The organism is Providencia sp. PROV200 (assembly GCF_049901995.1).
GTDB lineage: Bacteria > Pseudomonadota > Gammaproteobacteria > Enterobacterales > Enterobacteriaceae > Providencia > Providencia rettgeri_E.
Window position 1 is genome coordinate 1 of the sequence record NZ_CP096307.1, and the last position, 57,671, is coordinate 57,671.

Sequence of the window (57,671 nt, forward strand, 5' to 3'; positions counted from 1 at the left end):
TGACTAATTTTGCGGTATGATCGCAGGTCTATTTCTGATCCATCGATCAGCAATATGCAGTAAGTAAGAGTTAATCTAAAACATTTTTGGGCCATTGCAATTAAATGTAAGCCCGAGAAAATTCTTTGTTTACATCCGTACTTCTTGTTCCATTGACCTTGTTTAGGGGAGTCCAACGTGTCACTTTCGCTTTGGCAGCAATGTCTTGCCCGATTGCAGGATGAACTACCTGCCACAGAATTCAGTATGTGGATACGCCCTCTTCAAGCTGAATTAAACGACAATACACTGGCACTTTATGCCCCAAATCGTTTCGTTCTCGACTGGGTTAGAGACAAGTACATCAATAATATCAATGAATTATTGAATGACTTTTGTGGAACTGACGCGCCTGCACTACACTTTGAGGTAGGCAATAAACCGATTACAGTCGCACCGGCAGCAACACAAGCACGTACAGCTCAACAGGTACCTGCGTTTGCCGTTCCGTCAGCCCCAATGAAACCGAGTTGGGACAATTCAGCCAAAGTACAACCCGATGTTGCTTATCGTTCTAATGTAAACCCTAAGCACACTTTTGATAACTTTGTTGAAGGTAAATCGAACCAATTGGCTCGCGCAGCGGCGAGGCAAGTGGCAGAAAATCCAGGCGGTGCCTACAACCCATTATTTCTTTATGGTGGGACTGGTTTAGGTAAAACCCACTTACTACACGCTGTCGGCAATAGTATTATGCAGCATAAAGCCAACGCTCGCGTGGTTTATATGCATTCAGAACGTTTTGTTCAGGATATGGTCAAAGCTCTACAGAACAATGCAATTGAAGAATTTAAACGTTATTACCGTTCTGTTGATGCACTGCTTATTGACGATATCCAGTTTTTTGCTAACAAAGAGCGCTCACAAGAAGAGTTTTTCCATACTTTTAATGCGCTACTTGAAGGTAATCAACAAATTATTTTGACCTCCGACCGTTATCCAAAAGAGATTAACGGTGTGGAGGATCGCTTAAAATCGCGTTTTGGCTGGGGCCTAACCGTTGCAATCGAACCACCAGAGTTAGAGACTCGAGTGGCGATTTTAATGAAAAAAGCAGATGAAAATGAGATCCAACTTCCGGGTGAAGTCGCCTTTTTCATCGCCAAACGCCTTCGCTCGAACGTTCGTGAGTTAGAAGGGGCGCTAAATCGCGTGATTGCCAACGCAAACTTCACTGGCCGAGCGATTACTATCGATTTTGTCAGAGAAGCACTGCGTGACTTATTAGCACTACAAGAAAAGCTGGTAACTATTGATAATATTCAAAAAACAGTTGCTGAATATTATAAAATTAAGGTAGCAGATTTACTGTCTAAACGCCGTTCCCGTTCTGTCGCACGTCCGCGTCAAATGGCAATGGCTCTGGCAAAAGAGCTGACTAATCATAGTTTACCTGAAATCGGGGATGCCTTTGGCGGCCGTGACCATACCACGGTGTTACATGCTTGTCGTAAAATTGAACAATTACGGGAAGAGAGCCATGACATCAAAGAAGATTTTTCTAATTTAATCAGAACATTATCATCTTAATTGCTATGAAATTTACAATAGAACGCGAGCAGTTATTAAAACCGTTACAACAGGTTAGTGGTCCTTTAGGTGGGCGTCCAACTCTGCCTATTTTAGGTAACCTTTTATTACAGGTAAAAGAAGGCACCCTCCAACTCACTGGAACCGACCTTGAAATGGAGATGATGGCCAATGTTGCCCTAACTGGGGAGCATGAAATTGGCGCAACCACCGTGCCCGCACGCAAGTTTTTTGATATCTGGCGTGGGTTACCAGAAGGTTCTGAAATTCATGTAGAGTTGAATGATGACAGACTACTCGTCCGTTCTGGGCGTAGTCGCTTCTCATTATCCACTTTACCCGCAGCTGACTTTCCAAACTTGGATGACTGGCAAAGCGAAGTGGAGTTTTCGCTTCCGCAATCAATACTGAAACGTTTAATTGAAGCGACTCAGTTTTCAATGGCACACCAAGATGTCCGTTATTACCTCAACGGCATGCTATTTGAAACCGAAGACCAAATGCTCAGAACCGTTTCAACCGATGGGCACAGGCTTGCCGTCTGTGCAATGGATATTGGTCAATCGCTACCTTCTCATTCAGTGATAGTGCCTCGTAAAGGGGTAATCGAGCTAATGCGTTTGTTAGATGGTGGTGATACACCTCTACAGCTGCAAATTGGTAGTAATAATATTCGCGCTCACGTTGGGGATTTTATCTTTACCTCTAAATTGGTTGATGGTCGTTTCCCTGATTATCGTCGCGTATTACCCAAAAACCCAGACAAAACCTTAGAAGCTCGCTGTGATTTACTCAAACAAGCTTTTTCTCGCGCCGCTATTTTATCGAATGAGAAATTCCGTGGTGTGCGCTTGTATTTCAGTGAAAACCAATTGCGCATTACGGCCAATAACCCAGAGCAAGAAGAAGCTGAAGAAATTGTTGATGTTAGCTACCAAGGTACTGAGATGGAAATTGGCTTTAACGTCAGCTACATCTTAGATGTCTTAAATGCGCTAAAAAGTGAAAATGTGCAACTTCTGTTAACTGACGCAGTTTCCAGTGTGCAGATTGAAGACGCTGATAGTAAAGCAGCGGTGTATGTTGTCATGCCAATGCGTTTGTAATCGGTATTTATGATCCTTTCGCGTTTATTGATCCGTGATTTTCGAAATATTGAAAGCGCGGATCTCTCCCTTGCTAATGGGTTCAATTTTTTAATTGGCCCCAATGGGAGCGGTAAAACCAGTATACTGGAAGCCATATATACACTCGGTCATGGCCGTGCCTTTCGCAGCATTCAAGCGAACCGAGTTATTCGCCATGAGCAAGAACAATTTATTCTTCATGGTAAACTGAGCCATTTAGATAAACAGCGAAACGACCTTTCATTAGGCTTAAGCAAAAATCGCGAGGGTGACAGTAAAGTCCGAATAGACGGCACTGATGGCCATAAAATTGCAGAGCTAGCAAAATTATTGCCAATGCAACTGATTACCCCAGAAGGGTTTACCTTGCTAAATGGCGGCCCTAAATATCGACGTGCTTTTATTGATTGGGGCTGTTTTCACAATGACCCGCTGTTTTTTTCAGTGTGGTCAGATTTAAAACGGTTATTAAAGCAACGCAATGCCGCTTTGCGACAAGTCACCCGTTATGAGCAAATTCGTCATTGGGACAAACAACTGGCACCGCTTTCCGAACAAATAAGCCAATGGCGTCATGACTATATTGCAGGTATTGCCGAAAATATTGAGCAAACTTGCCAACAATTTTTACCCGAATTTTCACTCTCGGTATCCTTCCAGCGTGGTTGGGATAAAGAAATTGATTATTCAGAACAATTAGAGCGCCAATTTGAGCGTGATAGAGCACTAACCTATACCGCTTCAGGGCCACATAAAGCAGATTTGCGTATTCGAGCAAATGGAACTCCTGTTGAAGATATGCTTTCGCGGGGTCAATTGAAGCTGCTTATGTGTGCATTACGGTTAGCGCAGGGTGAGTTTTTCACCCATCAGAGCGGGCAACAATGCCTGTATCTACTGGATGATTTTGCTTCTGAACTTGATGCCGGCCGTCGCCAATTACTGGCAACCCGTCTCAAAGCTACACAAGCACAAGTGTTTGTCAGTGCCATTACACCTGAGCAAGTTAATGATATGATAGATGCAAATAGCAAGATGTTTCGTGTAGAACATGGCAAAATAGAAGTTCAACCTCAGGAATAGAAAGAGCAGGAAACGTTGATGTCGAATACATATGACTCCTCAAGTATCAAGGTATTAAAAGGACTGGATGCGGTGCGTAAGCGCCCGGGCATGTATATCGGTGATACAGACGATGGAACAGGTCTTCATCACATGGTTTTCGAGGTTGTCGACAACGCCATCGACGAAGCCCTCGCAGGCTTCTGTGATGATATCGTGATCACTATCCATGCCGATAACTCTATCTCCGTACAGGATGATGGACGTGGTATCCCTACAGGTATCCACGAAGAAGAAGGTGTCTCCGCCGCAGAGGTTATCATGACCGTTCTGCACGCAGGGGGTAAATTTGATGACAACTCCTATAAAGTCTCCGGCGGTTTGCACGGTGTTGGGGTTTCCGTTGTTAACGCCTTATCTGAAACACTTGAACTCGTTATTCGTCGTGATGGCAAAGTTCATGAGCAAATCTACAAACACGGTGAGCCTCAAGGGCCTCTGACTGTTGTCGGCGAAACCGACCAAACAGGAACCCGTGTTCGTTTTTGGCCAAGTATGGACACCTTTAAAGGCGTGACTGAGTTTGAATATGACGTCTTAGCAAAACGCTTACGTGAGTTATCATTCCTAAACTCGGGTGTTTCTATCAGGCTCATTGATAAACGTGATGGCAAAGAAGACCATTTCCATTATGAAGGTGGCATCAAAGCCTTTGTTGAGTATTTAAGCCGTAACAAAACCCCTATCCACCCTTCTGTCTTTTATTTTTCCACTGAAAAAGACGGTATTGGCGTTGAAGTCTCAATGCAGTGGAATGATGGTTTCCAAGAAAACGTGTACTGCTTCACCAACAACATTCCTCAGCGCGATGGGGGGACTCACCTCGCTGGTTTCCGTGCAGCAATGACACGTACATTGAATAACTACATGGAAAAAGAAGGCTATCAAAAGAAAAGCAAAGTCAACGCAACAGGTGACGATGCTCGTGAAGGCCTGATTGCGGTTATTTCAGTAAAAGTTCCAGATCCTAAATTCTCATCACAAACCAAAGAAAAATTGGTCTCTTCCGAAGTGAAAACAGCGGTTGAAACAATGATGAATGAGAAATTAGTTGAATATTTACTTGAAAATCCAAACGATGCGAAAATCGTTGTGGGTAAAATCATTGATGCCGCACGCGCACGCGAGGCAGCACGTAAAGCCCGTGAGATGACTCGCCGTAAAGGTGCGTTAGACTTAGCTGGCTTACCGGGTAAATTGGCTGACTGCCAAGAACGCGACCCTGCGCTATCTGAACTGTACCTTGTGGAAGGGGACTCCGCGGGTGGCTCTGCAAAACAGGGTCGTAACCGCAAGAACCAAGCGATTTTGCCACTGAAAGGTAAAATTCTAAACGTCGAAAAAGCGCGTTTTGATAAAATGCTGTCTTCACAAGAAGTGGCAACCCTGATCACAGCATTAGGCTGTGGTATCGGTCGTGATGAATATAACCCAGACAAACTGCGTTATCACAGCATCATTATCATGACGGATGCGGACGTCGATGGTTCGCACATTCGTACACTACTATTGACCTTCTTCTACCGCCAGATGCCTGAAATCGTTGAACGTGGCCATATCTTTATCGCTCAACCACCACTGTATAAAGTGAAACGTGGTAAACAAGAGCAATATATTAAAGATGACGATGCGATGGACGATTACCTGATTTCTATCGCTCTTGATGGCGCGGAATTGCATTTAAGTGCAGAAGCGCCAGCCATGAAAGGTGAAGAACTCGAAAAACTGGTTGTTGAATATAATGCTGCGCACCGTATTATTCGTCGCCTTGAGCGTCTTTATCCTCAAGCCTTACTTAACAGCTTAGTTTATCAGTCAACCCTGACGGAAGATGATTTAAAAATCAGCGAAAAAGTTGAAGAGTGGGCGAAAACGCTGGTTAAACGCTTAGAAGATAACGAACAATTTGGTAGCACTTACAGCTACACCATTAACGAAAACCGTGAGCGTCAATTATTCGAGCCAACTATTCGTATTCGCACCCATGGTGTTGATACCGACTACAACCTCGACTTTGACTTTGTTCATGGCAGTGAGTACCGCCGCATTACGCATTTAGGTGACTTAATCAGTGGCTTAATTGAAGAAGGTGCTTACATCAAGCGTGGTGAACGTCGCCAAGACATCGATAACTTTGAAGAAGCTTTGACTTGGTTAACGCGTGAATCACGTCGCGGCCTATACGTACAGCGCTATAAAGGCCTTGGTGAAATGAACCCAGAACAACTTTGGGAAACCACCATGAACCCTGAGACGCGCCGTATGATGCGTGTAACGGTCAAAGATGCAATTGCAACCGACTTACTATTCACCACATTAATGGGTGATGCTGTTGAGCCGCGCCGTGCATTTATCGAAGAAAATGCCCTAAAAGCAGCGAATATTGATATTTAATTATTCGGCTAACTAAATAATATTTAATAACCCCATACGAAAGTTTGGGGTTATTTTTTTATAAATTTTTTAATCGCTATTATCTTATTTCCACTATTTAATTAAACCAGTAATAAAAGAATAAAAAAACAAAACCCATCAATAGAGAACCACATCATAAAAAACAAAACAATTTAAAATAGAGCTTATTACTTTAATTAATAACGATTTTTTATTTTTAAAACTGTCATAAAAAATAAATATATTATAAATAAACTCCGCCAAATGAAATTTTAACCAATAGCATCGGCGGGATTACAATGAGAAAAACCTGTATATCAGCATCAATAACTTTATTACCATTCATATTCACAAGTACTCTAATAGCAAAAAATCATATTATAGAATTAGAGAAAAATATTATCGATACAAGAAATGTATGGCTTGAAGATATAAAACACAATGTTATTAATAATACCCCTAAAGAAGGCAGCGAAGTTGCTGAGCAAGATAGGCTTATTAGCAATGAATACATCAATATCAAGGGTGAAAGAAAAAATTTAGCACTCGCAGATAAATCCCAAAGCTCAGATTATTTATTTAATAGTTATCAAACGATACTGTTTGGCGAACAGGATATTAATATAAAAGACCATAAACAATATAAAGAAATCCGTTCGTTACATGATACAAGCACTCGTGCCTATGATGAAAAAAAACAACGTACTAGGTCGATTGATTTTATTCTAAAAGACCATTTTAAGCGTGGTCGTCCTTACCAAGTATTGGATGACGAAGGTCATTATATTGCAGGTTATTCACATATACAGGGCTCATCTTACCCTAGCGGCCATACATGGAATGGTTTTAAACAAGCGGCAGTATTGGCGATGATTTTCCCTGAAAAAGGCAGTGAAACGTTCAACCGAGCGATTGAATACGGTGAAAGCCGCGTGATTGTTGGTGCACACTTCGCTACCGATACCATCGCTTCTCGTGTCGGTAATTATTATTTATTATCACAGCTGCTATCCGATGAAAAAAACAGCAAATTCATTGTTGAGTCGGCTAAAAATATTCGTACAGATATTTCATCGTCATGTTCAAATAACAGTCAAAATTGCCTAACCGTATCTAACCCTATAACCAATGACCATATTGGTTACTATGGAAAAAAAGAAACGCAAAAGATATCTATGATCGAGCCTAAAAATATACCTAAAACAGCGGGTTATTTACTTCGATTACGCTTCCCATACTTGAATAAAACACAGTGGAACAATATTTTAGCCAGCACTGCGTATCCAAGCCAATCAATTGCGGGTTGGAATATCAAAGAAAATGATCCAAATAGCTATTGGGGGTTAATTAACTTACCTGCGGCTCATCATGGCCCCTCCTATTTATATGAAAACTTTATCGTCAATCAAGACGTTAATGACTTTGATATTGCCAATTTCGGTAAGCTAGATGAATGGAAAAATAATATTCAAGGTACGGGAAAGTTAACGAAACAAGGCCTAGGGACATTAGTATTATCTGGCAACAATACCTTCGCAGGCTTTACAGTAAACCAAGGCCATTTAGTTTTAACGGGTGAGAATAAATACTCGCAAAAATCCCATATAAATGGCGGAACGGTTACCCTTAAAAAACACTTAGATTCCGCAGTTGATGTCCAGAAAGGAACGTTAGTCTTAGATGACGGAAAAATCGGTGCTTCGGTGAATATTAACCACCACGGTTTACTGACGGGTAATGGGAGCATTCGACAATTAACCGCTAACCAAGGTGCAGTTGTTGCACCCGGTCACTCAATTGGCACAATTAACATCATTGATTCCGTAACTTTTGCCCCCAACAGCCATTATTTGGTTGAAATCAATTCAGCAGGTAAAAATGATAAAGTCATCAGCCAAGGCTCAGCTTTATTAAAGGGTGGTACCGTCAGTGTCACGCTTGAAAATCAAAATAACCCGCTTTCTAAGCAAGATATCAACCAGTTATTTGATACACAATATACGATATTAAGCGCTCAAAAGGGGGTTGATGGCCAATTTGATGCTGTTGTGCCTAATTACCAGTTTATTGGAACGACACTAAATTACACCCCCAAAGAGGTTACACTTAAGGTAGGGCGCAATAACACTGCATTTTCCAGTGCAGCTGCAACGCAAAACCAAACCGCTGTGGCTAACGCTATTGAAACGCTTCCTACGCACCATGCTCTCTATAACCAAACGTTAAAAAGCCAAACAAAACAACAAGCTCAAGCGATATTTCGCAATGTCACCGGGCAAATATACGCGGACCTATTATCCAATCAAATAAATAATAGCCGTCAGATTAAAGAAACAGTACTTGAACAAGCTCGCTTGTCTGGATCATGGGGTAGCGAAAGCAAAGGCAATGTATGGGTCAAAATGCTCTATGATTGGGATAAAACGACTGGCGATAACAATGCCACTGGGTATAAGTCATCAAATTATGGTCTATTGCTTGGGGCAAATCGACGTTTTATTAACGAAAAAATGACATTAGGTATCGCCGCAGGTTTTAGCCAAAGTGACTTATCTAACCACTTTGACCACGCTAACAGTAATAACTACCATGCCGCCATTTATGGTAGCGCTTTATGGCAACCTATCGCGGTTCGTGCAGGGCTCGGTCACACTTCACATCTCATTCATACCGAACGCTCAATCAGTGATGGCACAAGTCACTCAGCGAGCTATTATACCAACACACATCAAGCTTTTATGGAGCTGGCCTATCCAATTAACTCAAATGGGATAAATATTGAGCCATTCACCAATCTCACTTATATCAGCGCAATGAATCATGCTATTAATGAAAACATCAACAACACATCACTACAGGCACGTAAACAGCGCATCAATACGATGTTATCTACCCTTGGGCTACGCCTTGATAACCAATGGAAATTGAGTAAAACATCCAATATCGGTTTACACGGTGAGCTTAACTGGCAATATCAATACGGGAATTTAAATAGAGGACTAAAATTGAATTTTACCGATACCCCGAGCTCATTTACAACGCATAGTGTTCCTGCATCACGCCATGGTGTCGCATTAAAAATCGGTACTGATATCAATATAAAAGAAAATACTAAGCTATCAATTAATTATAATAAATTTTTATCAAAAAATTATCACGATAACAATATTGATGCCAAAATTGCGGTAACTTTCTAACTCAATACTTTACCTCCCCTCGCAACTTGTGGGGGGCAGGTCATGACTAAACCTAACGCTCTTTTACAGTTTTTTACGCCATTATTTTGATTACCTTACCTTTTTTTATGTTATAAACGAACAATGTCTTAAGTTAATTAGATGTTAACTTATTATTTTAAATTGCCTCTATAACCTCAGGTAAGGTCAAAAATACGTAAAATAACACTATGATACGCCAAATTATTATTTCAATTTATGCATTATTGATATCTATCACCCCTGTATTTTTCAGTGGAGATGTTAGCATTATCGCTGATATGGCCATCGTAATTTCAGGAGCACTGATAATACTGTTGTGTGCAGGTATTTATCGTTTTTTGCTTGGCAAAATTTTCACGGTGTTTGTTTCACTCCTGTGGGCTCTCAATTTATCTGTTTCGTTTTTCTTTTATCAAAAGCACGATATCCGCTTTTCTTCTTCGATTGCAGAAACCTTTATCAATACCAATAGCAGTGAAACCGTAGGAATGCTTTCCTATAATATTGGTTATGTTATATTTTATCTGTTTGTTTTTTCAGCTTATTTAGTCTGTATTCATCAATGCGCAAAATATATGAATCGCCGTATAACAACAATAAGTATGGCACTAATTTGTGGCTATCTATTTGCTATTCCAGCCTATTACGCCTCATTACTAAGCAAGCCTGATAGCGCGTTATTGATCACAGAAAAATACTTCTTAAATACCCCTTTCTACAATGCGGCAGCTTTAGTCAAAAATTTATATGAAAACAGAGGCATAAAAAAAATATCATCACAAAAGGTCGCATTTAACTACCAGAAAAAAGCGTCTGAAACTGAAATCTATGTGCTTGTCATTGGTGAGTCATTACGCCGTGACCATATGAGTTCTTATGGCTATCAATATGATACAACGCCCAATTTAAATCAGCGAAAATCACAAATACTGGCGTTTCAACAAGCCTATTCTCCGGCGCCGGTGACTATCTTGTCGGTTCCCATTTCACTGTCCAATATTCGTTTTGAGCAGATGCAGGATAAATCACACTATTCGGACAATATCATTTCATTAGCCAATCATGCGGGCTTTAAAACCTATTGGGTCAGCAACCAGGGAAAAACCAATAAACGTACCAGTGTCATTTCTGCTATTGCTTCTATGTCACAAAAGAAAACGTGGAACGAATTTGTCGGCTACGATGAAGAGCTGCAAGATGACTTCAATAACGCGATCAATGACCCTACTGATAAGAAAAAACTCATTGTGTTACATACTTATGGTAGCCATGAACCTGCTTGTAACCGCTTCCCTGAAACTGAACTAAAAACATTTAGTGGCCAAGAAGATGACGATTGCTACGACAGTTCCGTCGCTTATACCGATAAATTTATCGAAAACCTAATACAACAACTCGAAGGGAAACCTGCGACTTTGATGTACTATTCAGACCATGCGTTGCAACGCTTAGACAGCGATAACAATATTCACTACCACCATGGTGTTAACAACCCAAGAAAAGAAGCCTATGAAATTCCTTTGCTGATTTGGTACAGCGAAAGCGCCAGTAAACCAAACATCAAACCAGTAAACTTGCAGTCACCTTATTCTACAGCGAATAATTATTGGCTAATCAGTGATTGGCTTAATATACAACAAGGTTCACAACAAGCTTGCTTATCACCTTTACGTGAGTGTTATCAACCCAATAAAAATATTCAGGTCATTGATGGCAATCGAAATATTTTATCCATTAGCCAATTACCTTCTGAAACGATAGACCCACAATAAAACTCGATATTTTGGCAATATTTGCTCATAGTTAACAAATATGAATCCAATACACTTATCGAGTCGAGGCCTGAATGTTCGATTTAGTTTTTTTACGTGAGTTACTAGTGTCTAGTGTCCACGTGCTTCAATTACTGTTAGAAGCTATTTCAGTTATCTGCGTAGTGATTGGGTTAATCAAGACCCTGATCGTGTGGATGAGAACCCAAAAAACACGAATGGCTCGCTATTGTTTTGGTGATTGGCTAGCCACTGCGTTAGAGTTCCAATTAGCCGCTGATATCTTAGCCACAACCGTTGACCCAGATTTAGATAGCCTCATTAAACTCGGTATTATTGCTGTGATCCGAACGTTCTTGAACTATTTCTTAGCAAAAGAGTTAGAACACCAGCCGCCGCAGAATGAACCGGCTCGTCACTAATTTAGGTACAAAAAAACCTGCATATTAAATTATGCAGGCTTATCGAATACGACTTATTGCGGTGCCGCGCTTATAATAAAATTCTTAACATACGACGAAGAGGCTCAGCGGCGCCCCACAGCAATTGGTCACCAACCGTAAAGGCGGATAAGTATTCAGGGCCCATATTCAGTTTACGCAAGCGACCAACAGGGGTGCTAAGCGTGCCAGTGACAGCCGCTGGAGTTAACTCACGCATAGTGATTTCGCGGTCATTAGGAACCACTTTCACCCAATCATTATGTGAGGCAAGCAATTGCTCAACTTCATTCAACGGAATATCTTTTTTCAGTTTCAATGTGAAAGCTTGGCTATGGCAGCGCAGCGCACCCACACGGACACACAGCCCATCAACTGGAATAATATTACTGCCCGTTTCCAAAATTTTGTTGGTTTCTGCTTGGCCCTTCCACTCTTCGCGGCTTTGGCCATTTTCTAACGCTTTATCAATCCATGGGATCAGGCTACCCGCTAATGGTACGCCGAATGCATCCGTTGGCATTGTGCCACTGCGAGTGAAATCTGTGACTTTTTTCTCGATATCTAAAATAGCGGAGGCCGGGTCTTGGAGTTCTTTAGCCACTTGCGTGTGCAAAGACCCCATTTGTGCCAGAAGCTCGCGCATATTGCGTGCCCCAGCCCCTGAAGCAGCTTGATACGTTGCCACAGATGCCCATTCCACTAAATTATTAGTGAACAACCCACCTAAAGACATTAACATTAAACTTACCGTACAATTCCCACCGACAAAGGTCTTAATGCCTTTATTTAAGCCGTCTTGGATATGTTGGTTATTCACGGGATCAAGAATAATAATCGCATCATCTTTCATGCGTAATGAAGACGCAGCATCAATCCAGTAACCATTCCAGCCAGACTCACGCAGTTTAGGATAAACTTCATTCGTGTAGTCGCCGCCTTGGCAGCTAATAATAATATCCAATGCTTTTAGTGCATCGATATCAAAAGCATCCTGTAAAACGCTACGATGGCCACCATAAACTGGCGCTTCTGCACCCTGTTGTGATGTGGTAAAGAAAACAGGACGGATCGCATCAAAATCACGTTCTTCAACCATTCTCTGCATCAATACTGAGCCGACCATTCCACGCCAGCCAACAAACCCTACATTTTTCATTTTTTACTCACCCTGTTCGTTTGAATTTTAACCAAAAAATTTCTAGTTTCGACCCCTCAAAGTAAATACCGTCATTGTTGTCATTCATTCAGTATCCACAAAAATTGAAGCTAGAAATTTTTCGGATGTATTAAACCTGACAAAATATGCATCTATGTGCAAGTGAATTTCATCACTAATAATAAGAAGATTAGTAATCATGCTAATGATCGAGGGAATCAGTGGACAAAAAAAACAAATAAAAAAAGCCACGGCAGAGAGCAATAATCTGCAATGGCTAAGCAAATAAAATATAAAGCGATACAGGAAATTTTATAATTATATTTAAATTCAATAGTTAACGTTTTTTCTTACAGCCTTGCACTGCTTTAAAACGCGGGTTTGTTTTGCATATCACATACACCCGGCCGCGGCGGCGAACAATTTGGCAATCTGGATGACGGGTTTTTGCCGTTTTTAATGAACTCAGTACTTTCATCTTTATTTACCCTCTGACTGTAAAAAACGACCAAAACGCTTTTGAAACTGTGCCGTTTTACCTTCCTGTGAAATCATTTTTTGTTTACCGGTATAAAACGGATGCGACTGAGAAGAGACATCAAGCGTGACATACGGAAATATTTCACCCTCATACTCGATTGTTTTTTCGGTTTTTATTGTTGACCCTACTTTAAAATAGGCATCTGCACTTGTGTCATGGAAAACCACGGTACGATATTGTGGATGGATCCCCTGTTTCATAATAACCACCTAAATGTAATGTTATAATATAACAATACATTTTTTTAAAAAGCGATGCAATAACTTTGTCGATAATAATAACAACTAGCAATCAACTAATTGTTTTATATAGCTTAATATCTTAATTGTTAGTCATGTCATTATAGATAAACAATCTTTATTTGATACTGTGTTTGTCTGTTGATTGATAGTTTTATCGAGAAGTATCCCAATCAATAAGGACTCCTTATGACATCAATATACAACAAAATTAAGTGTGCAATTACACACAGACCTAATTCAACAGTACCCGATACCACCAATCTAGCATTGAAAAATATAGTATCGATTAAGAATCAATCGCCACAAAGTACATCCAATAATATCGGCAACTACATTTCTGTAGGACTTAATGACGGCAAAACCAAAGGGCAGGCTTCATTTCATAACATGAAAGAACTCTCCGGCGATGATGTAGATGGCTCTCTTTTGGGCAGACATACAGAAAAAAGAATTCCTGGAAAGCCATTTCAATTAGCTATTGCTTATTCAAATAAATTTAATATAGAGAAAAAAGAAGCAATAACCTGTTTTGATAGCGTCACGGTTATTGGTGACAGCTTATCTGACTCTGAAGGAAGGATGTATAAAAAGTCGGGTGGATTACTCACTAATGCTAACCAATACCATGATGGGCGGTTCACTAATGGTTTCACATGGCCTGAGTTTCTCACCATGCCAAATACGATGAAAAGCCATTCAAGTAAAGGTAAAGTTACACTCACAAATAAGTCTGAAGGTGGTTCAGCTTGCGTACCTTATTTTAAATCCACACTTCACCCTCAATTTGCCATACTTTCAAATATCGAAAAACAAACAAAACACCTTAAGTTTGATGAAAAAAGTTTAGGTATTATTTTTCTTGGTGCCAATGACTATATGACCTATTCGAAAGAAAATGTCGATGTCGTTATCTCTAGTCAAGAAAAAACAATCAAAAAAATGATCAAAAATGGTGCGAGAAATATCCTCGTGATGGGACTCCCTGATCTATCCCAAACCCCTGCAATAAAAACCTGCTCACCGAAAAAACAACGAAAAATACAAAATCTCAGCATAGAGCATAACAATAAGCTTCAGACCCTAGTTAATCTCTTAAAATTAAACAAAAACATTAACATTAATTACTTCAATGTTAATGACGTAATGAAAAATATAACTAATATTGTTGACGATATAAATAAAAACTCTCTGGGAGCATATAATAAAGAAAAAGCTTTTACTAATGGTTATATTCTCCGCGATAATTCTAAACCATTAGAAATTGACCCCCATTATATTTTTATCGATGATGTTCACCCTACTCAGGAAGTCCATAACATTCTTGCGATGGAATTGCATAACTTTATCTTAAAAAAGTATCAATCACTAAAAAACCAAAAATAACGCGTTATATATCAATCAAAGCTAGTAGGTACCTCCTAACTTTGATTGATAAAACGAGATAAAAGTGTGATTTTTTCACTTTGTTTTATCCGATGAAAATCAATACCTAGTTTGACTAGCCCCAAATATTGTATGTTTGTCAGCAAACTAAGGCTAACTTCATGTAAATATAAAAATAAATATTAAATCAATAATTCTTTCATCAAATAACTTTTGTATAATCAGGCTAATTAGTACTTTCATTTATTATTTATCATATAGATACATGATACATAAATAACTAAAGGATGATGAAAATGTATTACGGCTTTGACATGGGCGGGACAAAAATTGAACTTGCCGTCTTTGACAACGAATTAAATCAGGTCTGGCAAAAACGCGTTCCTACACCTAAAGATGATTACCAGACACTCTTAAATACGTTTCTCGAACTCACTCAAGAAGCAGATAAAAAATTTAACTGCCAAGGAAAAGTCGGTGTTGGCGTCCCTGGTATCGTAAACCATGCGGAAGGAACCGTATTTACAACCAATGTCCCTACTGCACAATACAAACCTTTAGTTCATGATCTTGCTAATATATTACAACGTCCAGTAAAAGTGGAAAATGACGCCAATTGTTTTGCATTATCAGAAGCTTGGGACCCTAATTTCAAGCGCTTCCCTACTGTTCTTGGCTTAATTTTAGGGACTGGTGTGGGCGGTGGGTTTATTATAAATGGCAAAGTTTTATCCGGTAAAAATGGAATTGCAGGGGAAATAGGTCACATGAATCTCAGCGTTCGTGGAGCCAAGCTATTAGGGGAAAAAGTCCCTGAAATAACTTGTGGCTGTGGCCAAACAGCTTGCTTTGAAACCTATCTATCCGGTCCGGGCTTTGAGCGTATTTATTCCTCATTCACCAATGAAAAACGTTCGGCTATCGAAATTATTGAGCTATATAAGCAAGGTAATATTCAAGCAAAAGAACATGTTAACCGTTATATGTCATTACTTGCGATGTTTATGGGGCAAATCGTCACTGTTTTTGACCCTGATTTAGTGGTGATTGGCGGAGGCTTATCACAGTTTGAAGAGATCTATAAACAACTACCAGAAGTGCTTCCACAATACCTATATGGCATAGCAACATTACCTGCAATCGAAAAAGCGCGTTATGGTGACTCTGGTGGCGCACGAGGTGCGGCATTCCTGAACTTGATAGACTAATCTTACTTTTTTGCGCTTCATAGATAATTTAAATAATGAAGCGCAAATTTATCACCCTAATCATCCCTATTCTCCCCATTTTGTACTTTAAACACCTGTTCTTTGTTTGAGAATGATTATCATCAACTTAATTTTTAATGGTAAAATCCTATCTCATTGATGCCTTGCTGTTATCAATAAAACTTTAGGAATAACTTCACCAAATAAGGCTGGATAAATAACCAGCATTATAAGAAACTCAAAAAAATAAAAAGTGCTTATAGACTAGTCTGATACTGCTATTAATTAAAAAATATATTATTAAGCTAAATAATTTTATGGTGATAAATTAAACAAACGTTCCTTTTCACATAAGCTCAATAATGCATTAATAATAAAGAGAAAACCCTATGAGTTTGTTTTTCCATAACAGTTTGATGTTCCCGACAATTATCTTTAGTGGTTTGCTAATCATTGTTCTATTTTATTGGTTATGTGCCGCTTTTGGATTATTGGATATCGACATCTTTAATCTTGATACCGAATTTGACGCCGGTATTGATGCAACGGGTTTCGCAGGCTGGTTAACCAAACTTGGCTTAGCAGGGATCCCGGTCACAATTATTGTCACGTTATTTACTCTTTTTGGCTGGATAATCAGTTATTTCAGCGTACATATCTTTATTCGCTTCATTGATACTGATTTATTACGTTATCTCGTCAGCTTCGCCGTTTTTGCGATCACCCTATTTATCTCTCTTCATTTAACCGCTTTGTGCTTAAAACCTGTGCGCAAAAAATTGGTGAATCTCAATAAACCTAAAACAGTACAACAGCTTATCGGTAAATACGCCACAGTACGTTCAGGAACGGTAAATGAACAAAATGGCGAGGCACTATTAGAAGATGGCGGGGCTGGGTTAATTTTACAAATACGCGCCCCATCCTCCGAGCAGTTAAAACGCGGTGATCGTGTTGTCATCATTAGCTATGACGCATCATCGCACAGTTACCAAGTTGTCAGTGAAAATGAGTTTCGCCACGGATAACTTCACTTTTAAAAAATAAATATCTTGCTTGCATAATCGAAATGACGTCATCGTCAGAACCAATGGAGAATTAATATGGATTTGGCTGCACTAATGCCCTTTTTAACCATTATCGGGGGGATCATCCTAGTTATTCTAGGCTTCTTTGGATTATTCAAAGCCTTCTATATCAAAGTTCCACAAGGTACTGCTTTGATTGTCAATGACATGTCGTCACAGCCTAAAGTACATTTTACTGGGGCATTAGTTTACCCTGTCATCTATAAAAAAGAATTCATGCGCATTTCATTGCTGACCTTGGAAGTTGACCGCCGAGGCAAAGACGGGCTGATTTGTCATGATAACTTACGTGCTGATATCACTGTTGCGTTCTATTTGCGCGTAAATGAAACGACAGAAGATGTACTGAAAGTGGCTAAAGCTATCGGTGTTGACCGTGCATCAGACCATCAAGCAGTCAGTACGTTATTTAGCGCTAAATTCTCTGAAGCGTTAAAAACAGTGGGTAAGCAACTGGATTTAGCCACTTTATTTGAAAACCGACAAGACTTTCGTGACCGCATTGTTGATGTGATAGGAAAAGACCTTAACGGCTACGCACTTGAAGATGTGGCGATTGATTACCTAGAACAAACACCAAAATCAGCCTTAGATCCAAACAATATCTTTGACTCCGAAGGTATTCGTAAAATTACTGAAATCACCGCGATCCACAATATTGAAACCAACCAAAAAGAGCGTGACCAAGAGCTCGCAATTCAAAAGAAAAATGTTGAAACTCGCGAAGCAAGTTTGGCTTTAGAGCGCCAACAAGCCGATGCCGAAGCACGCCAAAAGCGTGAAATTGATAATATTCGCGCCCGTGAACAAGCTGAAACCTTACGTGTTCAAGAGGAAGAGCGCCTTAAAGCAGAGCAAGCACGTATTCAAACCCAGCAAGAAATTGAAATCCGCGAAGAAAATCGCATGCGAGAAGTTGAAGTCGCACAACAAAACCGTACTCGAGCTGTAGCTATCGAAGAAGAACGAGTGAGCCGCGCACGTGAACTTGAGATTGTTGCCCGAGAAAGAGAAGTTGAGTTACAACGTATAGAAAAAGAAAAAGCACTCGAAGAAGAACGCAAAAATATCTCCAATGTTATACGTGAGCGTGTCGCCGTTGAAAAAACCGTGGCACAAGAAGAAGAGCGCATCAAAGAAGTTCGTGAAGTCTCTGAAGCTGAACGCATGCGCCAAGTCACCGTGATTAATGCACAGGCAGAAGCAGAAGAGTCACTCGTTCGCCAAGTGAAAAAAGCCGAAGCTGATGAAGCCAGTGCTAAACACCGTGCAGAAGAAATAAGCACCATGGCACAAGCAGAACTCGAAGCATCTGCAAAGCAAGCTGAAGCCAAAAAACGCTTAGCTGAAGGGGTTGAGGCCGAACACGCGGCATTAGGTTTAGCAGAAGCTCGAGTTCGCCAAGCAACTGCAGAGGCAGAAGAAAAAGAAGGGCTTGTTCTTGCCAATATTACGGCTGAAAAACTGTTAGCAGAAGCACGTGGGCTGAAAGAAAAAGGCTTAACGGAAGCTCAGGTTATGGAAGCTAAAGCTAAAGCAGAGCAACAACAAGGGTTTGCTGAAGCAAAAATCCTTGAAGAGAAATTAGCAGCCCAAGCTCGTGGTGAAGAACAACAAGCAAATGCTAAAGAAAAACTAGGCTTAGCTGACGCGAAAGTACTGGAAGAAAAACTGGCAGCACAAGCTCGAGGGGAAGGACAATTAGGTTCAGCGCAAGCCGAAGTTATCCGCCAACGCTTGAAAGCTGAAGCCGATGGTTTAACCGACAAATTTAAATCAATGGATCACCTCAGCGATACCGCACGTTCACATGAAGAGTTCCGTATGCGCCTTGAGAAAGAGTTCGAACAATCCATGGCCTCTATCGACGCAAATAAAGAAATTGCCCGCGAGCAAGCTGATGTACTGGCTGCAGCACTTAGCAAAACCAATATTGAAATTGTGGGCGGCGACGGCAGCTTCTTCAATACCTTCTCTAAAGCACTAAGCCTCGGTAAAGCGGTTGATGGCTTTATGGATAAAAGCAGTTTTGCAAAAGAAAATGTCGAAAAGCTCATTAATCGAAGCAAAGAAGACAAGAAAATTGATATTGCAGCATTACTGAAAAACCCAGAAGTTCAAGACCTTATAAACGGTTTTATGGCAACTAAAGGCACTAACCAGCCAGCCAAAACAGTCTTGTCAAAACCGATTCCACCAACGGATGACCAGCTGTAAACCTTTAGCACATTGGGGTAGTGAACCTGCCCCCTATTATTTTCCATTATTTGTTTTCCATTTTTATTGTCTTAGTTAAGGGAATTCGCTGCGCAATGTCAGATATTCAGGATACGGATCGCGAACAAGAAATACTCGATAGCGCTGTTGCAGAAGGCGGTGCTTATGAAATATTACGTAAACGCCTGACAGACCAAGGGCAACAACTGCATCAAAAAGCCGCACAACTTAATGAAATGCGGTTGGATGAATTTGGTCAAAGCCAAATGGATATTATTGGTCGTATTCGCATTCGTACTGAAAATAATTGCCAAGCAAGGGATATTGTCCGCGTCGGTGAATGGCTTTTATTTGGCTATAACGTATTCCTCGGCCTAAAAAAAGAAACACACCTCGAAGATGTATTTTCACTATATCGGTTAATTGAAAACAACGATGAGTTTGATGTTGAAGCCGTCCCTTATGAAGAAACTTTCTTAAATGATAATCGCTTTGTTCAAGACTTTACTGAACTCTATACCTATTATAAGAACACACAGTTACTGCAACTTGTTGAACGGGACGGCAAACTTCTCGCTAGCTTTCAAATTGGCGATCGCATCACGGATGTGCGAGTTTTCCGCTGGTCAATCTCCAGCGACAAACGCAAAATTGAGTATATTGATAACCGGGGTGAACGCGATATTGCCCTCCCACCTGCTTATGATTTTGAATGGCAAAAAACCACGCGGGAAGACACCGTTAACGGCCGATACCCTCACATCAATGTTCTTGACACTGTATTCATAGAAACTATTGGTGGTGATTTAACCATCAAATGTGAAAATAATACTGAAGATGGTTTAGGGATTTACCGAGAAGCAGTTCTTGATAAAAACCAATCTTTAGATGACGCACAAATTGAATATGCACAAACTGGCAGCCTAATTCTCTTAAAAGTTTTACCTTATCGGGAAGAAACTTGGCGTTACTTGGTTTACAACACACTCTCTCAATCCGTACAACGTATTGATGCTATTGGGCAAGCATGTGTCCAGCTACCAGAAGACCACGGTATTATTTTCCCTGGCGGCTACTACTTACAAAATGGTGACTATAAAACGTTTGAGCAATCTATGGATGGAATGCGTTTTCGCCGTTTGCGTCGTTCTCCAAATGGAGAGGATGTCCTATATGTTTTCTATTCACCAAATCAAGGACGCATTGCCCTATTCAATTATAATTTAATTGAACGCACACTTTCGGTTCCACTTATTGGCCATGGCTATGCCATGCTTGAAGATGGAAAAATGGTGTTATTTGAAGGTGAAGGGGAAGAAGCGACTCGCGTTCACCCTATGCAAGTTTGGCAGACCCCATTTTACTCAGAAGAATTTGCCGACCAACAGCCAACTCGTAGCGGTTTTTTAGGGCGTATAGGCAATGCAGATTTAGTTCGGGGCATTTCTGAAATATTGAATATTTCCAAAGAAATAGAAGGCAGCCAAATTTCCATCGCTCGCTACGAGCTACTCAGCCAACAAGCGAAGAATTTACTGGATATTTATTACTGGTTTGGTGATGAACAATGCTTTGGTATTGGCAAATTGCTCAAAGAAATCACCCAAACAAGTGAGCTCGTTCTTGATGAATATGAAAAGGTCGAAAGCATACGACAGCAATCTGCCAAATCAATGAATGAGGCCATCAGCCGCCAAAAGTCACTACTTTCACTGACGTTGCCTGAAAGTTGGGCTGATATTCAACAATTTGTTGATGGCTTAAATGCCCTAAGTGCTCAGCGCGGGCACTTGATTTCACTACGTGAATTTCGCTATATGGATTTAGAAAAGCTTAGCGAAATGGAAAGTGAAATAGAGAAAAATCAACAGTATGTCTCACAAGAGACCGCTGTCTTTCTCGCTAGCGATAAAGCATTACAGCCCTTTAAAACACAATTAACTGTTTTCGAAGAACAAATAGAAAAAGCCCAAAACAGTGCTCAGCTAGACATTCCAATGAAAGATATGGAAAAAATGTCTACTGATTTAGATATGCTATCAAACTTAATGGCTTCACTGAGTTTCAACGATGTCACACAACAAACTCACATTATTGATGCTATTTCGCAAATCTATGCTCAGCTAAACCAATCTCGAGCTCGTTTACAACAAAAACGAAAATCGCAAAGCAGCGTGGAAACTGTTGCTCAATTTGGCGCACAATTCCGGCTGTTCAGCCAAGGCATTACCAATGCCCTGTCTCTTGCCACTGATCCTGAGCGTTGTGATGATCAGCTATCAAGATTACTTGTTCAGTTAGAAGAACTCGAAAGCCAATTTAGCAATCATGATGAATTTCTTGATGATATCTTGGCTAAGCGGGAAGAATTACTCGAAACATTTGAATCACATAAACAAGTTCTTATTGATGACCGCCAGCGCCGCGCACAAAATTTAGTTACTGCGGCTGATCGTCTACTAGACAGCCTGCAACGACGAACAGCCCGTTTACAGTCTCAAGATGAACTCAATGCCTTCTTTGCCTCAGACCCTCTAGCGCTTAAAACACGTGAAATAATTGAAAAATTAAGGGAAATTAACGATAACGTTAAAGCTGATGACATTGACGCACGTTTGAAATCCTCTCGGGACCAAGCCATTCGAGTTTTGCGTGATAAAACAGATATTTTTGAAGATGGTGGAAATGTCATTAAGCTCGGGCGTCACCGGTTCAGCGTAAACACCCAAGAGCTTGACCTTACTATTTTACCCAAAAATGAACAACTCTGGGTTTATCTCACAGGAACAGACTTCCAAGAACCCATAGAAAATGAACAATTATCACAGCTCAAACCTTATTGGAGCGCTTCATTAGAATCTGAGTCTGATACGGTTTACCGTGCCGAATACCTCGCTTATTCAGTTATCTATGCCGCAACAAAACGCCAAGATGGGCTAGATTTTGACATTCTAAAAAACGCATTAACATCAACAGAAAAACTTGAAAAAATTGTCCGTGATTTTGCGAGCCCACGTTATAAAGAAGGCTATGAGAAAGGTATTCATGACCACGATGCAGTCGCTTTACTGAAAAAACTACTGCCACTCGGTGAAAGTGCAGATTTATTACGGTATAGCCCAACAGCCCGTGCTATCGCAGCTATTTATTGGGAGCAAGTTCAAAACGACGATTTCCCCGCTTTATGGCCTGAACGTGCAAGAACAGCTATGAATATTCACCAATTATTCCATAATGACAATGCACTGATTGACCTACAAGCTGAAATCGAAGCGGGGATTAGCTTATTTTTACACGATAACCCCATTCAATGCCAAGCCTATGAGCAAACCCAAGCCGCTGAATATCTTAGTTTTGTATTAGCAAGAACCCCAATAGAGCTCGTCTATAGCAAGTACGCCAGGGAGTTAGTTTTAGCGCTCCAGAGCCGCTTAGAAGACGCTCATATGTGGGGTGATTTTAATCGCTCACAACAAAATTTAGGCACTCGCTACGCTCAGCGCTGGTCATTAGTTCAAAACTGGCTACAAGGGCTGTGCTCAACCCCTGAGTTTGCTGACCTTGTTCCATACATACCGGGTGCTATTGCCATTATTATCTTAGATAAAGTCGCTTCTGCTCGTTTTAGTGAAGCTGATCTTTACTTTAAGGTTAGTGGGTTGCTCGGGGAACACCCGACCATTGAAAACCAAACTCTAGCACTGAGTTTAGATAACTACTTCAGTCGTATGCGTGGTCAAAGGAAGCGATTCATTCCCGAATTTCGTCAGTACCAAGCGCTGCGCCAACAGATTGTGACTGAAGAACGTAGTCGTTTAAAACTGCATGAATATAAAGCAAAGCCACTCAGCTCTTTTGTACGTAACAAACTGATAAACGACGTCTATTTGCCTATCATTGGCGATAATATGGCAAAACAAATTGGGGCTTTAGGGGAAGGTAAACGCACTGACCTCATGGGGCTGCTATTAATTATTTCACCGCCCGGGTACGGTAAAACCACATTAATGGAATATGCCGCTGACCGTTTAGGGCTAATTTTTATGAAGGTCAACGGCCCAGCTCTTGGCCATGATGTACTTTCTCTTGATCCTGAACAAGCACCCAACGCAACCGCAAGACAGGAACTAGAAAAACTCAATCTAGCTTTAGAAATGGGTAATAATGTGATGCTATACGTTGATGATATTCAGCACACACACCCTGAGTTTTTGCAAAAATTTATTTCCTTATGTGATGGGACACGGCGTATTGAAGGAGTTTGGAAAGGCAAAACCAAAACATATGACATGCGGGGTAAAAAATTCTGTGTCGTTATGGCAGGGAATCCATACACCGAATCTGGGGAAGTATTCCGCATTCCAGATATGCTAGCAAACCGTGCGGATATTTATAACCTTGGTGAAGTGCTTGGTGGTATGGATGAAGCATTTGCTTTGAGCTATATCGAAAACAGCCTGACATCAAACCCAGTATTAGCCCCTCTTGCATTACGAGATCTAAACGACCTGTACTTATTTGTCGATAAAGCGATGGGCAAATCCGTCTCTACCAATACCTTAAGTTACCCATACTCTGATGCTGAAATTAATGAAATCACTTCGGTAATCAGCAAGTTAATTAAGTTACGGGATGTTGTATTGAAAGTGAATCAACACTATATCGCTAGCGCAGCGCAATCCGATAAATACCGGACAGAGCCTGCATTTCGCTTGCAAGGTAGTTACCGTAATATGAATAAACTCAGCGAAAAAATCTCTTCAGTGATGAATAATGATGAACTTGAAAGATTACTCGATGACCACTACTTGGGTGAAGCACAGCTTCTCACAACAGGTGCAGAAGAGAACTTACTCAAACTGGCTGAACTGCGTGGTACATTAACAGAAAAAGATTCTGCACGGTGGCAACAAATCAAGAAAGACTTTATGCGTAACAAATCGTTAGGTGGAGATAATTCAGATATTGGTGATCGGGTTGTTGGCCAGCTAGCGTCACTTGTTGAAAGTATTCAAGCACTAGGCAACCACTAATGAGCTATTTATCAGGGTATCCTCGCGTTAAGTTATTAACCTCAATTGTTGCAATTTTTATTATTGTTCAATCGGTTAATAGCTTAACTGCTGGCGGACTAACCCAGTTTGGGCTAGTTCCACGTACAGAATGGGGCTTACTCGGTATCTTCTTCGCTCCATTTATTCATGGAAGCTGGGAGCATCTACTCAGCAATTTGCCCCCATTTATCATCTTAAGCGCATTATTGCTTCATCGCACCATCAAAGCTTACATATTGGCATCACTGTTTATCATTATTGCGGGTGGATTAGCAGTTTGGCTCATTGGTAGGAATGCAGTTCACATCGGCGCAAGCGGGTGGGTTTTTGGTTTATGGGGGTTGTTAATTGCTCAAGGCTTCTTCCGTCGAAACTGGGTTGATATCGCTATCGCATTATTAGTGCTGTTCTATTTTGGCACAATGGCGAGTGGCTTGTTACCGACTCACTTATACATTTCAACGGAATCTCATATAGCGGGGGCTATTGCTGGGGCTATCTATGCATGGCTGAGTCATCGTTACCATCAAAAAACCAATAATCGCTCACCTTAAATTAGCACCATCACAATTATGACTCACTTTTTATGCTTTATTTAAATTTATGTATCTTTTTATGTGATCGTGGTTCATATATTAACAGTTAACCACAAATTAACTATTTATTAACATTGCAATAATGATAGTCTCGAAAAATAATAACAACATGGGACTCAATAAATGAAAAAACACCTCATCTCAATCGCTATTGTTCTAAGTTTAAGCTCCTTATCACTGTCATCATTTTCTCAATCAACTCAAATTAAAATTGAACGAGATAATTATGGCGTCCCTCATATTTATGCCAATGATACTTATAGCCTGTTCTATGGGTACGGCTATGCTGTGGCACAGGACCGATTATTCCAAATGGAAATGGCCAAACGCAGTACCCAAGGTACTGTTTCTGAAGTATTAGGTAAGGATTATATTTCTTTTGATAAAGAAATCAGAAACAACTATTGGCCTGATTCTATCCATAAACAAATCACTCAGTTACCCTCCCAAGAACAAGATATTTTAAGAGGGTATGCAGATGGTATGAATGCATGGATTAAACAAATCAATACTAAACCAGATGACTTAATGCCAAAACAGTTCATTGACTATGATTTTTTGCCATCCCAATGGACGAGTTTTGATGTTGCTATGATTATGGTCGGTACAATGGCAAACCGCTTTTCCGATATGAATAGTGAAATTGATAATCTAGCATTACTCACTGCGCTTAAAGATAAGTATGGTGAACAATTGGGAGTAGAGTTCTTTAACCAAATTAATTGGCTTAATAATCCCAATGCGCCAACAACAATATCATCAGAAGAGTTCACCTATTCAGATTCACAAAAAACAAAAAATATATCTCAATTGAATCAAATTAGTGATTACCGACTTACTGCTCCCATGTTTGAACGCACAGCCAAAGATACAACTGGAAAAGTCATTGCGCTTTCTTCTCAAGAAAATAATGCGTTAATCGCTAAGCAATATGAACAAAGTGGTGCGAATGGGCTAGCTGGCTATCCAACCACCAGCAATGTTTGGCTTGTTGGAAAAACAAAAGCTTCTGGCGCAAAAGCCATTTTACTTAATGGCCCACAGTTTGGTTGGTTTAACCCAGCCTATACATACGGTATCGGCTTACATGGGGCAGGGTTTAATATTGTCGGAAATACACCGTTTGCTTATCCCGCGATTTTATTCGGCCATAATGGACATATATCTTGGGGTTCTACCGCTGGGTTTGGTGACGGTGTTGATATATTTGCAGAACAAGTTTCACCTGAAGACCCGAATAGCTACTTCCACCAAGGGCAGTGGAAAAAAATGCTTTCTCGCCAAGAGACATTGAATGTAAAAGGTGAACAACCCATTACTTTTGAAATATACCGTACTGTGCACGGTAATGTGGTTAAACGAGATAAGACAACTCACACCGCCTACAGCAAAGCTCGCGCATGGGATGGCAAGGAGCTTACATCCTTAATGGCTTGGGTAAAGCAAGGGCAAGCGCAAAACTGGCAGCAATGGCTAGACCAAGCACAAAATCAAGCACTGACGATCAATTGGTATTATGCAGATAAAGATGGAAACATTGGCTATGTCCATACCGGACACTACCCCGATCGCCAAATAAACCATGATCCTCGTTTACCAGTATCAGGCACGGGAGAATGGGACTGGAAAGGTATACAACCTTTTGCTAATAACCCAAAAGTGTATAACCCCAAATCAGGTTATATCGCCAACTGGAATAACTCCCCAGCTAAAAATTACCCCGCTAGCGACTTATTTGCCTTCTTATGGGGCAGTGCAGATAGGGTGACAGAAATCGATAACCGCATTGAAGCCTATGATAAGTTAACGGCTGATGATATGTGGGCGATTTTACAGCAAACTAGCCGTGTCGACCTTAATCATCGCTTATTTACACCATTTCTAACTCAAGCGACACAAGGTTTGCCATCAAATGACAGTAGCGTCAAATTAGTGTCCATGCTCCAGCAATGGGATGGCATAAACCAGTTATCAAGTGATAGAAAACATTATATTCACCCAGGGTCTGCTATCCTCGATATCTGGTTAAAAGAAATGCTTAAAGCCACCCTAGGCCAAACCGTCCCTGCTCCATTTGATAAATGGTACCTAGCGAGTGGTTATGAGACGACACAAGAAGGCCCAACAGGGTCATTAAATATCAGTACAGGTGCAAAATTACTGTATGAATCTCTCTTAGAAGATAAATCCCCCATACCTCAGTCTATCGATTTATTTTCAGGACAACCGCAGAATGATGTTATTAGAAAGGCTTTGAATACCACTTACCAAAAAATGATAGAAAAATACGGTGATGACCCGGCTAATTGGCAAACACCAGCCACGGCATTAACCTTCCGTGAAAATAATTTTTTTGGTATACCACAAGCCTTACCTCAAGAAAATTTCCATCAAAATGAATACCATAATAGGGGAACTGAAAACGACTTAATCGTGTTTACCGAAGAAGGGGTGAGTGCATGGGACGTTGTAGCTCCAGGGCAAAGTGGCTTTATCTCCCCGCAAGGAAAACCTTCGCCTCACTACCAAGACCAACTCGCTTTATATCAGCAATTTGGTAAGAAACCGTTATGGCTTAACAGCGAAGAGCTGGCGCCACATATTGAGTCAACTGAAACACTAATAATTGAGAGATAATACTATTATTAAGCTAAATACCAAGGTATCTCGGTATTTAGCTTTTAACCTTCACACGATACACACAGCGCCCAGCTCCATTTAATAAGTACTGTTCGCGTTCAATGCTACCATTATCACCCACAATCTCACTGAACAACGTCAATTCTGAACGACAAAAGTTTTGGCAAGCAGTGGCTGCTGCACAAATTGGACAATGGTTTTCGATAAACAACCAACTGTCACCATCTTGCTCAACCTTCGCCATATACCCTTCTTCGCTACGCACTTCAGCCAATGCTTCAAGCCGCTCAGCTAATGGTAAATTTTTACAGCGGGTTAAATATTTTTCTCGGCTTTCCATTTCCCTTTGGTTAATCAGCTTTTCTAGGCCTTCATCGCCAAAAATAGTACGAACGGAATCAATCAATTGAAGAGCAAGCTGTGCATGTGTATCCGGAAAACGTTGATGCCCCAACTCCGTTAACACCCAATTTTGTCGAGGTCGTCCTGCCCCTGTTTGCGATAAGCACTGCGCCCCCTCAACTAACCCTAATGACGTCAGTTTTTGGATGTGCTGCCTTGCCGCTTCTCCGGTCATATTTAAATCATTTGCGATCACAGCGGTAGAAATTGGCCCTTTAGTTTTGATACAAAAAAGAACCTTATCCACGGCCTGTGTCAAATTTAAATTATCAAAGTAATTACTTGCATTAATCATTATGCGACTCTATTATCCAAGCTATTACTTGGATAATACCTCTTTTTCCACTATTCCGTCTAGCGGGTCTCTCTTATGAGCAATGAAACATCAACCATACCTCAAGCCAAATGGGCTGATTTACTCAGTGGCACTAATGCATTACTCACTATTGCCCTAACTGGAGGTGTTGCACTACATGCTATCAATATTTATATCGTAACAACCATATTGCCTAGTGTCGTTAACGATATTGGTGGTCTCGAATATTACGCATGGAATACCACTTTATTTGTAGCAACATCCATTGTCGGTTCAGCGCTTTCCAGCAAGGTATTAGACCGTTTTGGGCCTAAATATTCCTATTTATTCGCACTTATTCTCTTCTCTTTGGGGTCTATTTGGTGTGCAGCATCCCCATCAATGCTGGTATTACTTGGTGGCAGAGCATTGCAAGGGCTGGGTGGCGGTATTCTATTTGCTCTTAGCTATGCATTAATTCGCATTGTTTTTACTGAAAACTTATGGTCCCGAGCCATGGGCGTTGTTTCGGGTATGTGGGGAATAGCAACACTCTGTGGCCCTGCAATTGGGGGGATTTTTGCAGAAAGTGGCCACTGGCGTTGGGCATTTTGGGCTTTACTGCCTGTCGCTGTTTTTCTCGCACTCATTGTCATCAATCAACTTCCTAAAAAGCAAACTCAAGCACCAAAAACCAGCAAAGTTCCATTCTTAGCGATTTCTTTGTTAGTGATATCCGTTCTTGCTATTTCAATTGGAAGTTTGTCTGAAAGTTTATTTATAAACCTTATTGGTTTGTTAATTGGCCTAGCCATACTGCTGACTATTGCCTTACTTGATGGCAAAAATGACAGACGTTTATTACCAACTGGGTCCTATTCACTCAAAAGCCCACTTGGCGTCATATTTTTAACCATGTGTTTGTTAGTTGGAGGCATGACAACAGAAATTTATGTCCCATATTTCTTACAAACCATCCATCAGTTTTCTCCTCTCACTGCGGGTTATTTAACGGCAATAATGGCTGCAGGTTGGACCATCGGGGCGCTCTTTAGTGCCAATAAAACGGGGGCGATTGTTATCCGAATTATTCGAATAGGGCCGGTCATCATATTGATGTCTTTAATTGTTCTTGCTGTTTTAACGCATAATCAACAGCTTATTGAGTCATGGCCACTATTCGTTATTTATCTCATCGCCATGGCTGGGGTGGGACTAGGGATCGGAGTGTGTTGGCCTCATCTCGTATTGCGAGTTTTTAAAAATGCGCCAGAGGGAGAGGAAAACCTCGCATCATCATCCATTATTACTATTCAATTGTATGCAACCGCACTATCTGCCGCCTTAGTGGGAGTTGTCGTCAATAACAGTGGGTTAATTACCCCCGGGGGGATCGCGGGAGCACAACAAGCGTCAATCTGGTTATTCACTCTATTTGCGATTAGCCCATTACTCGCAACTATATTAATCCGAAAAATAAAATAAAGTGTAAAAGGGAGCCTAAGCTCCCTTTTAGATAAAAAATCACTCTAATGAGTTTGGTAATCCCTTTTGCGAACGTAAAAAATAAGGCAGAACAATAATACTGATCAGCAAAACAAAAATAGTTGCCACCATCACCCCTAAGAATGCATGATCAAAAGCAATATTGGCCTGATTTATCAATGCAGATGCATTATTGGCTGGCAGTGATTCAGAAACTAATAAGGCCTCATCAATACTGTCATAAACTTTATCACTGACAGTTATACCTTCGGGCAGTGATAGTTTTAACGTATAGATAGCACTCATTAGTCCCCCCATAAACGTTACGCCTAAAACACTGCCAATTTCATAAGCAATTTCTTCAATTGACGCTGCCATGCCCGCTTTTTCATCAGGGGCATTTAACATCACTGTCGTTGATGCCGTCGTGAATATTGCACCAAGACCAAAACCTATCAAAAAGAGGAATGAAAGTAACAGAATACCTGTCGAGGTTTGGTACACCATCGTTAAACCAACGACACCCATTAATGTACAAGTAAACCCGAAAACAGTGAGTTTTACTTCACCAAATTTATGAAGACACATACCAGCCAATGGTGCAGCTACCACCGAAGCCAATGGAATTGGAATGATATATAACGCTGCCTCAAACGGGGTATAACCCAAAACCAGCTGTAGACGTTGACTTAGTAATAACTCGACACCAACAATAACTACAATGGATAAAACCGCCATCATCAGCCCTGCATTGAATTTAGGGTGCTTTAATAGCGTGAAATCAATCATGGGTGATGTAGATTTAATTTGTCGATTTCTAAATACCACCAAAAATAAAACCCCAATCACGCCTGAAACCAATACTGCTGGCCAGTCTGTATAAGGTTTACCAAGCTCCTTCAACGCATAAATAACGCCAATTAGACCAATTAAGACTAAAATAGAACCTAAAATATCAATTTTTTTATCACTGTTACCACCGCATTTAGGGATCAAATAACACGCAAACGGAATAACCAATAAAACAACCGGCACATTAATGAGAAAAACAGAGCCCCACCAGAAATGATTAAGTAAAACACCGCCAATCAATGGGCCAATTGCCGCCCCACCTGACGCAACTGCTGACCATATTCCAATAGCGAGAGCTCTTTCTTTCGGGTCTAAAAAAACATGTCTTACAATCGCAAGAGTGGCAGGCATACTTACTGCGGCACCTACAGCCAAAAAGCCGCGAGACAAAATCAAACTTGTTGCTGTTGGTGAAAATGCAGCACACAATGAAGCCATCCCAAACAGAGGCAACCCCAACAAAAACATTTGCTTGTGACCGACTTTATCACTTAGCATCCCTGCCGCAGGTAATAAACCAGCGACCACCAGTGGGTAAGCATTCATTATCCACAGTTTTTCAGATGACGTAGCGCCTAAGTCATGGGTTAATTTAGGTAAAGCGGTATACAGTACAGTGACATCAATAACGATAAGAAATAGTACACTTGAAACTAATAGAAGCACTATCCAGCGCTTATAATCGGTTAACATAAAATTCTCTCAATGAGTTTATTTGATCATGATTTCTGTGCTGATCGTGCTACAATATAAATCCATACGCGCGTATTGAAAAGGGGTTTTTCTAAATGGGACGTCAACGAACAATCGATAGAGAAAAATTACTTGATGCCGCTGAAGACATTGTTCTACAGCAAGGTGCTACAGCACTCACAATCGATGCAGTCGCCAAAGCAATGGGGATTTCCAAAGGCGGTGTTCAGTACTGTTTTGGCAATAAAGATGCCTTAATCGATGCAATGTTTGAGCGTTGGGGCCAGTCCTATGATGAAATTTTCAATCAAACAATTGAACAAGATAACTCCCCCGAAGGGAAAATTTTTGCGCATATGCAAGCGACCCACCAGCACGACAAAGTCTCGATGGCAAAAGGCGCTTCTTTAATGGCATCCTTATTACAAACCCCTGAATATCTGGAAAGTACGCGTACTTGGTACCGTGAACGGCTTGCTAAGTTAGATACCTCAACAGAAAAAGGTAAACAGGCCAGAATTGTTTTTCTAGCCACTGAAGGCGCTTTTATGCTGCGCTATATGGGATTCATGGAAATTGATGATAATGAATGGCAATCTATATTTAGTGATTTGGAAAGTTTATTAAAAGGCCAGTTTTAGTCTCTTTTTTTGATATCGATAATAACTCCACTCCAATAAACTAAAAATAAGAAATAAAATGGAGATAATTTAAAATGAAAGTAAATGAATTAAAATCACTTATAGAGACAAATAAAAACAATAATTTTATTAATAATAAGAAACCATTTATCTATAATATAAAAGAAAAGCCCATTAACACTGACTGTGTAGCTTCATTAAAAAAGAAGTTTGAAGAGTTAGATAGAAAAACAGGCAGTTTTAAAAAAACACAAACGAATAAACCACAAAACCATATAAAAAAAGAATTATTAGAATACGACAATTACGCTTTTGGAAATGATTTGAAGAAAAAAAACCTTTACTTTATTTACAGTTCGCCAGACTCAAAAAAAATAGAGCTAATACACAATCATAATGAGAACAAAATAAATAGTGACAATGCAATTTTTATCAATATGTTTAGTTTATTAAAAAATGAAACTGATGGTTCCATATATAAAATACATGACTTTATCATTAAAATTGCAAATAAAAATAAAGAATTATCAACAAATCATAGCCAATTTACTCATATCATAACCTTAGCCAATGGGAGGAATGTATTAATAGAAAAATATAAAAAACAAAGTAAATATTCATGTTATTAAAAATAAAAGATAAACCCGGAAAATGTAGATTTCCGGGCTATTCTTATTATCTATATTACGAATTTATTTTTCTAAGATGCTTATATATTGTCGCTGAACTAATCCCTAATTCGACAGACACAATTTTATGCGCAGCAGAAAATTCAAACATACCACAGTCATGTAATTCTTTAATAATCTCAAAGTTTTTATTTTTACTTGGAATGTTTTTATTTGAATAAATAGTGTTCTTTATCGGCTCAAGATGATCCATAATTAATTTATTAACATCTTGCGAAAAGTTTTCATTTTTAGAATTGTTCCCCCCGCCCATCAAATCAACCATCGCATTCATTGGCATATCTAATGCCCAATTCATACAAACCATACCAATCGGCTGGTTATCTAAATTCACAATTAAGGTTGAAGACGAGCGAAATGGGCGAATACTTTTAGTATTAAAATACACTTCCCAAGATGAATGATTCTTTTTAAAGCCAGCTAATTTCTCTAGCGCAATATTCGTTGCAGGAGCTCCAAGTGTTCTCCCTGTTAGATGGCCATTAGCAATGTGGATCACGGAACTGTGTAAATCTTCAAAACTATGCAAAACAACTTCGCAATATGGCCCCAAAAACTCACCGAGACACTCAATCATAGGGGTGTATGACTGCAATAATTTTCGATCTTGCTCAGTAAAAACATAATTAATATTCATATCCATACTCAACAACCCACTGATTAAATTCCCATAACTTTAATAAATTAGAGTAAATTTTTCAATACTTAATCCATAAAAACACACCTTAGTATAATTTTTTTATACTTAGTCAAAAAATTGATAATAATCACGGAAGGGAAAATATGATTGTGATTTAATCATCAGCGTCAAGATAACAACCAAAGGAACCAATAATGATTATTTCAACTGAAAATGCCCCTAAAGCCATCGGCCCTTATTCCCAAGCCCGAAAAGTTGGCAATAGCGTTTATATCTCGGGCTGCTGCCCTTTCCATCATGAAGATGGCTCTGTCGTTGGTGCCGACATCACCACACAAACAAATCAAGTCATGAAAAACCTAAAAGCCGTTGTTGAAGCCGCGGGATATTCTATGGATGACGTGGTCAAAACCACCTGCTTCATCAGTGATATGAATAATTTCGTTACCTTTAATGGTGTCTATCAATCCTATTTCTCTGAAGGTATCTACCCCGCTCGTTCCTGTGTAGAAGTTTCTCGCCTTCCAAAAGACGTATTGATAGAAGTTGAAGCGATCGTTTTGAAGCAATAAACGCTAAATATAATAATTAAGGCGGATTTATGAATAAGTGGATAAGACTCAGTTTTCTCATTCTTGGTGCTGGTACTATTTTTAAATTATCCAGTATGAAAGATGTTTTTTACGTTCCTATGCAGCAAGATTGGGGACTAACAAATGCCCAAATTGGCTTTGGTTTTACGGTTTACACTATTGTTCAAACCATTGGTCTATTCTCATCACTATATATTGCAGATAGATTCTCGAAAAAAATCCTTCTACCCGTAGGGTTAATTGGGGTTGGGCTTTGTGGTGCATACTTATCCACTCTTCCGCCATTTACCGGTTATCTCATATCCTTTGCCGTCATGGCATTGTTTGCAGATGTTATTTATTGGCCAGTACTACTTAAAGCCGTACGCTTACTCGGTGATAAAAAAGAACAAGGCCGCCTATTTGGTTTCCTTGAGGCTGGACGCGGTATTGTAGACGTAATTATTGCTTCCGGTGCATTGTATGTCTTTGTCCTGTTCGGTGAAGGCAAAGAAGGTATGCAAGCTGGGTTAATGTTCTACACCATTGTGACCGTGGTTATTGGGGTTATCACTTATTTCATCGTTAGCGATGATGACAAAAAAGTTGCAGACAATTCATCAGAGGCAAATAAACAAGTTATTGAAGGGATAAAAAGCGTCATTAAATGTCCTAACTTATGGCTTGCATCGATGACTATTTTCTTTATCTATGCATCATATTGTGGATTAACTTACTTCATCCCATTCTTGAAAGATATCTATGCGTTACCCATTGCATTAGTGGGTGCCTACGGGATCATCAACCAATATGCTCTAAAAATGGTAGGAGGCCCTATTGGTGGTTTCTTATCGGACAAAGTATTTAAATCACCTACTAAGTTCTTACAGTTCACCTGCTTATTATCTGCCGTCGCAATGGGTTTATTCATGATGTTACCTCATGAAAATATGAATGTTTATCTCGGTATGGCGGCAACATTAGGCTTCGGAGCTATTATTTTTAGCCAGAGAGCTATTTTCTTCGCCCCGATGGAAGAAATTGGAACTAAACGTGAGTATGCAGGTTCTGCAATGGCATTTGCTTGTATTCTTGGTTATATGCCTGCGATGTTTGCTTACGCGATTTATGGCTCTTTCCTAGATAACTACCCTGGTATAACTGGCTATAACTTTGTTTTTGGCATGATGATCATGTTTAGCTTGTTAGGTTTCGTGACCGCTAAAATTTTAACTAAACGTATAAAACAACGCGAAATCAATGTAGCAACAGAAAATGAATAGAATTGACATTACAGGTGAAAAAATGAATAACATCGAAGCACAAAAAATTATTGATCGTATTGATTCAATGCCACTGTACCTCCACGCTTATGCCTTCCATTTAAACATGAGAAAAGAGCGTATTTTACCCGATGACTTATTAGAAATAGCGAAAAAGCATCATTTAACAGGCGCTAAGATTCATGTTGAAGATGGTGAAACTAAAGCCCTAAAAACCATGAGTGATGCACAATTAGAGGCTTTTGGACAAAAAGCACAGGAATATAACCTCGATTTAAAAATTGAAACGAGTTCTTCTGCCGCCAATGCAATTGATGAAGCCGTACACATTGCACTAAAAACACGTGCTAGCTCTATTCGCTTTTACCCTCGCTACGAAGGTCATCTGCAAGATGTACTTAAAAAAGTCAAAGCTGATATCCAGTATATCAAAGAAACTTATGAGCACACGGGCCTGAAGTTTGTTATCGAGCAACATGAAGATCTAAAAAGCCATGAACTTAATCAATTAGTCGAATACGCTGATTTTCCTAATTTTTCATTGCTGTTTGATTTCGGCAATATGTTCAATGCTAATGAACTACCGTTAGAAGCTTTTGATAAAATGAAAGGCAATATCACTCAGGTCCATATGAAAGATGCCGTTCGCCTTCCTGAAGGAAAAGGATTTGGTCACAAAGCGAGCCTTTCAGGTGAAGGCGAAGTACCTTTCAAAGAATTAGTCAAACAACTAATTTGCTTAGGTGATGAAAAACCACAAGTCATATCCTTTGGCTTAGAAGAAGAAGTTGACTATTACGCACCTGCTTTTCGCTTTGATGATGAAGGGGATAACCCATGGATCCCATATCGTGGCGCAAGTGAAACGCCAATGCCAACAGAAGGATTGGATGCACGGTTAGAAAAAGAGATGACCGATGCAATGAATCAACTGACTTTTGTGAGAAATATTGCTGAAGAATTAAAGCAAGAAGCTCAAGCTATTCTCAATAAATAATTTGAACGGTTGTTTATAACAACTCTCAATTTTTATCAATATAAGTCCGATAGCATGACGAATCTTATCGGACTTTTTTTATCTATTTTCATCGAGTCGTCAACGACTACAATATGAGAAGAATAATCTATTTTTGATATCCTTAGCGCTCTATTTTTTATATTTTCATATAAAAAGGAGAGCAAGAATGACTAATATAAATAAATTATTTCAAATACATATAGAAATCAAACCATCTTCTATTGCTAGGCCTAAAAACAAAAAAAATGTGTTTTTAGCAGGAATACACCGCCTGATGAATACACTCTTAAAACTTCCGAAAAAAATAGATAATGTAAAAAAAACGGATATAAAACAGCCAGGTAAAAATAGTATACAGCCAAACATCATCACCTTAAAAGCAGCGCCCACCGAGATGGTAATACCGGAAAAAAACACGCAGAAAAGACAAAAAAGTGAGACTCTCGCACCTCAAAAAGTAGATATAAAACCTATAGCTACTAAGACAACAGCTATCGAAATAGACAAATTCGTCGAAAGCTTGAACCATATTAATATCACCTTTAAAAATGATGCATATGGGGCTAATCATCGACCGACTTTTTTAGTTAAAAATCACCCTTCAGATCGCACAATTACCCTTAATAGACATAATTATCTTGGTAAAGGAGAATATGGAACCGCCTATCGCGTTGGTAACTTTGTGATTAAAATTCCCCATCGTGATTTAATATTTGAATACAATAAATATGCTAAGTACGATCGCTGTGCCAGAGTTCTAAATGAAATAAATCAAGATGTTAATTTTGCACGTTCAATTACGCTCACGAACGGCAATGTCATTTTAGTGACTAAATTTATTAAGGGCTCTGAAATTAAAGGCGAAGAGGCTTATAACTTCGTCAAGTCTCGAGGCCGTATTATCTTTGATCTAAACTCCGACGGAAATGTAAAAAAAGACAGACACGATAATCTATTTTTAATTGATGCCGATTTTGTTGCTCAACCAAAAAGACTCAACCGCACGATGTCGATAGGAACGATTGAAATCCATCATCGCTACCGAAAATAAAATAGACGTTAGTTGATAAAAAGAAAAATCCCCTTTGTTATTTAAAGGGGATCATCACCATAATATATTGGTAAAACACGGTATCAGTGATCAGGATGGAATGACGCCTAATAATTTAAACCAAAGGTAATCAATAGGAACTAATAAAAAAAACGTCAAAATAAACAAGACAATACATAAACGTATACCCTCTTTTAAAGGAACTTTCCCCATCCCCATTGCCACGACAATAGGAGAGGCTTGATAAGGTAATAAGGGGGTTGAATAACCAATGACTTGGATCATCAAGACAGACATCAATGGTAATCCTGTTGCCGTTGCTAAGGACTCAGCTAACGGCGTATACAGTGCAGGAACACCGTTAGCCGTTACGACAAAGTTTAGCCCACTGGTCAATCCAACTAAGCTACCAAAATCCACAAATGGGCTATTGGGATCCAATGGCAATAATTTTTGAAGGTAAGTACCCACTACCATTCCAACATTTGAATAACTCACTAATGTTGCTAGGCTTAAAATCCCCGCCACATAAATACAAGTGCGAATATTTACCGCTTGAACAAATTCATCATTGGTCACAAACCCCACTTTTGGCAGCAAACATAAGCATGCAGCCACTAAACCAACCCATGCAGGAGAAATACCATGAGTGGTATCTGTTATCCAAAAAATTAAGGTTATTGCCAAAATAAGACCTAATTTTTTCTCATTACGGCTCATTGACGGTAATTTTTTTTGTTCAGCCATCGGCTGTAATTTGGCAGGAAATAGAAAATAGATACATAAAACGACTAAAACACCTTTAATTAGCCCCAGAATAGGCATATGGAGAAATAGGTAGTTTAGATAAGAAAGTTTTATTCCGTAGGTGGTTTCTATTGCGCCAGCCATAACTAGATTCGGTACGTTAGCAGGTAGTATCGTAGCTGAAAGTTGAAATGTACCAAACCCGACAGCTAACGCTAACCCTATACGACCTCGGCTGCCACTTTCTAATCCGACTTTGTCAGAAATTGCCATCACAATTGGCATTAGCAACGCAATTCGTCCCATATTCGACGGCATAATAAATGCCAACCCATATGCGAGGATCACCACGCCAATGATCAGTGTGAGCCAGGATTTGGTAAAACGCCCTGAGATATGCTGCGCAATACGTTCCGCCAGCCCCACTTTATTGATGGCAAACCCAAGAATAAAGCCGCTTAAAACGAGCCAAAATGCTTCTGAGGTGAACCCCGAGAAAATCACATTAGTTGGTGCTAGATGTAAACATGCCGCTGCCGCTAAAAACAGTAATGCGACTAAATATTCTGGTAGTTTTCCTGTTGCCCAAAAACCTATCGTGATTGCGATGACAACCGCACTCAACCATTCAATCTCTGCCATCCACGTCACCTTCTGCTGGTTTTTATTGTTGTTTATTATTGCTCAATACTGCATCAAGAAAATTAAGTATACGTGAAATTGATAGCGAATAGATGCATACCCAATCAACTAATAAACATCGGATTGTTATAGCTTAATGGGGAAAATTTAATGGCCAATAAGAATAAAGGGGCAATAAAAAGCCGGTGTACTTTTACAGTGACACCGGCTGGTGTGGGCGGACAAAATAGTTGGGAACTGGGAGGGGTGGAAATGGAGTTTTTAAGGATTATTTAGGGAAGAGTGACAAAATAGATGGGAACTGGGTGTAGCGTCGTAAGCTAATACGAAAATTAAAAATGACAAAATAGTTTGGAACTAGATTTCACTTATCTGGTTAACTAATCTAGCTAACCTGCCGCTCAGCTTAGTACGATCCTATATCCAACTGATCATAATCCTTTCATCAGTATCCCAAATTAAATCCCCCTCCTAGACTGCCTCACCAACACTTTACAGTGATCCCGTATTTCCGGACAGGTGATTGATTTTTTTCGCTTGTACAGGTGTTAAGCCACAGTTATCTTGATGTGGACATTATGCATTGTAATAGCCCATTAACATGCGCTAAGAGCATAAATTAATATACAGTAACAAGCATTACGAGGTGCTAATGTTTGGAAAGCAGCCTCTTCCAACTACAATAATAAGTTAACTATCCTCCACCCACAAATAATTACAAATGACCCCTTTCCGCTATAACTCCGATCTCACCAGCGGCTCGCTACAAACCCGAGAGTGTCGCATTATTACTGGCTTGTTACTCCAAGAGCTTGATGAAGCTGCCTGGGATAAAGCCATGTATAAGGAAAATGTGCTTCAGAAACGCACGCAATCTACGGTAAGACGTATTTCTTCAGCGCTTAGAAAACGCCTAGAACACCTAAGCTCTGACTTTTGGGCTTTTGCGTTTTTATGTTAGGCATTGTCTGGCAACTGGAGGAAGTGTAATGACCATGAATGGTCACTGTGATTGACAGTATCTTGCTTAAACTTATCTGAACAATGGTAGAACTGGCTCATATTTATCCCCTCTATGATTGTTTATCTTTTTCACCATAAAAAGTATCAGGGGCTACTCAGGGCTACATAAAGATATTTATCTACTTTTACTGATTGATAAGTAGCATCAGTCCATCCGCAGGACTGGTGGTGCCGGCAAAATGCTGACCCAACACATGCGTATAGATTTGCGTGGTCTTAACATCGTTATGCCCTAAGAGTTCTTGCACAGTGCGAATATCACGCCCCGCTTGTAATAGATGCGTAGCAAACGAGTGACGAAATGTATGACAAGTGACACGCTTGCTAACGATGCCTGCTTTTTGTACGGCTGCCTTCAATGCCTTTCGCGCAACGGAGTCATGCAGATGATGGCGGCATAATTTGCCGTTATACGGGTGGTTGCAGAGCGTGCTGGAGGGAAAGACAAACATCCACGCCGCTTGTCGATAAGCAGAAGGGTATTTGTGATCTAAAGCAAAAGGCAGCGATGGCCCTACGCCTTGTAAGTTGTCGTCTTGCTGAATAAGCCGCGCTTGCTCAATGAGTTATTTTATTGCTGGGATTAGGCGCGTGGGCAGTAGGCTGTTTCTGCTTTTCCCACCCTTACCGTCATGCACAGTGATGCAGCCATTATCAAAATCAAAATCTTTAACCCGCAAACGCAAGCATTCATTAATGCGCAAACCTGCACCATACAGCAGCGTAAAAATAACTTGGTTGCGAGTATCCATAACCTGCAAAATGCGTTGCACTTCATTTGCAGAGATAACAGAGGGTAGCCGTCTAGGCTTGCTTGCAGGGATATAATCAATATCGCCCAACGGCTGTTGTAAAAACCTGTTGTACAAAAAAGCTAGGGCATTTAAAGCGATTTTCTGCGTGTTTATGGCTACATGTCTGCTGTTTGCTAAGCTGGATAAAAACAGCCTGACCTCTTCACTGCCCATGGTCTGAGGATGACGTTTTTTGTGAAACAGAATAAAACGCTTAATCCAGTGCAGGTAAGTTTTTTCAGTTTTCAGCGCATAACCTTTTTGTCGCATATCCGTGCGTATAGAATTTAAAAATGGACTGTTAGACATAAAACGCTCCTTGTCTTGCAACTGTCTGCCTATACAGCCTATTCTAGCTGGGATTTAAAAAAGTGCCTGTTTTTTACGCCTAGAGATGCTTGTTTACCGGTAGAGTTTTAATTTAATGCTAAATAAATTAAAATGTTATGAGTTCTTTGGGTGAGATAATGTGCATCGTGCAAGCAGGATAGACGGCATGCACGATTTGTAATAACAGAGTGTCTTGTATTTTTAAAGAAAGTCTATTTAATACAAGTGATTATATTAATTAACGGTAAGCATCAGCGGGTGACAAAACGAGCATGCTTACTAATAAAATGTTAACCTCTGAGGAAGAATTGTGAAACTATCACTAATGGTAGCTATATCGAAGAATGGAGTTATCGGGAATGGCCCTGATATTCCATGGAGTGCCAAAGGTGAACAGCTCCTGTTTAAAGCTATTACCTATAACCAATGGCTGTTGGTTGGACGCAAGACTTTTGAATCAATGGGAGCATTACCCAACCGAAAGTATGCGGTCGTAACACGTTCAAGTTTTACATCTGACAATGAGAACGTATTGATCTTTCCATCAATTAAAGATGCTTTAACCAACCTAAAGAAAATAACGGATCATGTCATTGTTTCAGGTGGTGGGGAGATATACAAAAGCCTGATCGATCAAGTAGATACACTACATATATCTACAATAGACATCGAGCCGGAAGGTGATGTTTACTTTCCTGAAATCCCCAGCAATTTTAGGCCAGTTTTTACCCAAGACTTCGCCTCTAACATAAATTATAGTTACCAAATCTGGCAAAAGGGTTAACAAGTGGCAGCAACGGATTCGCAAACCTGTCACGCCTTTTGTGCCAAAAGCCGCGCCAGGTTTGCGATCCGCTGTGCCAGGCGTTAGGCGACGCGTGGAGTCGCTCTAGAATTTTCGGGTACAAATTTTATGACGAATTATTTTGAGAGTCCCTTCAAAGGGAAGCTTCTGACTGAGCAGGTGAAGAATCCGAACATCAAGGTAGGGCGGTATAGCTACTATTCCGGCTATTACCATGGGCACTCGTTTGATGATTGTGCTCGCTACCTTCTACCAGACCGTGATGACGTTGATCAGCTGATTATCGGCAGCTTCTGCTCCATCGGATCAGGCGCAGCTTTTATTATGGCTGGGAATCAAGGCCACCGATATGATTGGGTCTCTTCTTTCCCTTTCTTCTACATGAACGAGGAGCCCGCGTTTGCAAAATCAGTCGATGCATTCCAGCGGGCTGGCGACACAGTTATAGGAAGTGATGTGTGGATCGGTTCGGAGGCCATGATCATGCCCGGGATCAAGATCGGGCATGGAGCGGTGATAGGTAGCCGCGCTTTGGTTGCCAAAGACGTGGAACCCTACACCATAGTGGGGGGAAACCCTGCAAAGTCGATTAGGAAGCGCTTTTCTGAAGAAGAAATTTCTATGCTTTTAGATATGGCTTGGTGGGATTGGCCGCTGGAACAAATCAAGGAAGCAATGCCTTTTCTTTGTTCGTCTGGCATTGCCAGCCTGTATCGTCGCTGGCAAGGCACAAGCGCCTAACAATACGCTACACACGGACAAATTACTCGCTGCGCTCCTAATTTGCCGGTGAGCGTGGCGTTAGGCGTCATATGAAGATTTCGGTGATCCCTGAGCAGGTGGCGGAAACATTGGATGCTGAGAACCATTTCATTGTTCGTGAAGTGTTCGATGTGCACCTATCCGACCAAGGCTTTGAACTATCTACCAGAAGTGTGAGCCCCTACCGGAAGGATTACATCTCGGATGATGACTCTGATGAAGACTCTGCTTGCTATGGCGCATTCATCGACCAAGAGCTTGTCGGGAAGATTGAACTCAACTCAACATGGAACGATCTAGCCTCTATCGAACACATTGTTGTGTCGCACACGCACCGAGGCAAAGGAGTCGCGCACAGTCTCATCGAATTTGCGAAAAAGTGGGCACTAAGCAGACAGCTCCTTGGCATACGATTAGAGACACAAACGAACAATGTACCTGCCTGCAATTTGTACGCAAAATGTGGCTTTACTCTCGGCGGCATTGACCTGTTCACGTATAAAACTAGACCTCAAGTCTCGAACGAAACAGCGATGTACTGGTACTGGTTCTCGGGAGCACAGGATGACGCCTAACAATTCATTCAAGCCGACACCGCTTCGCGGCGCGGCTTAATTCAGGAGTTAAACATCATGAGGGAAGCGGTGATCGCCGAAGTATCGACTCAACTATCAGAGGTAGTTGGCGTCATCGAGCGCCATCTCGAACCGACGTTGCTGGCCGTACATTTGTACGGCTCCGCAGTGGATGGCGGCCTGAAGCCACACAGTGATATTGATTTGCTGGTTACGGTGACCGTAAGGCTTGATGAAACAACGCGGCGAGCTTTGATCAACGACCTTTTGGAAACTTCGGCTTCCCCTGGAGAGAGCGAGATTCTCCGCGCTGTAGAAGTCACCATTGTTGTGCACGACGACATCATTCCGTGGCGTTATCCAGCTAAGCGCGAACTGCAATTTGGAGAATGGCAGCGCAATGACATTCTTGCAGGTATCTTCGAGCCAGCCACGATCGACATTGATCTGGCTATCTTGCTGACAAAAGCAAGAGAACATAGCGTTGCCTTGGTAGGTCCAGCGGCGGAGGAACTCTTTGATCCGGTTCCTGAACAGGATCTATTTGAGGCGCTAAATGAAACCTTAACGCTATGGAACTCGCCGCCCGACTGGGCTGGCGATGAGCGAAATGTAGTGCTTACGTTGTCCCGCATTTGGTACAGCGCAGTAACCGGCAAAATCGCGCCGAAGGATGTCGCTGCCGACTGGGCAATGGAGCGCCTGCCGGCCCAGTATCAGCCCGTCATACTTGAAGCTAGGCAGGCTTATCTTGGACAAGAAGATCGCTTGGCCTCGCGCGCAGATCAGTTGGAAGAATTTGTTCACTACGTGAAAGGCGAGATCACCAAGGTAGTCGGCAAATAATGTCTAACAATTCGTTCAAGCCGACGCCGCTTCGCGGCGCGGCTTAACTCAAGCGTTAGAGAGCTGGGGAAGACTATGCGCGATCTGTTGAAGGTGGTTCTAAGCCTCGTACTTGCGATGGCATCGGGGCAGGCACTTGCTGACCTGCCAATTGTTTTAGTGGATGAAGCTCGTCTTCCCTATGACTACTCCCCATCCAACTACGACATTTCTCCAAGCAACTACGACAACTCCATAAGCAATTACGACAATAGTCCATCAAATTACGACAACTCTGAGAGCAACTACGATAATAGTTCATCCAATTACGACAATAGTCGCAACGGAAATCGTAGGCTTATATATAGCGCAAATGGGTCTCGCACTTTCGCCGGCTACTACGTCATTGCCAACAATGGGACAACGAACTTCTTTTCCACATCTGGCAAAAGGATGTTCTACACCCCAAAAGGGGGGCGCGGCGTCTATGGCGGCAAAGATGGGAGCTTCTGCGGGGCATTGGTCGTCATAAATGGCCAATTTTCGCTTGCCCTGACAGATAACGGCCTGAAGATCATGTATCTAAGCAACTAGCCTGCTCTCTAATAAAATGTTAGGCCTCAACATCTAGTCGCAAGCTGAGGGGAACCACTAGTGTCATACGAACCTCCAAGAGACGGTTACACAAACGGGTACATTGTTGATGTCATGTATGACAATCGCCCAAGTAAGTATCCAGCTGTGTTCAGAACGTACGTCCGAATTCCAGACTATGTCGAACTAGATAACGCGGAGGAGCTGGCCGACGCAATCATTCGAGAGGTTGAGTTAAAGGAGGCATGGCTCACAAGGGTCTTGGGGAACTCAGCCGATCCTGACGCTTCTGTGGGCAAGTGGGACCGGCGCCTAGCGCAGTGCGGTGGTATTGATGAGATGTCAAGTGGGGTGCAGGCAACATACTTCAGTCCAAACGGTCAGCTGGTCGGCTTAGTGGCATACATTGATGCCGAATGGATGGATGAATAGCTCTGACGTTACGATTCAGGTGAGACAACCAGATGGGCATTGCGTACAAGCTCAGTTGCCACCGATGTGGCTACGAGTCTGATCTTCTTTACCTAGGCCAAGGTATGGCGATGCTTCCTGAGCAAATAGTCGGAACGTGCACATGCTGCGACAATCTAACGACGATTTCTATAAATGAAAGCTACGGAGTATGCTCACTTTGTGGGGCTAAGGATCGTGTGATATTTACAAGCTATCAGCATGAGGCAAGGCCAAGAAATCCCTGCTATCTAGAGAGAAGTTTCAAATATCAATGCCCAAGATGCCATGCCTTCAGTATGGAGCCTCCGGATCTACCGGAGATGCTTTGGGACTAATGCTCCGCTTTGCCTCGGGTATCCGTTCGACCTATGTTTAAGAGGAAACGCACGTGTCTGCCGCCAAAGCTCTTGCCTATGCACTTTGTGACAAGTTGGAAAGCAAAAAAGTTGATGAAGTCGTACGAAATCTTGTTTCTAGCGGCTGGAATATTAGGGAAGTGGCCTGGGAAGCTTCGTCCTTTGATCATGAAATGCCCTACTTTGACACGGGGCGGGACTTCGATATTGGATTTCCTGACACGCTGTCATCCAAGATTGAGTTTTTGACCGCGAATGGATCAATCGTCCAAGCACGTGCTCGCCTGCACTTCAAGCAGGCTCTAATTTTTGCCAAGGCGTCCAAACATGTCGCCGCGCTCAAGAACTCATTGGATTACTACTATGGATCGTCTGTAATCCCCCCTCAAAACCACGGAGGCTATTTGTAGAAAATTCCATTAATATGAACTCAAGGTGTTCCCTACGGACGAATCAGCGATGAAGGTGGTGTACCTGGCTATCCAGGCGGCGACCAAGAAATGGACGATGCCGATCCGCAACTGGAAGCCGGCCATGAACCGTTTTATGATCGAATTTGGTGACCGTTTAAATGGCCACCTTTAACTGACCGGCAAAAGCACTTACACAAAAGGGTTTACAGGCTCTTTCAGTCATTCCTTTAATGCGTAAATTGCTCTCTAACCACTCTCTCAGCCCACCCTTCCATATCCTCTCTCGATACTTGCAGCTCCCCCAACCCCTTTGGATGATTCACCCCTCTATGCCCGTCTTGTCCATATAATTGATCAAACAAACTATTTGGCCAATTCAATGAGCTCTTCACCACTCCACGCCGTATCTTTTCAAAATCATTCCGCCATGTTTCGCTATCAACGCCACTCAACACTTTGGTAGAAAGCATTTTCACCCCATCCGATGCATCCACCTCTAGCAATACAAATTCACTGCCATTACGTTGCACCCCAACGGCTTTAATCACTCTTGGTGAGCCATCTTTACACAGATGTAATCGGCTACGCCCAACTTTTGGCAAAACCAAGGTTTCTTCAAAAAGCACCCGACATGCAAATTTAGTTTTTAGAATTGAAAGTAGCTCATCAAAAGCAGCAAATCGATTAGCAAAAATAGAGTTGTAATTGGTTGCATCCTGCTTCCCACCCACATCTGCCGCTGCTAGGACACCACCTAAGTGTGGCTCATCAGTACTAACCAAATTACTATTTTCACTTGTTGTTGCTTCTTCTTTTTCTAAAATAGTTTGGCTACTTTTTCTTGCCCTGCGAGATTTTTCAATTCGACTAGGTCTACTAAAACTTATCCATGTCGGCTCAGCCTCTATGACTCGTGTGTCTGTGTCTATATTGGCTGTTTCCTCATCGTCCAACTGTAGATGCTCATCATCAACAACTGACTCTGTTGAAACCGCTATGTGCTGCGTACTACCATCACCTGCCTCCTTTTCCTGAAAAGAGGCATGGCTAATAGCTGTTGTGCTAGGAAGCATAGCGTTGATTTCTAAACCTACTATTTCCTCAACTAAATAATCCTTATCCTCGTTAGAAGAACGTCCTTTTACATGTAATTTCCAACCCTGCATGGGCGGAGGGTCAAAGCTAAAGCACCAGCTTTCAACGCCGTTCTTAATTTCTCTATTTTGTTGATAGTGCCTAAAAATACTTTCATACGAATCCATAACATCTTGATCCGAAAACAACCAAACCAAAAGCTGCACTACGGCCGACTGCTCTAACGCCCCTTTAGGAAACGATGAACTGGGTAAGATCCTTATCTCTAAATGATCTCGCTCAACCTCATACTGAACGTCGAACTCTTGCTGTAAAGCGGTACTGCTCAAACAGCTTCGACAGAAATAGGAGTTAATTAAAAATAATGACCGAGCTAGCTCTAACTGTGGGATGTGATAACGAGTCTTGCTATATGGTGTTTCAGCTTCGTAAATAAATGAACTCTGCGCTCCATCCTTGTTGCGTACGGAAGCAAAGGACGAGAGATTAGGAAAATCGATTATTTTGGCTCGTTGAAGATCCGATGCTTCAAACTCAATCACACGATCCGCCTTATTTATTTGCTTTGTTGTACTGTTAACCACCTTAGCTCGACTTAATAAAGGCAAATGAGTAAATCGAGTCCATTTCCGTTCTTGCATTGGATTAAACCAAACAAAAATACGCCACTCCTTATGACCCGAGTTACGGAATAAATGACCAATATGTACAACCTGCACATTGTCATTAAATGTAGCTAGCCTAACCACTCACTCTTCCCCATAAACCATTTCCAAGAATCTTTGTGCTTCCTCAGTTATCCGCTCTTTAGATAACGTTGCACTTCTTAATAATCGCCAGCGCCTAAGCTCAACATCTTCCTGTTTAAGCTTAATAAAAGCTTGGCTAATCCGTCTAATTTGATAATCTTCCACACTCTCTGAGTAACGCTTTAAGCAAAGCGCTACCAAAGGCAGTTTCTGTAGATTTTTTGCAAGAGAGGTTCCGTTAGGAGTTTGCTTTAACAGCCAGCTCGATGTCGCTCTTGGGTGATCAAGGCTACTATCTAGACGCTTTATGATTCTTAATAGTTGTCGTACAGCAATTCGATCTCTTTGGTTCCAATCAACTCTAGGGGCGGGTGCCAGACGCTCTTGTTGATGCTGTTGATTCCAGTGAACTAGCCAATCCCTGTCATGTCGGTAAAGCCAAGCGTATAGCACCCCACCCTCTAAAGACTGTCTTGCCGCCTTAATTCCTTGGTATTTATGCACTAGTTGCTGCCAGTCTTTATGCTTAACAGATAAATCTTCAGAGTTAGGTTGCACAGACTGGCTAACAGGTCTTGTCGTTATAGAGTGCTCAGTAAGAGCACTTGCCTGCTGTAGCGCTTCTATAACCGTTAGTTTTGGCAATAAGGCTTGCCACACAATACTATGCTGTAAATAACTAAAGGCTTTTCTATGCTTACGGAATATACTTTTCAGCCAACACGTGTCCTTGTTCTCTGCCAACTTTAAATCCAGTTTCTCTAGTGCCTCATCACTAAAAGTCTGCCTCACTCTCTCCGCCACCAAGTCATGACGAATGTGCTTGCTTTTGGTTAGCCCTAGATCCTGCGCTAAGCGCTGATAAAACAGCGTCCACTGCTCAAGGCTTGGGGAAAGCTCTTGCGCTCGTGGAGCATCTAACAGAGGGGCTATATAAGCAGCTAGTGCTGTTAATTGAGATAGGGAGTCTTTGGGGTAGTCTGAAAGCAGCTCAGTATGACCCAAAGCCCAAAATTGATGTCGGTGATCATCTACAGCTCTATCAAAGAAGACTAAAGCACCGTGTTTTGGACAATATGGCAAAGCGGGCAAATACCAATCTCGTTGCCAAAAGGCTTCCCCATACCTATTTAGCTGAAGAGCAACGCAATCAGGGCAGTATCTAAAGCGGTTATCGCTCTTAACTCTAGAAGCAGCGACTCCTAGCATTAAATGCACCGCACCTTGCGCTTGGTACTCCATTAACCGAATAGCTTCGTCTCGGCGCTCCTTGCCTACAAACGGAGCATATAAAGGGAATAAGGTATGCTCATAAATAAGCTGCTGAACAGCGTAACGTCCTGTTTGATGTAGATGTCTTGCTATCACACCTAAATGCGAGGGCAGACCTAAGGTAGCGACCACCTTGCGGTTGCCATACACCTCATCCAACAGCTGCTTAGGACTAACAATCCCTTGATAAACGCCTGCCCGTGCAATAGTGCTATAAATCAGCTCATTCGAGTACGGAACAGGAAAGTTTCTCATGGCTAACCTGCTTGTTTAAATAAGCTCGCCATATCCACTATTACCCCTTTCCCTTTTAACCGTTCATGCATGGTTTTTTCAGGTTGGCGTTGTGAATAGATATAACGTAAATCCGTATCAGGCAAGCTATCCCAGTCGCTGGGCTTGACTACCTTTATAGCCGAAACCTTTTTACTCTTGGAGGGCTTTTCTAGTTCTGACACTACCGTTTCGCCTTCCATCAACCACTGCAAAACAAGAGGCAGTAACTTTTGTCTTGTCATCGTTGGATTCTGGCTAAACGCTTTTTTAATAGTGGGAATTAACAGGCTTGAATCGTAATCCTCTTTCAGCATCAGATATAAATGACGCTGATCTTCGGTATCTAACTCTTGAAGGGCTTTTTCTTCTGGTGTTTGTTCTTGTATCGCTGCGATATCTAGCTGAAGTTGGATTAACCGTTTATCAATCTCGGGAACGACTAGATCAGAATAACGAGCAATGCGTTCTGGGATACCCGAGCGTAATGCCTCTAGCATGGGGTGCACAGGCTTTAACTCATCTTGATACACTTGCCGCAATAAACCAGCGGTAATACGCTCATTGCCTAAAGCTAGCGCACGGAGCTGAGCGAGTACAAAAAGTTTTACTACAATGTCCATCACTCCTTGGCTTAGCTCATACCACACATCACGGACCTCATCCGATAACAGCGCATCTTTGCGTTGTAAAAGCTGTAATTGCCAAAGATTATCCGTAAAAGCGATCCACTCTTGATTGGGCTTTCCACGTTGCGTTTGTTGTATAGGATCCCAGAATATAGCTCCAAACCCTGCCCCTCTACGTGCAGACCGCAAATCAGCCTCAAAAATCTCTCGTGCTTTAGGGGTACCAATCAACATCACTGGTACGCCAATAATATTCACCATCGTCACAAAAAAGTTCAGCATCTCTTGAGATCCACCCGAACGAGAGCGGCTTAAATGCTGAATTTCATCAATAACCAACAACCCTAAAGCATGTGCATTGGCTATTTGCGACATCAAAGCCAACATGGTTTCTATACCATGACGTTTTAAGCCATAACGACGCTCATAGTTCGAGCCCAAGGCTCGATCCAACGCTCTGAAAAAATTCAAGCAGATTTCTTTTAGCGAACCATTATGCGAGCAGTCTATTTTCAAATACACCACCTGCTCTACATTGAGTTCACGATGGTAAATCACCTGAGGATACGTGGCTAGAATACGATGAAGAGAGGTCGTCTTCCCACTACCAGAACAACCAATTAACAATAAGCTTTGTGCCGTAGATCGTGCCTCCTCAAAGCGAAATGTCTCCAACTCTCCCGTTTGAACACGCTCATAACCATTTTGTAAATGCTTTTGTAAATCTCCTGTTTTAGGATTTCTGCCTACGTAGCCACCTCGAATCATGACCGAAATACGCTCACTTAGTAGCAAATGCGTACCTAATGGCTGAAAATAGTCATCTGGAATACGACAAATGGTATGAGCTCTGATAACACGGGACTTTTGCAAGTCAGAGGAAGTAAGCTGTAAAGAGGATTTCAGTGATGCAGCACTATTCACTGACTCTTGTAATGGTGGTAAGGCCTCGATAAAAGGATTATCACGATAAGCCTCTACCCCCGTATCACGATAAACTGCTTGAATCCGGGTAGCACTCATGACTCATCCTTTTCTGGTGGATCCTGAAATAATTCAGGCACGTATGTGGGTAGGCTGTAATCTTCTTGATCATCCGCTTCCACTGCGTTGAAAGGAATAACTTTAGCCTCATCACCTGAAGAGCTTGGCTTCAAATGCTCCGCACGTTTTTTACGCTCCGAGGTCACGGCTTCTTTTTTATTAGTTTTAATCTGCTTAATGCGTGTTGATTTGGGCTCAGTAGTACTGGGCGTTAACTTATTCGCTTTCTGAATGGTTTGCTGAATAAACGCCTCAAGCTCCCTGCGTTTAGTTAACTCATCCTGCTTCGCATTGGCTTTATTGTGTTTTTCTTGTGCTTGTATATCCCAAACCTCCCAAAATGAGAGACCTTTAAACTGCCGACTACGTTCCGTCAGATTACAGCGCCAAAATACACGGCTGCCAACTTGCGGAAACAAATAAATCGTATCAACCAGCACTGGGTCATAAGCCGCTTCTAAATGTTGAGGTCTAGCTATATCAGTGCTCCGCTGCAACCAACCCTCACGCAGAATCTCTGACCCCGAGTAATACAAACCCCACAAATTAACGCCAAATGAAGAAATAGAGACCTTTCGGCGAGGCAGTAACGCTACTCGCAACTGCTCTTGCTCCACAGCCCTTAAACTACCTGTACGATGCTGCATACCCCATTGCCATAGCTGGACAGGAATAGACGGTAAATCTGTAGGAAAATCAGCATCTCGATCGTATTTATCCATCACCAGATGGTTATTTCTGAATAAGATCGTACGCAAAATAATTTGTGTGAACTCAAATACCGACAGAGATGCATCTAACCTATAGTCTGTTTCACCATGGCTTTTGATCCGACTGCCCTCTACAATGCCAGGTGCAAAGGACTTAAACTCGGCTTGTAGTGTTCTAAAAGTGCTTTCCACTATGCCTTTAGCATCGCCACGTCTAGGTGGAGCACTTTCCACTCGCACATTAAAACTAGAAACTAAGGCTTCGACCTGATGACTCATTAATTCGCCACGGTCCGCTAGCAACACATCTGGCAAACCTACACACGGCCAGTCTGAGCTACTAATCTCAATATCATGCTGGGCACAAATGGCCGTTTTGTCAGAGCAAGCATTTACAAAAGCCTGCATCGCCACCACATAAGACGGATTTTCAAAGCCGATATAAAAGCCCGTGATCATCCGACTAAACACATCAATCACAATGTAAAGCGTTGGTCTTCCTATGATTTTTTGGCGATCATGATGATCCACTAAATAAATATCAGCAATCGTGGCATCAATCTCATAACGACTCCCAGGGCCTAACGCCTGAGAAGTGGCTGTACTACTTAAGGGTCGTACGTCTTTTTTATATACCCCTGCTTTAACTCTAGACTTTAAGCGCTGAGCTTTAGGGTATTCTCGATCATAAAAATAACGAAACTGACGTAGTGTTGGGTAATCCTCTTGGGGAATGCGAGGAAAATACTGAGCAAACAAGTCCACAAATCGTCTATAGGCAACGGTGGTCTTTGTACCTTTTTGATTTAACAGGTGCTTTTCTATGGTCAACCTAAAAAGGCGTTCAATCTCGGGCGTTACCTTGGTTCCTTCACCCTTACCATATTCTCTGGCTCGGCCAATCTTTGCTGTTCCTGTCGCTGAACGTCTTTCCCCTGGTGCACCGCTGTTTTTGTAGTCAGGAATTAATGCATTAGGCGTTTGACCACGCTGCCAGTAACGGCGTAACAACTTATAAACTGTAGCCTTAGTAACCTTATGTTCTTGGACCACATGCTCAACGAGTTCGCTTCTGACTTTAGGGTCGAAACGATCCTTACTATTAATAATAGGAAGAATTTTTCGATAATCCTCCTCGCGCTTCTGGAAGCTGACAGAATCTACAGACGGCTCTTCTAAATCAAGATGTACATAAGGGTCATCAGTTCTAACTAAGCGGCCTTCATCTAAATACTGCATTAGCAACAACTCAGCCCTAGCTTGTGGAACTCCTTTATCAGCGCTTATTTGCATCCAGACAACTTGGCCATCCTCTATAGCCAAAATGCGATACGGATCATTATCAAATAGCACAACCTCATTAATTTGCCACATAGCGCAACTCCTCCATATTCACTACTTGGCTAATACAGAGATCTGCACACTTATTTGCCCTGAAAGACTTATAAATATTGAACTTAATAAAACCATTTGCGGTTAAGGCTCGTATCTCACTCAATGTTTTGCCTAACTCCAAATCATAAGCAATATCAACCTGCTTACAGACATTGATAATGTTTTCATCTCCTTTTTCTTGCAGGATATGGGCCAATGGGGATAGTTGTGCTAAAAGCTCCGCAGAAACTTCTTCTGTTTTCACTGAATAAAGCCATTCAATATTTTCTTTTACTACGGGATTTATTTCTTTATCAGTAAAAATGAACCAAGGAATTTGCTTTTGCTGCCAATAGCGACGCTCTAGTTCTAGTTTTTCTAAGGTACGCTCGTCTTGTAAGGCTGCTGCAGGTTTGACTTGAATAGCAAACTGCTCAAAAGGACCATCTTTGCAGTCCACTAAAAAATCAGTAGACATAACCTGATCTACACCACGAATAACAGGATGCTTAATACCACTATCTATTGCAATCTGCCTGGTATCACTAGGTAATAAGGGGAACTGCTCGCGTATATCTAGCACGCTGCTCTCCCACTCAAGACTGAGAAAAACAGCAAGCTCTAAGTCAGATAGCAAATGATGGACTCGTCCCGTCTTATGAGAATAAATACGGTGGGAACGACCTGAAGAAGGAACTTCTTGTACTGTTAGCCATGGAATATAGTCTTTACCATGCCCTTGGCCACGCCCCTCTTTAATACGACGGGCAATTTGCACTTCAGAAAATGAAGAGTTTGCTTTAGCCATAACAAAAGTCCAGTATGCTTTTTCACAGCATAACTGGACTGATTTCAGTTTACAACTATTCTGTCTAGTTTAAGACTTTATTGTCATAGTTTAGATCTATTTTGTTCAGTTTAAGACTTTATTGTCCGCCCACAGCTGGATTTTTAAATCAGAGTGAGATTACTCAACCGTCACTGATTTCGCCAAGTTACGTGGTTGGTCAACGTCTGTACCTTTAATCAATGCAACGTGATAAGACAACAGTTGCAGAGGAACAGTGTAGAAAATTGGTGCGATCAGCTCTTCAACATGGGGCAGTGAAACAATTTTCATATTTTCACTGGCTTCAAAGCCTGCATCTTGGTCAGCGAATACATACAGCAAACCACCACGCGCACGGACTTCCTCAATGTTCGATTTGAGTTTTTCTAACAGCTCATTGTTAGGTGCAACGATGATAACAGGCATATCAGCATCAATTAGCGCTAATGGGCCATGCTTTAATTCACCCGCGGCATACGCTTCTGCGTGAATGTAAGAAATCTCTTTTAATTTCAGAGCCCCTTCAACGGCAATAGGGAATTGATCACCGCGCCCTAAGAATAACGCGTGGTGTTTATCAGAGAAATCTTCTGCCAATGCCTCGATAACTTTATCTTGCGATAACATGCTTTCAATACGTGCAGGCAGTGCATGTAGAGCGTGAGAAATGTTTTCTTCGAGCTCAGGGTTAGCACCTTTCAAGCGGCCCATATACGCAACTAACATCAATAAGACGGTTAACTGCGTGGTAAATGCTTTAGTGGATGCCACACCAATTTCGGCTCCTGCCTTGGTCATCAGGGCAAATTCAGATTCACGTACCAGTGAAGAACCTGCCACGTTACATACCGCTAAAGATGTCAAATAGCCTAATTCTTTTGATAAACGAAGAGCGGCCAGTGTATCTGCGGTTTCACCTGATTGAGACAACGTAATCATCAGGCTGTTTTTACGGTGTGCGGGGTTACGGTAGCGATACTCAGAAGCAATTTCTACATCACAAGGAATACCGGCTAAAGATTCAAACCAATAACGTGCAACCATTCCCGCATTGTAGGATGTCCCGCATGCGACGATTTGGATATGTTCAACTTGAGATAAAATTTCACTCGCACGAGGGCCTAATTCGCTTAAATCGATACCATTGTCTTTGTCAAAACGCCCTTCAAGGGTGTTTTTAATTGCCATTGGTTGTTCGTAAATTTCTTTTTGCATGTAATGGCGATAGACGCCTTTATCACCTGCATCATATTGAACGTTTGACTCAATTTGCTCGCGATCGACCGCTTCACCATTTTTATCAAAAATGCGAACTGTGCGACGAGTAACTTCAGCAACATCCCCTTCTTCAAGGTAAATAAAGCGACGAGTCACAGGCAACAGCGCTAATTGGTCTGATGCTAAAAAGTTTTCACCCACACCTAAACCAATAACCAATGGGCTACCAGAACGTGCAGCAACTAATAAGTCAGGAATACGGCTATCCATGATCACGGTACCGTAAGCACCGCGCAATTGTGGGATAACACGTTGAACCACTTCCACCAGCGTGCCACCTTTTTGTTGTTCATGGTGAACAAGGTGAGCAATCACTTCGGTATCAGTTTCTGAACTAAAGATATAACCGAGTTTTTTCAGTTCATCTTTCAGTTCTAAATAGTTTTCAATAATGCCGTTATGAACAACCGCAATATAACCAGAGGTATGCGGATGAGCATTGCGTTCACTTGGAATACCATGAGTCGCCCAACGGGTATGTGCAATCCCCGTTCCACCCGATACTGGGTTTTTCTCCGCTTCTTCCGCTAACATTTGTACTTTGCCCACTTCACGTAAGCGTTGTAAATGTCCTTCGTGATCAACGACAGCCATACCGGCTGAATCATAACCACGGTACTCAAGACGACGAAGACCTTCTAACAGAATTTCTGCGATATCACGTTGTGCAACAGCACCTACAATTCCACACATGTTTTTTAATTCCTAGACAAAAAGTTTCTTTCTTGAGAAACCTTTATTTGTCGCAACCTAATTGTTGTACAGTTTTCACTGTTCCCCAGCCTTGTAGAAAATGGGGATATTATTTTTATGTTGCTACCTTGGGTAGCTATTTTAATTTCGCTATTTAATTAGCGTTTTATCATAGAAGAGATATCGCTATCTCTCCTCAAAATTTACTTATTTTTTCTTAACTGGACGTTGCCAGTTTTTAATATGCATTTGCTTTACACGGCTAACGACAAGTTCGTCTTCATTCACATCACGCGTTACCGTCGTGCCAGCACCTATTGTTGCACCTTTGGCAACAGAAACTGGCGCAACTAACTGAGTATCAGACCCTACAAACACATCGTCACCAATAATGGTTTTGTGTTTATTGGCACCATCATAATTACAAGTGATGGTTCCTGCGCCAATATTGACGTTATCACCAATTTGCGCATCCCCGAGGTAACTTAAATGACCCGCTTTAGAACCTAAACCTAAAGAAGCATTTTTCATTTCGACAAAATTACCTACGTGCGCTTTGGCCGCTAATTTAGCACCTGGGCGTAAACGAGCAAAAGGACCAACCGTACATTCAGCTGATAATTCAGAGTTTTCTATGACTGAATACGGGCTAATCACTGAGTTATCACCGATTACACAGTCTTTCAAAATACAGCCAGATTGAATATGTACGTTATTCCCTAATGTGACATTACCTTCAATAATCACGTTAGTATCAATAATAATATCGCGACCATGAGTCAGCGTTCCGCGCAAATCAAAACGTGCAGGGTCAATCAACATCACGCCGGCTAATAACAGTTTTTCAGCTTGTTCTTTCTGATAAACCCTTTCTAACGCAGCCAGTTGTAGGCGGTTATTTACCCCTTCCATCTCACTTAAATGTTTAGGGTGAACGGTTGCAATTTTATTACCTTCTTTATGTGCCAATGCAATAATATCAGTAATATAATATTCGCCTTGTGCGTTATCGTTGTTCAGCTGAGCCAACCAACGTTTAAAATCTTTGCCACTGGCAACCATAATTCCAGTGTTGATTTCTTGGATTTTACGTTGCTCTTCGCTGGCATCTTTTTGCTCGATAATACCGACGACTTCATTGTTTTCACGAATGATACGGCCATACCCTGTTGGGTTATCTAAAATAACCGTCAACAAGCCAATACCACCTTCTGGCTTCACTTCGATTAAACGATCTAAGGTATCTTTGGCTATCAACGGTACATCGCCATATAACATGACAATATTTTCATCGTCTTGGAAACACGGTGCAGCTTGTTGCATCGCATGGCCAGTGCCAAGCTGCTCAGCCTGCAATACCCAGTTGAGGTTTTGCTCACCCAGTTTTTCTTTCAGTAAATCACCGCCATGTCCGTATACCAGATGAATATCTGATGCACCAATGGATTTTGCTGTATCTATAACATGCTGAACCATCGGTTTGCCTGCAAGCAAATGCAAAACTTTAGGTAGCTCTGAATACATCCGTGTGCCTTTACCGGCAGCTAAAATCACGACACTTTTTCTTTGCACAGTCATTTTTCCTGAAACTCCAACTTAGGGATGAAAGTAAACCTATTTCCTTTATAAATTACTACATATTTCGCTCAAATAAAAAAGCCAGTTAGACTTAACCAACTGGCTTTTTTTACTATACCGCTATCATTACATTAGCTTTTTAGTTAACTCGATGACTCGAAGTTTCGCTATTGCTTTTGCAAGTTCTGCTGATGCCTGAGCATAATCAACATCGCCGTGAGCTTTACGGACGTGTTCTTCCGCTTTGCGTTTAGATTCCACTGCACGAGCTTCGTCTAAATCTTTACCACGGATCGCTGTATCAGCGAGTACGATAACACCATTTGGTTGTACTTCTAAAATACCGCCGGAGAGGTAAATTAGCTCTTCTTCACCAAACTGTTTGGTAATACGTACCATGCCCGGTTTTATGGCAGTCAGCAGCGGGGTATGCTGCG

General features: G+C 41.3%; 44 protein-coding genes and 3 pseudogenes (1 of these 47 running past the window's edge). 31 read left to right on the top strand and 16 right to left on the bottom strand.

Annotated features, from left to right (window positions below; genetic code table 11):
• The first annotated feature begins 177 nt into the window (after positions 1-177).
• From dnaA to M1E86_RS00035, 7 genes are all read left to right on the top strand, one after another.
• Complete coding sequence (dnaA, locus tag M1E86_RS00005) at positions 178-1,569, top strand: chromosomal replication initiator protein DnaA (protein ID WP_125893782.1); 1,392 nt, start codon at positions 178-180, stop codon at positions 1,567-1,569.
• Between the two features lie 5 nt (positions 1,570-1,574).
• Positions 1,575-2,675, top strand: coding sequence for a DNA polymerase III subunit beta (gene dnaN / locus M1E86_RS00010; protein WP_004906243.1), 1,101 nt, complete (start codon positions 1,575-1,577; stop codon positions 2,673-2,675).
• A gap of 9 nt (positions 2,676-2,684) precedes the next feature.
• Positions 2,685-3,779, top strand: a complete 1,095-nt coding sequence (recF, locus tag M1E86_RS00015; RefSeq protein ID WP_125893784.1) for a DNA replication/repair protein RecF — start codon at positions 2,685-2,687, stop codon at positions 3,777-3,779.
• 18 nt (positions 3,780-3,797) lie between these two features.
• Complete coding sequence (gene gyrB / locus M1E86_RS00020) at positions 3,798-6,212, top strand: DNA topoisomerase (ATP-hydrolyzing) subunit B (RefSeq protein ID WP_213913822.1); 2,415 nt, start codon at positions 3,798-3,800, stop codon at positions 6,210-6,212.
• A gap of 299 nt (positions 6,213-6,511) precedes the next feature.
• Entirely contained in the window at positions 6,512-9,409 is a 2,898-nt protein-coding gene (locus M1E86_RS00025; protein ID WP_333987658.1) for an autotransporter domain-containing protein, read from the top strand.
• A 209-nt stretch (positions 9,410-9,618) separates the two neighbouring features.
• On the top strand, positions 9,619-11,202 hold the full coding sequence (locus tag M1E86_RS00030; RefSeq protein ID WP_213913824.1) for a phosphoethanolamine transferase: 1,584 nt from the start codon (positions 9,619-9,621) through the stop codon (positions 11,200-11,202).
• A gap of 74 nt (positions 11,203-11,276) precedes the next feature.
• Complete coding sequence (locus tag M1E86_RS00035; RefSeq protein WP_125893791.1) at positions 11,277-11,624, top strand: DUF1622 domain-containing protein; 348 nt, start codon at positions 11,277-11,279, stop codon at positions 11,622-11,624.
• A 70-nt stretch (positions 11,625-11,694) separates the two neighbouring features.
• Here M1E86_RS00035 and asd read toward each other — a convergent pair whose 3' ends face one another.
• From asd to M1E86_RS00050, 3 genes are all read right to left on the bottom strand, one after another.
• Positions 11,695-12,801: an aspartate-semialdehyde dehydrogenase gene (gene asd / locus M1E86_RS00040; protein WP_213913826.1), complete on the bottom strand. Its 1,107-nt coding sequence runs from the start codon at positions 12,799-12,801 to the stop codon at positions 11,695-11,697.
• 337 nt (positions 12,802-13,138) lie between these two features.
• Complete coding sequence (ykgO, locus tag M1E86_RS00045) at positions 13,139-13,279, bottom strand: type B 50S ribosomal protein L36 (RefSeq protein WP_004906260.1); 141 nt, start codon at positions 13,277-13,279, stop codon at positions 13,139-13,141.
• Between the two features lie 2 nt (positions 13,280-13,281).
• On the bottom strand, positions 13,282-13,542 hold the full coding sequence (locus tag M1E86_RS00050) for a type B 50S ribosomal protein L31 (protein ID WP_004906261.1): 261 nt from the start codon (positions 13,540-13,542) through the stop codon (positions 13,282-13,284).
• Between the two features lie 228 nt (positions 13,543-13,770).
• On the opposite strand from M1E86_RS00050, the gene M1E86_RS00055 reads away from it, so the two are divergent.
• The 7 genes from M1E86_RS00055 (at position 13,771) to M1E86_RS00085 (ending at position 27,767) form a co-directional block, all read left to right on the top strand.
• The gene (locus tag M1E86_RS00055; protein ID WP_213913828.1) at positions 13,771-14,967 is read left to right on the top strand and encodes an SGNH/GDSL hydrolase family protein; all 1,197 of its coding nucleotides are present in this window, start codon (positions 13,771-13,773) and stop codon (positions 14,965-14,967) included.
• A 296-nt stretch (positions 14,968-15,263) separates the two neighbouring features.
• Positions 15,264-16,175, top strand: coding sequence for an N-acetylglucosamine kinase (nagK, locus tag M1E86_RS00060; protein WP_125893863.1), 912 nt, complete (start codon positions 15,264-15,266; stop codon positions 16,173-16,175).
• Positions 16,176-16,564: 389 nt separating this feature from the next.
• Positions 16,565-17,203, top strand: coding sequence for an OB-fold-containig protein (locus tag M1E86_RS00065; protein ID WP_213913830.1), 639 nt, complete (start codon positions 16,565-16,567; stop codon positions 17,201-17,203).
• Between the two features lie 75 nt (positions 17,204-17,278).
• A complete protein-coding gene (locus tag M1E86_RS00070; RefSeq protein ID WP_125893799.1) occupies positions 17,279-19,480 on the top strand; it encodes a flotillin family protein in 2,202 nt (733 codons plus the stop codon).
• 95 nt (positions 19,481-19,575) lie between these two features.
• Positions 19,576-24,513, top strand: a complete 4,938-nt coding sequence (locus M1E86_RS00075; RefSeq protein ID WP_213913831.1) for a DNA repair ATPase — start codon at positions 19,576-19,578, stop codon at positions 24,511-24,513.
• Positions 24,513-25,088, top strand: a complete 576-nt coding sequence (locus M1E86_RS00080) for a rhomboid family intramembrane serine protease (RefSeq protein ID WP_213913833.1) — start codon at positions 24,513-24,515, stop codon at positions 25,086-25,088. The genes M1E86_RS00075 and M1E86_RS00080 overlap by 1 nt, the downstream gene beginning before the upstream one ends.
• Positions 25,089-25,253: 165 nt before the next feature.
• Complete coding sequence (locus tag M1E86_RS00085) at positions 25,254-27,767, top strand: penicillin G acylase (protein WP_213913835.1); 2,514 nt, start codon at positions 25,254-25,256, stop codon at positions 27,765-27,767.
• Positions 27,768-27,804: 37 nt separating this feature from the next.
• On the opposite strand, the gene M1E86_RS00090 is transcribed toward M1E86_RS00085, so the two are convergent.
• Complete coding sequence (locus M1E86_RS00090; RefSeq protein ID WP_125893807.1) at positions 27,805-28,467, bottom strand: helix-turn-helix transcriptional regulator; 663 nt, start codon at positions 28,465-28,467, stop codon at positions 27,805-27,807.
• 75 nt (positions 28,468-28,542) lie between these two features.
• Here M1E86_RS00090 and M1E86_RS00095 point away from each other — a divergent pair, with 75 nt between their 5' ends.
• Positions 28,543-29,952 (top strand): MFS transporter, encoded by a 1,410-nt coding sequence (locus M1E86_RS00095; protein WP_248467302.1) that lies wholly within the window; start codon positions 28,543-28,545, stop codon positions 29,950-29,952.
• A gap of 39 nt (positions 29,953-29,991) precedes the next feature.
• Here the strand turns inward: M1E86_RS00095 and M1E86_RS00100 are convergent, their stop codons facing one another.
• Complete coding sequence (locus M1E86_RS00100) at positions 29,992-31,497, bottom strand: MFS transporter (RefSeq protein WP_213913836.1); 1,506 nt, start codon at positions 31,495-31,497, stop codon at positions 29,992-29,994.
• 95 nt (positions 31,498-31,592) lie between these two features.
• Between M1E86_RS00100 and M1E86_RS00105 the strand changes: the two genes are divergently transcribed.
• Complete coding sequence (locus tag M1E86_RS00105) at positions 31,593-32,138, top strand: TetR/AcrR family transcriptional regulator (protein ID WP_213913837.1); 546 nt, start codon at positions 31,593-31,595, stop codon at positions 32,136-32,138.
• Between the two features lie 74 nt (positions 32,139-32,212).
• Positions 32,213-32,767, top strand: coding sequence for a hypothetical protein (locus tag M1E86_RS00110; RefSeq protein ID WP_213913838.1), 555 nt, complete (start codon positions 32,213-32,215; stop codon positions 32,765-32,767).
• 55 nt (positions 32,768-32,822) lie between these two features.
• Here the strand turns inward: M1E86_RS00110 and M1E86_RS00115 are convergent, their stop codons facing one another.
• Positions 32,823-33,470, bottom strand: a complete 648-nt coding sequence (locus tag M1E86_RS00115; RefSeq protein WP_213913839.1) for a helix-turn-helix transcriptional regulator — start codon at positions 33,468-33,470, stop codon at positions 32,823-32,825.
• 191 nt (positions 33,471-33,661) lie between these two features.
• On the opposite strand from M1E86_RS00115, the gene M1E86_RS00120 reads away from it, so the two are divergent.
• The 4 genes from M1E86_RS00120 (at position 33,662) to M1E86_RS00135 (ending at position 37,391) form a co-directional block, all read left to right on the top strand.
• Positions 33,662-34,039, top strand: coding sequence for a RidA family protein (locus M1E86_RS00120; protein ID WP_166267208.1), 378 nt, complete (start codon positions 33,662-33,664; stop codon positions 34,037-34,039).
• 29 nt (positions 34,040-34,068) lie between these two features.
• Positions 34,069-35,322 carry an MFS transporter gene (locus tag M1E86_RS00125; RefSeq protein ID WP_213913841.1) on the top strand — a complete coding sequence of 418 codons (1,254 nt, stop codon included), beginning with the start codon at positions 34,069-34,071 and terminating at the stop codon, positions 35,320-35,322.
• 22 nt (positions 35,323-35,344) lie between these two features.
• Positions 35,345-36,319, top strand: a complete 975-nt coding sequence (locus tag M1E86_RS00130; RefSeq protein WP_213913843.1) for a sugar phosphate isomerase/epimerase family protein — start codon at positions 35,345-35,347, stop codon at positions 36,317-36,319.
• A 187-nt stretch (positions 36,320-36,506) separates the two neighbouring features.
• Positions 36,507-37,391 carry a hypothetical protein gene (locus tag M1E86_RS00135; RefSeq protein ID WP_213913844.1) on the top strand — a complete coding sequence of 295 codons (885 nt, stop codon included), beginning with the start codon at positions 36,507-36,509 and terminating at the stop codon, positions 37,389-37,391.
• Positions 37,392-37,481: 90 nt separating this feature from the next.
• Here M1E86_RS00135 and M1E86_RS00140 read toward each other — a convergent pair whose 3' ends face one another.
• The gene (locus tag M1E86_RS00140; protein WP_125893824.1) at positions 37,482-38,780 is read right to left on the bottom strand and encodes an SLC13 family permease; all 1,299 of its coding nucleotides are present in this window, start codon (positions 38,778-38,780) and stop codon (positions 37,482-37,484) included.
• Positions 38,781-38,930: 150 nt separating this feature from the next.
• Here M1E86_RS00140 and M1E86_RS00145 point away from each other — a divergent pair, with 150 nt between their 5' ends.
• Positions 38,931-39,056, top strand: a complete 126-nt coding sequence (locus tag M1E86_RS00145; protein WP_426099217.1) for a hypothetical protein — start codon at positions 38,931-38,933, stop codon at positions 39,054-39,056.
• 445 nt (positions 39,057-39,501) lie between these two features.
• Positions 39,502-39,741 (top strand): BrxA family protein, encoded by a 240-nt coding sequence (locus tag M1E86_RS00150; RefSeq protein ID WP_001353740.1) that lies wholly within the window; start codon positions 39,502-39,504, stop codon positions 39,739-39,741.
• Positions 39,742-39,928: 187 nt separating this feature from the next.
• Here M1E86_RS00150 and intI2 read toward each other — a convergent pair.
• Positions 39,929-40,906: pseudogene (gene intI2 / locus M1E86_RS00155) on the bottom strand (class 2 integron integrase IntI2).
• A gap of 331 nt (positions 40,907-41,237) precedes the next feature.
• On the opposite strand from intI2, the gene dfrA1 reads away from it, so the two are divergent.
• The 8 genes and pseudogenes from dfrA1 to M1E86_RS00195 form a co-directional block, all read left to right on the top strand.
• Positions 41,238-41,711 carry a trimethoprim-resistant dihydrofolate reductase DfrA1 gene (gene dfrA1 / locus M1E86_RS00160; protein WP_000777554.1) on the top strand — a complete coding sequence of 158 codons (474 nt, stop codon included), beginning with the start codon at positions 41,238-41,240 and terminating at the stop codon, positions 41,709-41,711.
• A 129-nt stretch (positions 41,712-41,840) separates the two neighbouring features.
• Positions 41,841-42,473, top strand: a complete 633-nt coding sequence (locus M1E86_RS00165) for a type B-2 chloramphenicol O-acetyltransferase CatB2 (protein ID WP_012477387.1) — start codon at positions 41,841-41,843, stop codon at positions 42,471-42,473.
• A 71-nt stretch (positions 42,474-42,544) separates the two neighbouring features.
• Positions 42,545-43,069, top strand: a complete 525-nt coding sequence (sat2, locus tag M1E86_RS00170; RefSeq protein WP_000704156.1) for a streptothricin N-acetyltransferase Sat2 — start codon at positions 42,545-42,547, stop codon at positions 43,067-43,069.
• Positions 43,070-43,126: 57 nt separating this feature from the next.
• Positions 43,127-43,962, top strand: a pseudogene (gene aadA1 / locus M1E86_RS00175) (ANT(3'')-Ia family aminoglycoside nucleotidyltransferase AadA1).
• A gap of 28 nt (positions 43,963-43,990) precedes the next feature.
• Positions 43,991-44,488, top strand: coding sequence for a hypothetical protein (locus tag M1E86_RS00180; RefSeq protein ID WP_001444089.1), 498 nt, complete (start codon positions 43,991-43,993; stop codon positions 44,486-44,488).
• Positions 44,489-44,548: 60 nt separating this feature from the next.
• Complete coding sequence (locus tag M1E86_RS00185; RefSeq protein ID WP_000119696.1) at positions 44,549-44,920, top strand: hypothetical protein; 372 nt, start codon at positions 44,549-44,551, stop codon at positions 44,918-44,920.
• Positions 44,921-45,329: 409 nt separating this feature from the next.
• Positions 45,330-45,707: a hypothetical protein gene (locus M1E86_RS00190; protein WP_001271300.1), complete on the top strand. Its 378-nt coding sequence runs from the start codon at positions 45,330-45,332 to the stop codon at positions 45,705-45,707.
• 22 nt (positions 45,708-45,729) lie between these two features.
• A pseudogene (locus M1E86_RS00195) lies at positions 45,730-45,882 on the top strand (IS256 family transposase); the annotation flags it as partial.
• A 55-nt stretch (positions 45,883-45,937) separates the two neighbouring features.
• On the opposite strand, the gene M1E86_RS00200 reads toward M1E86_RS00195, so the two are convergent.
• The 8 genes from M1E86_RS00200 to M1E86_RS00235 form a co-directional block, all read right to left on the bottom strand.
• On the bottom strand, positions 45,938-47,554 hold the full coding sequence (locus M1E86_RS00200; protein WP_000251879.1) for a Tn7-like element transposition protein TnsE: 1,617 nt from the start codon (positions 47,552-47,554) through the stop codon (positions 45,938-45,940).
• Positions 47,555-49,081 (bottom strand): TnsD family Tn7-like transposition protein, encoded by a 1,527-nt coding sequence (locus tag M1E86_RS00205; RefSeq protein WP_001243518.1) that lies wholly within the window; start codon positions 49,079-49,081, stop codon positions 47,555-47,557.
• Positions 49,082-49,083: 2 nt separating this feature from the next.
• The gene (locus tag M1E86_RS00210; RefSeq protein WP_001276994.1) at positions 49,084-50,751 is read right to left on the bottom strand and encodes an AAA family ATPase; all 1,668 of its coding nucleotides are present in this window, start codon (positions 50,749-50,751) and stop codon (positions 49,084-49,086) included.
• On the bottom strand, positions 50,748-52,856 hold the full coding sequence (locus M1E86_RS00215) for a DDE-type integrase/transposase/recombinase (protein WP_000267723.1): 2,109 nt from the start codon (positions 52,854-52,856) through the stop codon (positions 50,748-50,750). The genes M1E86_RS00210 and M1E86_RS00215 overlap by 4 nt, the downstream gene beginning before the upstream one ends.
• A complete protein-coding gene (locus tag M1E86_RS00220; RefSeq protein ID WP_001029679.1) occupies positions 52,843-53,664 on the bottom strand; it encodes a TnsA endonuclease N-terminal domain-containing protein in 822 nt (273 codons plus the stop codon). The genes M1E86_RS00215 and M1E86_RS00220 overlap by 14 nt, the downstream gene beginning before the upstream one ends.
• Positions 53,665-53,823: 159 nt before the next feature.
• Complete coding sequence (gene glmS, locus M1E86_RS00225; RefSeq protein WP_213914571.1) at positions 53,824-55,656, bottom strand: glutamine--fructose-6-phosphate transaminase (isomerizing); 1,833 nt, start codon at positions 55,654-55,656, stop codon at positions 53,824-53,826.
• A 207-nt stretch (positions 55,657-55,863) separates the two neighbouring features.
• Positions 55,864-57,234, bottom strand: coding sequence for a bifunctional UDP-N-acetylglucosamine diphosphorylase/glucosamine-1-phosphate N-acetyltransferase GlmU (glmU, locus tag M1E86_RS00230; RefSeq protein ID WP_125893827.1), 1,371 nt, complete (start codon positions 57,232-57,234; stop codon positions 55,864-55,866).
• A gap of 126 nt (positions 57,235-57,360) precedes the next feature.
• Positions 57,361-57,671, bottom strand: the 3' portion of a protein-coding gene (locus M1E86_RS00235) for a F0F1 ATP synthase subunit epsilon (protein ID WP_004906291.1). The gene runs 115 nt beyond the window's last position; the window shows 311 of its 426 coding nt (coding positions 116-426); its start codon lies beyond the right edge, outside the window — the gene reads right to left on this strand; its stop codon occupies positions 57,361-57,363.

Bases quoted from the DNA above. Each gene is read 5' to 3' on its own strand.
- M1E86_RS00105 (WP_213913837.1), top strand. From the start codon at position 31,593: ATGGGACGTCAACGAACAATCGATAGAGAAAAATTACTTGATGCCGCT.
- dnaN (WP_004906243.1), top strand. From the start codon at position 1,575: ATGAAATTTACAATAGAACGCGAGCAGTTATTAAAACCGTTACAACAG.
- M1E86_RS00050 (WP_004906261.1), bottom strand. From the start codon at position 13,542: ATGAAACAGGGGATCCATCCACAATATCGTACCGTGGTTTTCCATGAC.
- M1E86_RS00205 (WP_001243518.1), bottom strand. From the start codon at position 49,081: ATGAGAAACTTTCCTGTTCCGTACTCGAATGAGCTGATTTATAGCACT.
- M1E86_RS00135 (WP_213913844.1), top strand. From the start codon at position 36,507: ATGACTAATATAAATAAATTATTTCAAATACATATAGAAATCAAACCA.
- M1E86_RS00070 (WP_125893799.1), top strand. From the start codon at position 17,279: ATGGATTTGGCTGCACTAATGCCCTTTTTAACCATTATCGGGGGGATC.
- M1E86_RS00095 (WP_248467302.1), top strand. From the start codon at position 28,543: ATGAGCAATGAAACATCAACCATACCTCAAGCCAAATGGGCTGATTTA.
- M1E86_RS00220 (WP_001029679.1), bottom strand. From the start codon at position 53,664: ATGGCTAAAGCAAACTCTTCATTTTCTGAAGTGCAAATTGCCCGTCGT.
- glmU (WP_125893827.1), bottom strand. From the start codon at position 57,234: ATGACTGTGCAAAGAAAAAGTGTCGTGATTTTAGCTGCCGGTAAAGGC.
- M1E86_RS00165 (WP_012477387.1), top strand. From the start codon at position 41,841: ATGACGAATTATTTTGAGAGTCCCTTCAAAGGGAAGCTTCTGACTGAG.
- ykgO (WP_004906260.1), bottom strand. From the start codon at position 13,279: ATGAAAGTACTGAGTTCATTAAAAACGGCAAAAACCCGTCATCCAGAT.
- nagK (WP_125893863.1), top strand. From the start codon at position 15,264: ATGTATTACGGCTTTGACATGGGCGGGACAAAAATTGAACTTGCCGTC.
- M1E86_RS00110 (WP_213913838.1), top strand. From the start codon at position 32,213: ATGAAAGTAAATGAATTAAAATCACTTATAGAGACAAATAAAAACAAT.
- M1E86_RS00115 (WP_213913839.1), bottom strand. From the start codon at position 33,470: ATGGATATGAATATTAATTATGTTTTTACTGAGCAAGATCGAAAATTA.
- M1E86_RS00025 (WP_333987658.1), top strand. From the start codon at position 6,512: ATGAGAAAAACCTGTATATCAGCATCAATAACTTTATTACCATTCATA.
- glmS (WP_213914571.1), bottom strand. From the start codon at position 55,656: ATGTGTGGAATTGTAGGTGCTGTTGCACAACGTGATATCGCAGAAATT.
- M1E86_RS00125 (WP_213913841.1), top strand. From the start codon at position 34,069: ATGAATAAGTGGATAAGACTCAGTTTTCTCATTCTTGGTGCTGGTACT.
- M1E86_RS00180 (WP_001444089.1), top strand. From the start codon at position 43,991: ATGCGCGATCTGTTGAAGGTGGTTCTAAGCCTCGTACTTGCGATGGCA.
- sat2 (WP_000704156.1), top strand. From the start codon at position 42,545: ATGAAGATTTCGGTGATCCCTGAGCAGGTGGCGGAAACATTGGATGCT.
- recF (WP_125893784.1), top strand. From the start codon at position 2,685: ATGATCCTTTCGCGTTTATTGATCCGTGATTTTCGAAATATTGAAAGC.
- M1E86_RS00215 (WP_000267723.1), bottom strand. From the start codon at position 52,856: ATGTGGCAAATTAATGAGGTTGTGCTATTTGATAATGATCCGTATCGC.
- M1E86_RS00080 (WP_213913833.1), top strand. From the start codon at position 24,513: ATGAGCTATTTATCAGGGTATCCTCGCGTTAAGTTATTAACCTCAATT.
- M1E86_RS00075 (WP_213913831.1), top strand. From the start codon at position 19,576: ATGTCAGATATTCAGGATACGGATCGCGAACAAGAAATACTCGATAGC.
- asd (WP_213913826.1), bottom strand. From the start codon at position 12,801: ATGAAAAATGTAGGGTTTGTTGGCTGGCGTGGAATGGTCGGCTCAGTA.
- M1E86_RS00085 (WP_213913835.1), top strand. From the start codon at position 25,254: ATGAAAAAACACCTCATCTCAATCGCTATTGTTCTAAGTTTAAGCTCC.
- M1E86_RS00090 (WP_125893807.1), bottom strand. From the start codon at position 28,467: ATGATTAATGCAAGTAATTACTTTGATAATTTAAATTTGACACAGGCC.
- M1E86_RS00150 (WP_001353740.1), top strand. From the start codon at position 39,502: ATGACCCCTTTCCGCTATAACTCCGATCTCACCAGCGGCTCGCTACAA.
- M1E86_RS00100 (WP_213913836.1), bottom strand. From the start codon at position 31,497: ATGTTAACCGATTATAAGCGCTGGATAGTGCTTCTATTAGTTTCAAGT.
- M1E86_RS00210 (WP_001276994.1), bottom strand. From the start codon at position 50,751: ATGAGTGCTACCCGGATTCAAGCAGTTTATCGTGATACGGGGGTAGAG.
- gyrB (WP_213913822.1), top strand. From the start codon at position 3,798: ATGTCGAATACATATGACTCCTCAAGTATCAAGGTATTAAAAGGACTG.
- M1E86_RS00055 (WP_213913828.1), top strand. From the start codon at position 13,771: ATGACATCAATATACAACAAAATTAAGTGTGCAATTACACACAGACCT.
- M1E86_RS00130 (WP_213913843.1), top strand. From the start codon at position 35,345: ATGAATAACATCGAAGCACAAAAAATTATTGATCGTATTGATTCAATG.
- M1E86_RS00140 (WP_125893824.1), bottom strand. From the start codon at position 38,780: ATGGCAGAGATTGAATGGTTGAGTGCGGTTGTCATCGCAATCACGATA.
- M1E86_RS00035 (WP_125893791.1), top strand. From the start codon at position 11,277: ATGTTCGATTTAGTTTTTTTACGTGAGTTACTAGTGTCTAGTGTCCAC.
- M1E86_RS00065 (WP_213913830.1), top strand. From the start codon at position 16,565: ATGAGTTTGTTTTTCCATAACAGTTTGATGTTCCCGACAATTATCTTT.
- M1E86_RS00030 (WP_213913824.1), top strand. From the start codon at position 9,619: ATGATACGCCAAATTATTATTTCAATTTATGCATTATTGATATCTATC.
- M1E86_RS00145 (WP_426099217.1), top strand. From the start codon at position 38,931: ATGGCCAATAAGAATAAAGGGGCAATAAAAAGCCGGTGTACTTTTACA.
- M1E86_RS00120 (WP_166267208.1), top strand. From the start codon at position 33,662: ATGATTATTTCAACTGAAAATGCCCCTAAAGCCATCGGCCCTTATTCC.